Origin of the sequence: Aeromonas sp. s11 (genome assembly GCF_040907945.1) — a bacterium.
Classification (GTDB): Bacteria; Pseudomonadota; Gammaproteobacteria; order Enterobacterales; family Aeromonadaceae; genus Aeromonas; species Aeromonas veronii.
The window spans coordinates 56,010-111,302 of sequence record NZ_JBFOCU010000051.1; the positions used below are offsets into that span (position 1 = coordinate 56,010).

Annotated in this window: 54 protein-coding genes (1 of these 54 cut by a window edge); 22 read left to right on the top strand and 32 right to left on the bottom strand. The window is 58.9% G+C overall.

The window, feature by feature from the left end:
• The 6 genes from gluQRS to AB5Y84_RS13915 form a co-directional block, all read left to right on the top strand.
• On the top strand, positions 1-560 hold the 3' portion of the coding sequence (gene gluQRS, locus AB5Y84_RS13890) for a tRNA glutamyl-Q(34) synthetase GluQRS (protein ID WP_257725352.1). 349 nt of this gene lie to the left of the window's left edge; 560 of the gene's 909 nt are visible here — the last part of the coding sequence; its start codon lies off the left edge, out of view; it ends in the stop codon at positions 558-560.
• A gap of 168 nt (positions 561-728) precedes the next feature.
• Positions 729-2,195 (top strand): polynucleotide adenylyltransferase PcnB, encoded by a 1,467-nt coding sequence (pcnB, locus tag AB5Y84_RS13895; protein WP_005335642.1) that lies wholly within the window; start codon positions 729-731, stop codon positions 2,193-2,195.
• 11 nt (positions 2,196-2,206) lie between these two features.
• Positions 2,207-2,716, top strand: coding sequence for a 2-amino-4-hydroxy-6-hydroxymethyldihydropteridine diphosphokinase (gene folK / locus AB5Y84_RS13900; protein WP_257725372.1), 510 nt, complete (start codon positions 2,207-2,209; stop codon positions 2,714-2,716).
• A complete protein-coding gene (panB, locus tag AB5Y84_RS13905; protein WP_257725353.1) occupies positions 2,713-3,507 on the top strand; it encodes a 3-methyl-2-oxobutanoate hydroxymethyltransferase in 795 nt (264 codons plus the stop codon). The genes folK and panB overlap by 4 nt, the downstream gene beginning before the upstream one ends.
• 104 nt (positions 3,508-3,611) lie before the next feature.
• A complete protein-coding gene (panC, locus tag AB5Y84_RS13910) occupies positions 3,612-4,466 on the top strand; it encodes a pantoate--beta-alanine ligase (protein ID WP_159164280.1) in 855 nt (284 codons plus the stop codon).
• Between the two features lie 144 nt (positions 4,467-4,610).
• Positions 4,611-5,975 carry a cation:dicarboxylase symporter family transporter gene (locus AB5Y84_RS13915; protein WP_368177186.1) on the top strand — a complete coding sequence of 455 codons (1,365 nt, stop codon included), beginning with the start codon at positions 4,611-4,613 and terminating at the stop codon, positions 5,973-5,975.
• Between the two features lie 83 nt (positions 5,976-6,058).
• Here AB5Y84_RS13915 and AB5Y84_RS13920 read toward each other — a convergent pair whose 3' ends face one another.
• From AB5Y84_RS13920 to AB5Y84_RS13930, 3 genes are all read right to left on the bottom strand, one after another.
• Entirely contained in the window at positions 6,059-6,586 is a 528-nt protein-coding gene (locus tag AB5Y84_RS13920; protein WP_042063117.1) for a rhodanese-like domain-containing protein, read from the bottom strand.
• Between the two features lie 4 nt (positions 6,587-6,590).
• Positions 6,591-7,010 (bottom strand): MauE/DoxX family redox-associated membrane protein, encoded by a 420-nt coding sequence (locus AB5Y84_RS13925; RefSeq protein ID WP_257725356.1) that lies wholly within the window; start codon positions 7,008-7,010, stop codon positions 6,591-6,593.
• A gap of 119 nt (positions 7,011-7,129) precedes the next feature.
• Positions 7,130-7,537: a hypothetical protein gene (locus AB5Y84_RS13930; RefSeq protein ID WP_257725357.1), complete on the bottom strand. Its 408-nt coding sequence runs from the start codon at positions 7,535-7,537 to the stop codon at positions 7,130-7,132.
• A 245-nt stretch (positions 7,538-7,782) separates the two neighbouring features.
• Here AB5Y84_RS13930 and AB5Y84_RS13935 point away from each other — a divergent pair, with 245 nt between their 5' ends.
• Positions 7,783-9,885: a hypothetical protein gene (locus AB5Y84_RS13935; protein WP_368177187.1), complete on the top strand. Its 2,103-nt coding sequence runs from the start codon at positions 7,783-7,785 to the stop codon at positions 9,883-9,885.
• Between the two features lie 59 nt (positions 9,886-9,944).
• Here AB5Y84_RS13935 and AB5Y84_RS13940 read toward each other — a convergent pair whose 3' ends face one another.
• From AB5Y84_RS13940 to hpt, 3 genes are all read right to left on the bottom strand, one after another.
• Entirely contained in the window at positions 9,945-10,718 is a 774-nt protein-coding gene (locus AB5Y84_RS13940) for an ABC transporter permease (RefSeq protein ID WP_124928571.1), read from the bottom strand.
• Complete coding sequence (locus AB5Y84_RS13945) at positions 10,715-11,632, bottom strand: ABC transporter ATP-binding protein (protein WP_005354634.1); 918 nt, start codon at positions 11,630-11,632, stop codon at positions 10,715-10,717. Before AB5Y84_RS13945 ends, AB5Y84_RS13940 begins: the two co-directional genes overlap by 4 nt.
• Before the next feature lie 111 nt (positions 11,633-11,743).
• Positions 11,744-12,274 carry a hypoxanthine phosphoribosyltransferase gene (hpt, locus tag AB5Y84_RS13950; RefSeq protein ID WP_257725359.1) on the bottom strand — a complete coding sequence of 177 codons (531 nt, stop codon included), beginning with the start codon at positions 12,272-12,274 and terminating at the stop codon, positions 11,744-11,746.
• Between the two features lie 201 nt (positions 12,275-12,475).
• Here hpt and AB5Y84_RS13955 point away from each other — a divergent pair, with 201 nt between their 5' ends.
• On the top strand, positions 12,476-13,090 hold the full coding sequence (locus AB5Y84_RS13955; protein ID WP_042052376.1) for a TetR/AcrR family transcriptional regulator: 615 nt from the start codon (positions 12,476-12,478) through the stop codon (positions 13,088-13,090).
• Between the two features lie 72 nt (positions 13,091-13,162).
• Here the strand turns inward: AB5Y84_RS13955 and AB5Y84_RS13960 are convergent, their stop codons facing one another.
• Positions 13,163-13,774: a flavin prenyltransferase UbiX gene (locus tag AB5Y84_RS13960; RefSeq protein WP_064341713.1), complete on the bottom strand. Its 612-nt coding sequence runs from the start codon at positions 13,772-13,774 to the stop codon at positions 13,163-13,165.
• A complete protein-coding gene (gene mpl, locus AB5Y84_RS13965) occupies positions 13,771-15,141 on the bottom strand; it encodes a UDP-N-acetylmuramate:L-alanyl-gamma-D-glutamyl-meso-diaminopimelate ligase (protein WP_257725360.1) in 1,371 nt (456 codons plus the stop codon). The genes AB5Y84_RS13960 and mpl overlap by 4 nt, the downstream gene beginning before the upstream one ends.
• 258 nt (positions 15,142-15,399) lie before the next feature.
• Here mpl and AB5Y84_RS13970 point away from each other — a divergent pair, with 258 nt between their 5' ends.
• Entirely contained in the window at positions 15,400-16,101 is a 702-nt protein-coding gene (locus AB5Y84_RS13970) for a phosphatase PAP2 family protein (protein ID WP_368177188.1), read from the top strand.
• Positions 16,102-16,170: 69 nt separating this feature from the next.
• Here AB5Y84_RS13970 and galE read toward each other — a convergent pair whose 3' ends face one another.
• The 7 genes from galE to barA form a co-directional block, all read right to left on the bottom strand.
• Complete coding sequence (galE, locus tag AB5Y84_RS13975; RefSeq protein WP_005354620.1) at positions 16,171-17,184, bottom strand: UDP-glucose 4-epimerase GalE; 1,014 nt, start codon at positions 17,182-17,184, stop codon at positions 16,171-16,173.
• A 116-nt stretch (positions 17,185-17,300) separates the two neighbouring features.
• Positions 17,301-18,290: a 2Fe-2S iron-sulfur cluster-binding protein gene (locus AB5Y84_RS13980; RefSeq protein ID WP_368177189.1), complete on the bottom strand. Its 990-nt coding sequence runs from the start codon at positions 18,288-18,290 to the stop codon at positions 17,301-17,303.
• A 111-nt stretch (positions 18,291-18,401) separates the two neighbouring features.
• Positions 18,402-20,051 (bottom strand): hydroxylamine reductase, encoded by a 1,650-nt coding sequence (gene hcp, locus AB5Y84_RS13985; RefSeq protein ID WP_349930539.1) that lies wholly within the window; start codon positions 20,049-20,051, stop codon positions 18,402-18,404.
• A gap of 289 nt (positions 20,052-20,340) precedes the next feature.
• Positions 20,341-20,808 (bottom strand): Dps family protein, encoded by a 468-nt coding sequence (locus AB5Y84_RS13990; protein ID WP_005362843.1) that lies wholly within the window; start codon positions 20,806-20,808, stop codon positions 20,341-20,343.
• Between the two features lie 155 nt (positions 20,809-20,963).
• Positions 20,964-21,851 carry an N-acetylmuramoyl-L-alanine amidase gene (locus tag AB5Y84_RS13995; protein ID WP_349930509.1) on the bottom strand — a complete coding sequence of 296 codons (888 nt, stop codon included), beginning with the start codon at positions 21,849-21,851 and terminating at the stop codon, positions 20,964-20,966.
• Positions 21,852-21,885: 34 nt separating this feature from the next.
• Complete coding sequence (locus tag AB5Y84_RS14000) at positions 21,886-22,365, bottom strand: DUF1456 family protein (protein WP_005343323.1); 480 nt, start codon at positions 22,363-22,365, stop codon at positions 21,886-21,888.
• An 87-nt stretch (positions 22,366-22,452) separates the two neighbouring features.
• Positions 22,453-25,170 (bottom strand): two-component sensor histidine kinase BarA, encoded by a 2,718-nt coding sequence (barA, locus tag AB5Y84_RS14005; RefSeq protein ID WP_257725364.1) that lies wholly within the window; start codon positions 25,168-25,170, stop codon positions 22,453-22,455.
• Positions 25,171-25,323: 153 nt separating this feature from the next.
• Here barA and rlmD point away from each other — a divergent pair, with 153 nt between their 5' ends.
• The 5 genes from rlmD to eno all read left to right on the top strand — a co-directional run bounded on the left by rlmD (position 25,324) and on the right by eno (position 33,131).
• The gene (rlmD, locus tag AB5Y84_RS14010; protein WP_257725365.1) at positions 25,324-26,646 is read left to right on the top strand and encodes a 23S rRNA (uracil(1939)-C(5))-methyltransferase RlmD; all 1,323 of its coding nucleotides are present in this window, start codon (positions 25,324-25,326) and stop codon (positions 26,644-26,646) included.
• A 230-nt stretch (positions 26,647-26,876) separates the two neighbouring features.
• Positions 26,877-29,090 (top strand): GTP diphosphokinase, encoded by a 2,214-nt coding sequence (gene relA / locus AB5Y84_RS14015; protein WP_005335588.1) that lies wholly within the window; start codon positions 26,877-26,879, stop codon positions 29,088-29,090.
• Positions 29,091-29,163: 73 nt separating this feature from the next.
• On the top strand, positions 29,164-29,961 hold the full coding sequence (gene mazG / locus AB5Y84_RS14020) for a nucleoside triphosphate pyrophosphohydrolase (RefSeq protein ID WP_368177190.1): 798 nt from the start codon (positions 29,164-29,166) through the stop codon (positions 29,959-29,961).
• A 141-nt stretch (positions 29,962-30,102) separates the two neighbouring features.
• Positions 30,103-31,740 carry a glutamine hydrolyzing CTP synthase gene (gene pyrG / locus AB5Y84_RS14025; RefSeq protein WP_005335584.1) on the top strand — a complete coding sequence of 546 codons (1,638 nt, stop codon included), beginning with the start codon at positions 30,103-30,105 and terminating at the stop codon, positions 31,738-31,740.
• 89 nt (positions 31,741-31,829) lie between these two features.
• Positions 31,830-33,131 (top strand): phosphopyruvate hydratase, encoded by a 1,302-nt coding sequence (gene eno, locus AB5Y84_RS14030; protein WP_005335583.1) that lies wholly within the window; start codon positions 31,830-31,832, stop codon positions 33,129-33,131.
• Positions 33,132-33,194: 63 nt separating this feature from the next.
• Here the strand turns inward: eno and AB5Y84_RS14035 are convergent, their stop codons facing one another.
• From AB5Y84_RS14035 to AB5Y84_RS14050, 4 genes are all read right to left on the bottom strand, one after another.
• Positions 33,195-34,016, bottom strand: coding sequence for an alpha/beta fold hydrolase (locus tag AB5Y84_RS14035; RefSeq protein WP_368177191.1), 822 nt, complete (start codon positions 34,014-34,016; stop codon positions 33,195-33,197).
• A 194-nt stretch (positions 34,017-34,210) separates the two neighbouring features.
• On the bottom strand, positions 34,211-34,696 hold the full coding sequence (locus AB5Y84_RS14040) for a GNAT family N-acetyltransferase (protein ID WP_368177192.1): 486 nt from the start codon (positions 34,694-34,696) through the stop codon (positions 34,211-34,213).
• A gap of 147 nt (positions 34,697-34,843) precedes the next feature.
• Positions 34,844-35,638 carry a hypothetical protein gene (locus tag AB5Y84_RS14045; RefSeq protein WP_368177193.1) on the bottom strand — a complete coding sequence of 265 codons (795 nt, stop codon included), beginning with the start codon at positions 35,636-35,638 and terminating at the stop codon, positions 34,844-34,846.
• A 154-nt stretch (positions 35,639-35,792) separates the two neighbouring features.
• The gene (locus AB5Y84_RS14050) at positions 35,793-36,221 is read right to left on the bottom strand and encodes a VOC family protein (RefSeq protein WP_368177194.1); all 429 of its coding nucleotides are present in this window, start codon (positions 36,219-36,221) and stop codon (positions 35,793-35,795) included.
• A 482-nt stretch (positions 36,222-36,703) separates the two neighbouring features.
• Between AB5Y84_RS14050 and AB5Y84_RS14055 the strand changes: the two genes are divergently transcribed.
• Positions 36,704-37,879 (top strand): aspartyl protease family protein, encoded by a 1,176-nt coding sequence (locus AB5Y84_RS14055; protein WP_368177195.1) that lies wholly within the window; start codon positions 36,704-36,706, stop codon positions 37,877-37,879.
• A gap of 38 nt (positions 37,880-37,917) precedes the next feature.
• On the opposite strand, the gene AB5Y84_RS14060 is transcribed toward AB5Y84_RS14055, so the two are convergent.
• A complete protein-coding gene (locus tag AB5Y84_RS14060; RefSeq protein WP_368177196.1) occupies positions 37,918-38,514 on the bottom strand; it encodes an MliC family protein in 597 nt (198 codons plus the stop codon).
• A gap of 29 nt (positions 38,515-38,543) precedes the next feature.
• Between AB5Y84_RS14060 and AB5Y84_RS14065 the strand changes: the two genes are divergently transcribed.
• Together AB5Y84_RS14065 and AB5Y84_RS14070 are read left to right on the top strand one after the other, a co-directional pair.
• Positions 38,544-38,771 (top strand): hypothetical protein, encoded by a 228-nt coding sequence (locus AB5Y84_RS14065; RefSeq protein WP_257725219.1) that lies wholly within the window; start codon positions 38,544-38,546, stop codon positions 38,769-38,771.
• A gap of 36 nt (positions 38,772-38,807) precedes the next feature.
• Entirely contained in the window at positions 38,808-39,188 is a 381-nt protein-coding gene (locus AB5Y84_RS14070; protein ID WP_368177197.1) for a hypothetical protein, read from the top strand.
• Between the two features lie 131 nt (positions 39,189-39,319).
• Here AB5Y84_RS14070 and AB5Y84_RS14075 read toward each other — a convergent pair whose 3' ends face one another.
• The 6 genes from AB5Y84_RS14075 to AB5Y84_RS14100 form a co-directional block, all read right to left on the bottom strand.
• Positions 39,320-39,685, bottom strand: coding sequence for a DUF2061 domain-containing protein (locus AB5Y84_RS14075; protein WP_005335559.1), 366 nt, complete (start codon positions 39,683-39,685; stop codon positions 39,320-39,322).
• 520 nt (positions 39,686-40,205) lie between these two features.
• The gene (locus AB5Y84_RS14080; protein WP_157186963.1) at positions 40,206-40,697 is read right to left on the bottom strand and encodes a hypothetical protein; all 492 of its coding nucleotides are present in this window, start codon (positions 40,695-40,697) and stop codon (positions 40,206-40,208) included.
• 272 nt (positions 40,698-40,969) lie between these two features.
• Positions 40,970-41,761 (bottom strand): HNH endonuclease, encoded by a 792-nt coding sequence (locus AB5Y84_RS14085; RefSeq protein ID WP_368177198.1) that lies wholly within the window; start codon positions 41,759-41,761, stop codon positions 40,970-40,972.
• Positions 41,762-41,906: 145 nt separating this feature from the next.
• Positions 41,907-42,440, bottom strand: a complete 534-nt coding sequence (locus tag AB5Y84_RS14090; protein ID WP_257725222.1) for a transcriptional regulator — start codon at positions 42,438-42,440, stop codon at positions 41,907-41,909.
• A 765-nt stretch (positions 42,441-43,205) separates the two neighbouring features.
• Positions 43,206-43,634, bottom strand: coding sequence for a DMT family transporter (locus AB5Y84_RS14095; protein WP_139461017.1), 429 nt, complete (start codon positions 43,632-43,634; stop codon positions 43,206-43,208).
• Between the two features lie 9 nt (positions 43,635-43,643).
• Positions 43,644-44,177: a DMT family transporter gene (locus AB5Y84_RS14100; RefSeq protein WP_368177199.1), complete on the bottom strand. Its 534-nt coding sequence runs from the start codon at positions 44,175-44,177 to the stop codon at positions 43,644-43,646.
• 34 nt (positions 44,178-44,211) lie between these two features.
• Between AB5Y84_RS14100 and AB5Y84_RS14105 the strand changes: the two genes are divergently transcribed.
• On the top strand, positions 44,212-45,105 hold the full coding sequence (locus AB5Y84_RS14105) for a LysR family transcriptional regulator (RefSeq protein ID WP_005335548.1): 894 nt from the start codon (positions 44,212-44,214) through the stop codon (positions 45,103-45,105).
• A 289-nt stretch (positions 45,106-45,394) separates the two neighbouring features.
• Here AB5Y84_RS14105 and AB5Y84_RS14110 read toward each other — a convergent pair whose 3' ends face one another.
• The 3 genes from AB5Y84_RS14110 to AB5Y84_RS14120 are packed head-to-tail and all read right to left on the bottom strand — an operon-like array spanning position 45,395 to position 48,607.
• Positions 45,395-46,249, bottom strand: coding sequence for a 23S rRNA (adenine(2030)-N(6))-methyltransferase RlmJ (locus tag AB5Y84_RS14110; RefSeq protein ID WP_043821648.1), 855 nt, complete (start codon positions 46,247-46,249; stop codon positions 45,395-45,397).
• On the bottom strand, positions 46,243-46,704 hold the full coding sequence (locus AB5Y84_RS14115) for a DUF2390 domain-containing protein (protein ID WP_257725224.1): 462 nt from the start codon (positions 46,702-46,704) through the stop codon (positions 46,243-46,245). Before AB5Y84_RS14115 ends, AB5Y84_RS14110 begins: the two co-directional genes overlap by 7 nt.
• On the bottom strand, positions 46,697-48,607 hold the full coding sequence (locus AB5Y84_RS14120; protein WP_265061457.1) for an ABC transporter ATP-binding protein: 1,911 nt from the start codon (positions 48,605-48,607) through the stop codon (positions 46,697-46,699). Before AB5Y84_RS14120 ends, AB5Y84_RS14115 begins: the two co-directional genes overlap by 8 nt.
• 154 nt (positions 48,608-48,761) lie before the next feature.
• Between AB5Y84_RS14120 and AB5Y84_RS14125 the strand changes: the two genes are divergently transcribed.
• Positions 48,762-49,175 (top strand): CBS domain-containing protein, encoded by a 414-nt coding sequence (locus tag AB5Y84_RS14125; protein ID WP_368177200.1) that lies wholly within the window; start codon positions 48,762-48,764, stop codon positions 49,173-49,175.
• Positions 49,176-49,290: 115 nt separating this feature from the next.
• On the opposite strand, the gene AB5Y84_RS14130 is transcribed toward AB5Y84_RS14125, so the two are convergent.
• The 3 genes from AB5Y84_RS14130 to AB5Y84_RS14140 form a co-directional block, all read right to left on the bottom strand.
• Positions 49,291-50,952 carry a hypothetical protein gene (locus AB5Y84_RS14130; protein ID WP_368177201.1) on the bottom strand — a complete coding sequence of 554 codons (1,662 nt, stop codon included), beginning with the start codon at positions 50,950-50,952 and terminating at the stop codon, positions 49,291-49,293.
• 168 nt (positions 50,953-51,120) lie between these two features.
• Complete coding sequence (locus AB5Y84_RS14135) at positions 51,121-51,588, bottom strand: hypothetical protein (protein WP_368177202.1); 468 nt, start codon at positions 51,586-51,588, stop codon at positions 51,121-51,123.
• A gap of 54 nt (positions 51,589-51,642) precedes the next feature.
• Positions 51,643-53,019 carry a PLP-dependent aminotransferase family protein gene (locus tag AB5Y84_RS14140; protein ID WP_368177203.1) on the bottom strand — a complete coding sequence of 459 codons (1,377 nt, stop codon included), beginning with the start codon at positions 53,017-53,019 and terminating at the stop codon, positions 51,643-51,645.
• Between the two features lie 116 nt (positions 53,020-53,135).
• Here AB5Y84_RS14140 and AB5Y84_RS14145 point away from each other — a divergent pair, with 116 nt between their 5' ends.
• The 3 genes from AB5Y84_RS14145 (at position 53,136) to AB5Y84_RS14155 (ending at position 55,273) form a co-directional block, all read left to right on the top strand.
• Positions 53,136-53,732, top strand: a complete 597-nt coding sequence (locus AB5Y84_RS14145) for a LysE family translocator (protein WP_368177204.1) — start codon at positions 53,136-53,138, stop codon at positions 53,730-53,732.
• Between the two features lie 125 nt (positions 53,733-53,857).
• Entirely contained in the window at positions 53,858-54,448 is a 591-nt protein-coding gene (locus AB5Y84_RS14150) for a LysE family translocator (RefSeq protein WP_040068358.1), read from the top strand.
• Positions 54,449-54,574: 126 nt separating this feature from the next.
• Positions 54,575-55,273, top strand: a complete 699-nt coding sequence (locus AB5Y84_RS14155; RefSeq protein ID WP_368177205.1) for an aspartate/glutamate racemase family protein — start codon at positions 54,575-54,577, stop codon at positions 55,271-55,273.
• The last annotated feature ends 20 nt before the right edge of the window (positions 55,274-55,293 follow it).

A 55,293-nucleotide genomic window follows, 5' to 3' on the forward strand; every position in this document is an offset into this window, starting at 1 on the left:
TGGCCGCAGGCGGTCTCTACAGCGGCCACTGCCGCACCCTCGGGTTTGCGGCCGAAGGTTGCGCCGCCCGGCTGCGCCAGCACCATCCGGTCTACCACTTCGACGATCGTTTGCAGGGCCATATCGCGGTCCCGGCGGCGCTCGCCGAGGAGGATTTCATTATCCGCCGCCGCGACGGGCTCTACGCCTACAACCTGGCGGTGGTGGTGGATGATATGGACAGCGGCATCACCGAGATAGTGCGCGGCGCCGATCTGCTCGAACCCACGGTGCGCCAGATTGCCCTCTACCAGACCCTGGGGGCACCGGTGCCCGACTGGGTGCACCTGCCGCTGGCGGTGCTGGCAGATGGCAACAAGCTCTCCAAGCAGAACCATGCGCCGGCCCTGGCGCTCGATGAGGTGCGCCCGGCCCTGTGGCAGGCGCTGGACTTCCTCGGCCAGTGCCCGCCGCCCGAGCTGATGGCAAGCCGGATCGACGAGATCATCGAGTGGGGTATCGCCAACTGGCAGCTCGAACGGGTGCCCGCTAGCGAGAAGATCCCGCTCGCGGATTGCTGAGTCGACCAGGTAATTTTTGTTTGATTGAGCGTAAATTGCCGCTGTTGATTGTGATTTTATCGGGATGATCCGTTTCAAACGGGATCAATTGTCAGCACGGTTTTTCATTTGGTTAGGCGTGAGCTATCATAGGCCGCTATTTTTTGGCCTCCCGTCAATTTAGAAGTCATGAAGAGGTGTACCATTTTTTCCCAGATCGCAAACTTTTGCCGCAAGGTGCTCGGCAAGGAAGACGGCGAGCAGTCGGTGGAATCCCCCATTCCAGCCCGTGTCGCCGGTCAACGTCGTACCTTAAGCCGTGATCAGCACCCTATTTCGCGCAAAGAGATCAGCGAGAATGCACTCAAGGTGCTCTATCGCCTGAACAAAGGGGGCTATGAGGCCTACCTGGTCGGCGGCGGAGTCCGGGATCTGCTGCTCGGGAAGACGCCCAAGGATTTCGACATCGCAACCGATGCGACGCCGGAGCAGATCAAGGCGCTGTTCAGCAACTGCCGCCTGATTGGCCGTCGTTTCCGCCTGGCCCACATTGTCTTTGGTCGTGACGTGATCGAAGTGGCCACCTTCCGGGGTCACCACCATCAGGTCAATACCAGCAAACATGTGTCGGCCCAGTCTGATGAAGGCATGCTGCTGCGCGACAACGTCTACGGCACCATCGAAGAGGATGCCGAGCGCCGCGACTTTACCGTCAACGCCCTCTACTACAGCGCCAAAGATTTCACCCTGCACGATTTCGAGGGGGGTCTGGAAGATCTGGCCGAGCGCAAGCTTGAGCTGATCGGCGATCCCGAGACCCGTTATCGTGAAGATCCGGTGCGGATGCTGCGCGCCGTGCGCTTTGCCGCCAAGCTGGATATGACCATCAGCCCGCGTACCGCCGCCCCCATCAAGGAGCTGGCGCCACTGCTGCAAGACATCCCTGCTGCCCGCCTGTTTGAGGAGACCCTCAAGCTGTTCCTGGCTGGCGACGGTCTGGCGACCTACAAACTGCTGCGCGAGTATGGCCTGTTCCAGCAGCTCTTCCCGCAAGTGGCTGCGCTGTTTACCCCGCACGGCAACTCGCCCTACGAGCAGTTTATCGAGCAGGCGCTGATCGATACCGACACCCGCGTCCGCGAAGATAAGCGCGTCACCCCCGCCTTCCTCTACGCCACCCTGCTGTGGGGCTGCGTCGAGGCCCGTGGTCGGGTGCTGGAGAACGAGAGCGGCCTGCCCTGGTATGACGCCTTCATGCTGGCGATCAACGAGGTGCTGGACAATCAGGTGCGGATCATCGCCGTTCCCCGCCGTTTCACCACAGATGTCCGCGACATCTGGGCACTGCAACAGCGGCTGACCCGTCGTCAGGGCAAGCACCCCGAGCGCGCCATGGAGCATCCCAAGTTCCGCGCGGCGTTCGACTTCCTGTTGCTGCGCAACCGGGTTGAGCGCGGTCTCGGCGAGCTGGCCAGCTGGTGGGAGCGCTATGTCGCCTCCAATCCTGATGTGCGCCCGCAACTGCAGCGTGAAGCGACCCGTCGCCCGGCCAGCGGTGAGCGCGGCGAGGCTCGCAGCCACGATGGCGAGAAGCGCAGCAGCAACAGTCGCAACCGTCGTCGCCCCCGTCGCCGCAAACCGAAAGTGGCCGAGTGACAACAAACGTGATGACCGAGGTCTTCATCGCCATTGGTTCCAACCTGTCTGATCCGCTGGGTCAGGCTCGTCGCGCCGTTGCCGCGTTGGCAAGGTTGCCGGAATCTCTGCTGGTGGAGGCCTCGTCGTTTTACAGCAGCCGCCCCATGGGGCCTGCTGACCAGCCGGACTACGTCAATGCCGTGGCCCGGCTCAATACCCGGCTCGCGCCCCTTGCGCTGCTGGATCAATTACAAAAAATCGAGCTGGAACAGGGACGTGTGCGCAAAGAGGAGCGGTGGGGACCCAGAACCCTGGATCTCGATCTGCTGCTCTATGGGGATCAGGTGATCAACCATGAGCGCCTGATCGTACCCCACTACGGCATGAAGGCGCGGGAGTTCGTGCTGCTGCCCCTTGCCGAAATTGCGCCTGCTCTGGTGCTGCCCTGCGGCACCCCGCTCGCCCTACTGGTTGCCCGCTGCCCGCACAATGATTTGGCCATCATTGCGCCGAGTGCAGACGTACAGGAGCCTCTATGAGCAAGATCACCACCGCCAGCCTGCAGAAGATGAAGCAGGACGGTCAAAAGTTCACCGCCATCACCGCCTATGATGCCACTTTTGCCAAGCTGTTCGACGACGAGGGGGCCCATGTGCTGCTCATCGGCGATTCGCTGGGCATGGTGCTGCAAGGGGGGCAGGATACCCTGGCGGTCAACATGGATGAGATGGTCTATCACACCCGCTGTGTGGCGCGTGGTGCCAGCAAGGCACTGGTGGTCGCCGACATGCCGTTCATGAGTTACGCAACCCCCGAGCAGACTTACCAAAACGCCGCCCGCCTGATGGCGGCCGGTGCCCGCATGGTGAAGATGGAAGGGGGCGACTGGCTGTGTGACTCCATCCGCCACCTCACCCGCAACGGGGTGCCGGTGTGCGGTCACCTCGGTCTCACTCCGCAATCCGTTCATGTCTTTGGCGGCTTCAAGGTGCAGGGGCGCGATGAGTTTCAGGCGCAGGAGATCTATCGTCAGGCCCTCGAACTGCAAGCGGCCGGTATCCAGCTGCTGGTGCTCGAGTGTGTGCCCACTGCGCTGGCCGAGCGGATCACCAAGGCGCTGCGCATCCCGGTGATCGGCATTGGTGCCGGCCCCGCGACCGATGGTCAAATTCTGGTGATGCACGACGCCTTTGGCATCACCTCCGGCTATGTGCCCAAGTTCACCAAGAACTTCCTGGCCGAGACCGGCGATGTGCGTGCCGCCATCCGCCTCTATGTCCAGCAGGTGAGCGAGGGGAGCTTCCCCGGCCCGGAGCACTGCTTCAACTGATGTGATGCCCTATCGATGAGAGCGGGGGCCAGTGCCCCCGTTTCGTCATCCTGTCAGGCTGATGTAACCCGTATCTTTTTGATTCATCTGAAGGTGAACTGCCGATGTTGGTTGTTAACAATCCTGCCGCTCTGCGTGAGCAGATCTCTCAATGGCGCCGTGAAGGGCGTGCCATCGCATTCGTGCCCACCATGGGTAACCTGCATCAGGGCCACCTGACGCTGGTGAAAGAGGCGCACAGCCACGCCGAGAAGGTGGTGGTCAGCATCTTCGTCAACCCGATGCAGTTCGACAAGGCCGAGGATCTTGCCAACTATCCGCGCACTCTGGAGCAGGATTGCGCTGCGCTGGAAGCGGCCGGTGTCGATATGGTGTTCACCCCGACCCCGGAGATCATGTATCCGCAGGGGCTGGCCAGCCAGACCTTCGTCGAGGTGCCGGGTCTATCCAATCTGCTGGAGGGGGCGCTGCGCCCGGGTCACTTCCGTGGTGTCAGTACCGTCGTCACCAAGCTGTTCAATCTGGTACAGCCGGATGTGGCCTGCTTTGGCCAGAAGGATTACCAGCAGTTGGCGCTTATTCGAAAGATGGTGGCCGACATGGCGATGCCCATCGAGATCGTCGGCGTGCCCACAGTGCGGGCCGAAGACGGGCTGGCGCTCTCTTCGCGTAACGGCTACCTGACAGCTGCCGAGCGGGCCATTGCCCCCGAGCTGGCGCGCACCATGAACTGGATCGCCGAGCAGATTGAAGCGGGTGACCATCACCTGCCGTCGCTGGTGGCGCAGGCAAGCCAGCGCCTCGACAATGCCGGTTTTCGTACCGATGCCATCGACATCGTCGATGCCGCCACCCTCGAATCTGCCACTGACGAGAGCGCGCAGCTGGTGATCCTGATGGCTGCCTATCTGGGCAAGGCCCGCCTTATCGACAACCGCGTCGTCACCGTAAAGAAGTAATTCCCCCGATTGTCAGCGGACGCCTTCCCGGGCGTCCGCTGCTTTTTCACGCCTGCCATTTGGCGTTTTCCCTCGCGACTCTGCTCGCACCCGCTGTTTTCTCTCTCCACAATCGGCCCTGATGGCCGCTACAGGTGTTTATTTATGTTTACCTTGTTTGCTTCGTTGCTCTTCTGTCTGCTCTGTTTTGCCCTGACCCGGCTGCCCGCTTCGGTGCCGCTCTCGCGCAAGGTGCTTGCGGGTCTGCTGCTCGGTGCCCTGTTCGGGCTGGCTCTGCAACTGGGCTGGGGTGCCGATGATGTCGGCGTCCAGCAGACCCTGGAGTGGGTCAATATCATCGGCGGCGGCTATGTCAGCCTGCTCAAGGTGGTGATGATGCCGCTGGTGTTCACCTCCATCCTCTCCGCCATCAACAAGCTGGAGCAGGCCCAGTCCCTCGGCAAGATCAGCGCCGTGCTAATCGGCTCCATGCTGGCCCTGGTGATGATCGCCGGTGTGGTGGGGATGACGGTGACCCATCTGAGTGGTCTCACTGCCGAGGGGCTGCTGAGCCACGGCAGCGATAGCGCTGCGCTGCAACAGAGCATGAGCACCATCGACAGTGCCCAGACCCTGCCGGCCCTGCTGCTCTCGCTGGTGCCCACCAACTTTGCCGCCGATATGGCGGGTAGCCGCGGTCTCTCGGTGATCGGGGTGGTGATCTTCACCGTGCTGGCCGGGGTTGCCCTGCTGCAGTTGAAGGCGGAGCATCCAGAGGCCGGTGCTCGCGCCGCTGTGGCCATCGACACCCTGCAACTGTGGGTGATGAAGATGGCGCGGGTGGTGATTGCGCTCACCCCCTATGGCGTGATGGCGCTGATCGCCCGGGTGGTGGCTCACTATCCCCTGAGCGAGATCCTCAGCCTGCTCGGTTTTATTCTGGTCTGCTACGTCGCCATTCTGGCGATGTTTGCGGTGCACATGGTGATCCTGTTGCTGATCGGCCAGAACCCGCTGCACTATCTTCGGGAAGTGTGGGGCGTGCTCACCTTCGCCTTTATCTCCCGCAGCAGCGCCGCCTCCATTCCGCTCAGCATCGAGACCCAGCAGCGCCTTGGTGTGCCCGCCAGCATCGCCAACTTTGCCGCCTCGTTCGGTGCCAACCTCGGCCAGAACGGCTGCGCCGGTATCTATCCGGCCATGATGGTGGCGATGATTGCCCCCATACTCGGCATCAACCCGTTTGATCCCCTGTTCCTGCTGACTCTGTTGCCGGTGATTGCGCTGGGCTCCATCGGGGTGGCCGGCGTCGGCGGTGGCGGCACCTTCGCCGCGCTGATCGTGCTCTCCACCCTCAACTTCCCCATCGCGCTGGTGGGGGTGATGATCGCCATCGAGCCACTGGTGGATATGGGCCGCACAGCTCTCAACGTCAACGGCTCCATCATGGCGGCGATGATCACCAAGCGGTTGCTGGGCAAGCAGCAGCTGGCCAACGTGGAGACGGTGCAGACGCAGGCCGCCAGTTAACTCCAAGTGTTGCCCAATATGAAAGAAGCCCGCAGTTGCGGGCTTCTTTCATATCGGCTGTGTTGCCTTGTGGGCAGACGCGGTTACTCGGCAGAGACGGGGTAACCGGCTCCTTTCCAGGCGAAGATGCCGCCCGGCACCCGATAGACTTGCTGATAGCCCTGAGTCACCGCCCAGGCGGCTGCGTTGTGGCTGCGGCCGCACTTGACGAAGCCGCAGTAGATCACCACCGGGCGGGATTTGTCTTCACCCAGCAGCGCCTGGAACTGCTCCGCCGTGCCGCTCCCCTCGACGATTTCGCTCCAGTTGTCGCCGGACTTGGCCTCCTTCACGAAGACAAAGTTCTTGGCGCCCGGGATGTGCTCTTTCTTGTAGGAGTCCTCATAGGGCATGGTGTCGATGATCACCAGCTCCTCGCCCTTGTCCATCCGGGTCTTCAGCTCGGCCACGGTCAGCAGCTGATAGCCCCCCTGCTGCGTCTCTTGCGCCAGCTGCACCGCCGACTGCTCCAGCTTCACCTCCTGCTCGAACTGGTTGTCGCCACAGCCACCGAGGGCAAAGCTGGCGGCGATCAGCGAGGCCAGCAGGGTGCGGGATCGCAATGTCATCATGTCACTACTCCTTTAGAACGGGAAAAACGGGGCGGGAAGTTCGCAGCAGGGCGCCCGCAAGCGTCAGTAGCAGCAGATCCCGCACAATGGCCTCCGGCAACGAGCTGAGGTCAGCCCTGCCTAGACAGCCGCAAGAGATGTCGAGCCCGATGGCAACGCCATAGCCCAACACCGGAATAAACAGGGCGAGCAGCCCGATCACCAGCCAGAGTCCCCAGCGCCGGTTGGCGATGACTGCAAGCCCGGCGCAGAGCTCAAGGGCAATCAGCCCCCAGGCGGCGAACGGGATCAGCGGTGGCCAGATCAGCCCGAAGGCCGCGATCTGTTCGACAAACAGGGCGGGGGATGTCAGCTTGAACCCGGCGGAGGCTAGGAAGAAGCCACCCAGCGCCAGCCTGGCCAGCATGCGCAACAACACAGGCATGTTCTACCTCTTTATAGAGAGGGATAAATTCTAACAACTCCCGATTGAGCCGCAATGACTAAACCCATGCCGGACAAGATAAATCTCGATTTTGCGGGGTAGTGACCAGAATAAGTGCGCTAGACCCTGATGGTGGCGGTTGTGGAGGCGGGTTGTTGTGGTTGTGTCGCTTGCTCCCGGTCGTGCTGGTGGGTCAGCAGTTCGGCAGCCAGCTCGATGGCCCGTTCGAGCAGTACCAACAAGCTGTCGACCGTCAGGTGATCGAGCCACTCGCGGGCCCAGATCAGGGTCTCTCCCTGTTCGGTCTGATCCAGCAGAAACACCGGCTCGTCGCCAAGGTGGTTGAGCAAGGGCGTGTTGGGCATGGCGTGGTCCGGCAGCAGCAGATAGATCACCAGATGGCCCTCATCCTCTGCCAGCGTCAGCACTAGTTCGTCGTTGATGGTCAGGGTGGTGGCTGTCTGTCCGGCCACCGGAAGCGGAAGTCCAAGTTGTGTGTACAGGGCGGTGATGAGAGCGTGATACATGGCCAAACCTCGGGCAGGGGGAGAGTGACACCCTATGCGGCTGATCGGTGGCTGCTTATCACTTGTCGTCATTTTTTTAGCGTTTTTGGTCGGAGGGGCGGGTGATTGTGCCGAAATTGTGAGCTGACAGACATCTTTTACGGGTCAGTCCGAATCCTAAAAAAGCGGGACCGTCGCTGACAGGGTGACAAGGGGGGGCGGCGTACGCTGAGGATCTTCTCTCTCATCAACGCAGGTTTCTTGCCATGAAAATTGCCTCCCCGGATATCGATGTAAGCCGTCATCAGCAGACAAGCTCTGATGCTACACCTCCTGCTACTGCTCGCCTTGGCAACGCCAGACTACGGCTGCTGGATGTCGGTAGCCGGGAGTTCGATAGGGGGATCCGCCGTGGTATTGGCCATCGGCAGAGCCCGGAACTCAAGGCGGTCAAGCAGGCCGTGCGGCACTACCAGGCCCAGTCAATGCCTTCATTGGCCGGGTTGGCGAAGATCGAACAGGCGCTGCAGTTCTGGATCGACTCGGGCAAGAACCGCTCCCGTCAGCAGGATCCCGTGTTGCAAAAACTGGTCGATGACATCGCTGTCCGCCGTCAGGCGTTGGCGCAGGGTGGCAAGCCTCCCTCATTTCAGCTGGCGTGGGTTTGCAACGAGCAGGGGAGAGTCAATCAGCCTATCGAGAGTAACCAGCAGATCCGCCAGTGGTGCAGCGAGTTGGCTCGCCTGCAACAGGAGGGGGCCAACGACCTGTTCAAGCGGGAGCTGCAAGGGGGGCTCGATCTGATGTTCGGGGTGAGTGAGGGGATGATGGCGCGACGGCTGGAGCGGGTGCCGACCCGTGAAGAGGTCGCAGCAAGCCACGAGTGGCAGCTGTTTTGCGGGACCTTGCGTCAGGCTCTGCCTGCACTGGGTGAGCTCAAGCCGCAAGCCACTGCCGAGGAGAATGGTCGCGATATCCTGCTGACCCACAGTCAGTTGCTGGAGCTGGGCCACCTCAAGGAGGTTCTGGATCTCAGCATTCAGCAGCAGGTGAGCAAGCAGGGGGAGATTGGCCTGCTCAGGACCGAGCTGCTGACCGCGCTGGTGGATGGACTGGATGAGCCCTGGCTTGAGCGCGAGGCGCAGGAGAAGGCGCTCTGGCAGGGAGAGGGCGCATCAGGCAAGCACTATCAGAGTGCTGTCCGGGCCGAGCTCAAGAGCCCTCTCTCTGCGGCCAGCAAGGAGCTGAAACCGGGCGAGCCCGTGAGCCAGAAGGCCTTTGGCGGACTCGGGCTGGTCAGTGCCAGTGCGCTGGTGGAGGCTTTCGCCAAGATCGAGATTGGCAAGTGGGAGGGGCGTCGCGACACGCCGGTAGGAGAGTTTGCTGGCAAGGTGGCCCTGACTCAGGAGAACAAGGCGAGTGCCAAGGCCGAGCTGGTGATTGGCAAGGCGGAAGGCTCATTGGTGTTCAATCCCGTGAACAAGATCGTCAATGATACCGACGGATCGCGCTACACCCCGGGGCCCCATGACCTTAGTCTGCTGCGCATCGGGGTCAGTGCCGAGCTGGTGAGCAGGCTGGGGCTATCGGTGGAGGGGAGCTGGACTATCGGCAATCTGCTTAACGCCAAGCTGGCAGGCTCTGCCGAGGTGGTCGCCAATGCCAAGCTGGAGGCCGGTGCTGCGGCTATCATGACGCCCAATGGGCCAGTGGTCAGCGTGACGGCCAACGCCTCGGCCTTTGCTGGTATGAAAGCAGAGGGGAGTGCCCAGCTAAACCTGCTCAAGAGTCAGTATGCGGATGCCTATAGCCTTTCGGCCAAAGTACGCGCCTCCGCCAATCTGGGGGTAGGTGCATCGGCCGGTGCCACCGCGGCTTTCGGGCCGGAGGGAGCCAAGTTTCATACTACTCTTGGCGTGACGCTGGGGGTGGGGTCAGATGTCGGTTGGGAGGGCGGAGTCAACGCCATGGCAACCAAGGCGTATGCACTGGAGCTGGCCGCTCGTGCGGTAAGCAACTTTGATCAGCGCAAAGGGGAGCAGCTAGATGGACTGGCGATGGCGGCAGGGAATGAGAACCGTCTCTTCGAATTGGCCCAGCGGGTCGATAACCGGATTGTCACTCTCGCCACCCAGTTGGAGGAACTGCAGCTGGCGGCCAGCGAGAACCGGATCCGGATGCAGGAGAGCCTGATCGATCCCGAGCTCGCTGCTGGTCGAACCGCCATGGCGCAGGCAATCGACGATGCCTTCGGTCAGGTGCGGGTCGATGAGCTGGGGGGCGTCACGGTTCCCGAACGGGCCGCCGAGCGCAACGAGAAGCTTGAGCTCACCGCCCGGCTGCTAAAGGAGCACGCCATCCGGGTCTAGGTCATCCCGAGGTGGGCCGGACAATGAAAACGGGCACCGCGAGGTGCCCGTTTTGGCAATCAGTGGCGCAGGCCGGTGCCGCGGGAGATGAGCCACCAGGCGATACCGTAGAGGGCCACGATAAAGCCGATGATGATGAGGTAGGCGGTGCCGAGCGGCACGTCGGAGATACCGAGGAAGCCGTAACGGAACGCGTTCACCATGTAGATGATGGGGTTCACCTGGGAGACGCCCTGCCAGAAGGGGGGCAGCAGGCTGATGGAGTAGAACACCCCGCCCAGATAGGTGAGGGGGGTCAGCACGAAGGTGGGGATGATGCTGATGTCGTCGAAGGTCTTGGCAAACACCGCATTGATGAGCCCCCCCAGCGAGAAGAGGATCGCGGTGAGCAGCACGGTCACGCAGACGCTGAACAGATGGTGGATCTGCAGCGGCACGAAGAACAGCGACACCAGGGTGACGATGAGGCCTACACAGAGGCCGCGTGCCACGCCTCCGCCCACGTAACCGGCGATGATGACGTAGTTGGGCACCGGCGCGACCAGCATCTCCTCGATATTGCGCTGGAACTTGGCGCTGAAGAAGGAGGAGGCAACGTTGGAGTAGGAGTTGGTGATCACCGACATCATGATGAGGCCGGGCACGATGAACTCCATGTAGCTGAAGCCACCCATGTCACCGATGCGCGAACCGATCAGGTTGCCGAAGATGACGAAGTAGAGGCTCATGGTGATGGCCGGTGGCACCAGGGTCTGGATCCAGATCCGGGTAAAGCGGCTCACCTCCTTGGCCAGAATGCTCTTGAAGGCGATGTAATAGATGGCCAGATTCATGCTTTTCTCCCCTCTTCGACCAGATTGACGAACAGCTCTTCCAGCCGGTTGGCTTTGTTTCGCATGCTCACGACCTGCACCTGCTGGTTCGACAACTGCTCGAACAGGCTGTTGAGTGACTGGCTCTTGTCGAGATCCACCTCAAGGGTGCGCTCATCCGGCATACGGCCGTTGAACTCTGGCACCTCGGGTACGGCAGAACCTGGCGCAAGGTCGAGCAGGAAGGTCTCGCGACCCAGCTTGCCCAGCAGATTCTTCATGCTGGTGTTCTCGATCAGACGACCCTTGTCGATGATGCCGATGTTGCGGCAGAGCATCTCGGCCTCTTCCAGATAGTGGGTGGTGAGGATGATGGTGACGCCCTGCTCGTTGAGATCCTTGAGGAAGGTCCACATGGAGCGGCGGATCTCGATATCGACCCCGGCGGTCGGTTCATCGAGGATCAGTAGCTTGGGTTCGTGCATCAGGGCGCGGGCGATCATCAGACGGCGCTTCATGCCGCCGGAGAGGGTGCGGGCAGGCATGTCGCGCTTCTCCCACAGATCGAGCTGGCGCAGGTACTTCTCGGCGCGGATCTTGGCTTCTGCCTTGGGTACGCCGTAGAAACCGGCCTGATGGGTGACAATCTGGATCACCTTCTCGAACTGGCTGAAGTTGAACTCCTGCGGCACCAGTCCGAGCTGGGCCTTGGCCTGTTCCAGATCGCTGTCGATGTCGTAGCCAAACACCTTCACCTTGCCGGCGCTCTTGTTCACCAGCGAGCTGATGACGCCGATGGTGGTGGACTTGCCCGCGCCGTTCGGGCCGAGCAGGGCGAAGAAATCCCCCTGCCTGACGGTAAGATCGATGCCTTTAAGGGCTTCGACGCCCCCCTGATAGGTCTTTTTCAGGCCGCTGATTTCCAGTGCGTTCATTGCAACCTCTGTGATGGTTGAATCCGGCTCGATACAGAAAAGGCGGCCAAGGCCGCCTGCACAGAGTAAAGGGCGCAAGGCCGCTTCACCCGTGATATTCCTGAACCTGGCTTACTCCTGAGCTACCACTTTGCCGATAAACGGCAGGTTGCGGTACTTCTGGGCGTAGTCGATGCCACAGCCGACCACGAATTCGTCCGGAATGGCGAAGCCAATCCAGTCGACCGGCACCTGCACTTCGCGGCGGGAGGGTTTGTCCAGCAGGGTGCAGATGGCCAGGGATTTCGGCTCGCGCAGGGAGAGGATCTCGCGCACCTTGTTGAGGGTGTAACCGGTGTCGATGATGTCTTCCACGATCACCACATCCTTGCCCTTGATGTCGTCGTCCAGGTCTTTGAGGATGCGGACGTCACGGGTGCTGTGCATGCCGGAGCCGTAGCTGGAGGCGGTCATGAAGTCCAGGGTGATGGGCAGCTGGCACTGGCGGCAGAGGTCGGCCAGGAAGATGCAGGAACCGCGCAGCAGCGCAATCATCACGACTTCGTCAGAACCCTGATAGCGGGCGGTGATCTCTTCACCCAATTTGGCGATCCGGGCGGCTACTTCAGCCTCGGAGATCATCACCTCGACGGTGTGTTTCATCACTTACTCCCATAAGGCCAAAGGGGATTTGGCCGTTCATGAATATCAAAACCGATGATTCTACCACTCATGTTGAAGGGTGCTAGAGATACGTGGTGCTTTTATCGGCTTATTTTAATTGATAGAGTTAGCAGGCACTCAGGCATGATTAGTTAAAATACTATAAACACCATAATCAATAACTATTAGATGATAAAAACTATGGAACCACGCGCAGAAATAAGACGTCGTACCCGGCTGTCGCCGGAAGCTCGTCGCTCCCAATTGATGGAATGTGCCATCGAGGTGTTCTCCCGTCGCGGCATTGGCCGTGCAGGTCACGCCGAGATAGCCGAACAGGCCAAGGTCTCTGTGGCTACCGTCTTCAACTATTTCAACACCCGCGAGGAGTTGGTAGATGAGGTGCTGGCCGAGATCGAACGCTTTGTGAACCAGATGCTGTCGCAGGCATACGGTGACCAGGGCTCCATTTTCGACAAGATCCAGCGTCATGTACGCCTCTCTGTCGATGCCGCCTACGATCAACCGGATTATGCCGGTATCTGGCTGGAGTGGAGCTCATCGGTTCGGGAAGAGGTATGGCCCCGCTATACCCGGCTGCTCGATCACTGCCTTGAGCTGATCGCCAGCGAGCTGCAAACCGCCATGGATGCAGGGGAGATCACCAGCGTGCTGTCAGCACAGGATCTGGCCCGCTCTCTGACCGGTTTTGGCTATGTGATGATGCAGATGATCAATCAACCTCAGCGCCCGGTGCGCCAAGAGGTGACTGATTTCCTGTTCAAGTACGTGACGGCGCCAATTCAGGCTCGCTAACACGGCTTAACGAAAAAACGGCGTCACTCATTGAGTGGCGCCGTTTTTTTATGGCCGAATGTGGCAGTCACCTCAGTGGTGGCCATAGCCCCAGCGGTGGGTTAGCTCATGCTCGACACCCAGATGATCAAGGATACGGGCGACCATAAAGTCCACCAGATCGGCGATGCTTTTCGGCTCATGATAGAAACCGGGCGCAGCGGGCATGATGGTCACCCCGAGCCGTGCCAGTTTCAGCATGTTCTCCAGATGGATCGCCGAGAAGGGGGTTTCGCGGGGCACCAGGATCAGCTGGCCGCGCTCCTTGATAACCACGTCCGCTGCCCGTTCCAGCAGGTTGTCCGAGGTGCCGTTGGCAATGGCCGAGACGGTGCCCATTGAGCAGGGGCAGACCACCATCTGTTTGGGGGCGGCCGAACCGGAGGCCACCGGCGAGAACCACTCCTCCTTGCCGCAGGCCACGATCTGCCCATCGATGGCGCCATATTGGCGACAGAGATAAGCAGAGAGCTCTTTCGGCGAGCCGGGCCAATCCTGCTGCTGCTCGGTCTTGAGTACCACACGAGCTGCCGATGAGGCGAGCAGATAGACCCTATAGTCCGCCTGCACCAGACACTGGAGCAGGCGCAGGGCGTAGGGGGCGCCGGAGGCACCGGTCAGTGCCAGGGTGATCGCTTTGTTCATAGTTCGCCGTGGTAATCCTTGAGGCGGGCGATCAGCTTGTCATGAATACCGCCGAAGCCGCCGTTGCTCATGATCAGAATATGGTCGCCATCGCGGCTCTCGGCCACCAACCGGTTGATCAGGGTCTCCAGATCGTTGAATACCTTGGCGGGTCGGGTCATATGGGCCGTCACCTCGCCGAGATCCCAGCCGATGTTGGGGGGCTGGAAAAAGAACACCTCGTCGGCGCCATCGAAGCAGCCAGCCAGCTCCTCCTTGTGAACCCCCAGCTTCATGGTGTTGGAGCGAGGCTCCAGCACCGCCAGAATACGTGAGCTGCCTACCTTGGCGCGCAGGCCGCCGAGGGTGGTCTCGATGGCGGTGGGGTGGTGGGCGAAGTCGTCATAGACGCTGATGCCCGCCACTTCGCCCTTGAGCTCCATCCGCCGTTTGGGGGATTTGAACTGGCTGAGGGCGGCGATGCCATGCTCCACCATGACTCCGGCATGGCGAGCGGCGGCGATGGCCATCAGACCATTGTTGACGTTGTGCTCGCCGATGCACTCCCAGTGCACCTCACCCTGCTTTTCGCCATCCAGCCACACCTCGAAGGCGGAACCGTCATCGGCCAGCTTGACCGCCTTCCACTTGGCGTCATCCTGACCCACCAGCTCCACTTCGCTCCAGCAGCCCATCTTGCGTACGGCGGTGAGGTTGTCATCGGCTTGCGGGAACAGCACCCGGCCGTTGCTCGGCACGGTGCGCATCAGGTGGTGGAACTGGCGCTGGATCGCGGCGAGATCCGGGAAGATGTCCGCGTGGTCGAACTCCAGATTGTTCATCACCAGGGTGCGCGGGTGGTAGTGGACGAACTTGGAACGCTTGTCGAAGAAGGCGCAGTCATATTCGTCCGCTTCGATCACGAAGAAGGGGGCAGAGCCGAGACGGGCGGAGACTGGGAAGTTGCCCGGCACGCCGCCAATAAGGAAACCGGGTTCCAGCTTGGCGTACTCCAGCACCCAGGCCAGCATGCTGGCGGTGGTGGTCTTGCCGTGGGTGCCGGCAACGGCCAGTACCCAGCGATCCTGCAGCACATGCTCCAGCAGCCACTGGGGGCCGGAGATATAGGGCAGATTGCGGTCCAGCACATATTCAACACAGGGGTTGCCGCGGCTCATGGCGTTGCCGATCACCACCAGATCCGGCGCCGGATCGAGTTGGGAGGGGTCATAGCCTTCGGTCAGTTCGATGCCCTGTTGCTCGAGCTGGGTACTCATGGGGGGATAGACATTGGCATCCGAACCGGTCACCCGGTAACCAAGCTGTTTTGCCAACACCGCCAGACCACCCATAAAGGTGCCGCAGATCCCGAGAATGTGAATATGCATACCGCTTCCTTTCGCAGTAAAGGGAAGTGCGCATTCTAGGGGGTGTTGCGGTGGTGGCACAAGCCGCACTCATGGTGAGAGGCCCACAGATGCAGCACCGGAGGCAGAAATCTTGGCGCTGTTGGGATATGCGAGATTGGAATGGGCTGATGGGCTTTATTTGAGGCTTGATATTGTGTCGCACTTTCTTACAATTCTTCGGTTTTGTGACGCACGCTACAGTTTTACGATATCGCCCTTTTCTAAAGGAGAGTCCCCATGGGCAAGTTCCTGCTTTGCTATCTGGTCGGTGGTCTGGTGGCCATCAGTTGGGCTGCGCTGCCCGCTCACGGTCCCTGGGATCAGTGGGATCTCGCGATTTTTCATACCGTCAACGGCTGGCTCGGGCAGTCGGCTCTGTGGGCCGATCTGGTGGCCATCACCAATAACCGGCTGTTCGATCTGGCGGTGCTGGCCTGTATGGGGCTGATCCTGGCCCGCTGCTTCTTCGCCCGGGATTTGGCGGGTCGTCGCCAGCTGGTGGCAATGGGCATAGTGATGTTGCTGAGCGCACTGGTGATCAACCAGCTTGGTCACCGATTGCAAGTGGAGCGACCCAGCCCGACCCTGATGGTGGCCGATGCGCTGCGGGTGACCCAGATCAGTGCTATTCCGACCAAGGACTCTTCCGGTGATAGTTTCCCCGGGGATCACGCCCTGTTCCTGATGATCTTCGCCGGCTACGCCTTGCGATATCTGCCGCGCTGGGCGGGAGTTACCGCATTGCTGATGGTGCCGATCTTTTCCGCGCCGCGCATTCTGGCTGGCGCCCACTGGTTTACCGACGTCTACGTCGGCGCACTGGGGCTGGCGACCCTCTGTCTGCCCTGGTTGCTGCTGACCCCGCTGGCGGATCGGCTGATAGAGCGCATCGCCCCCCGATTGGCCCGTGTGCCGCTGCTGCGCAGTCAGACCCACTGATTGAACGTCGCAAAATATAACGCCCCGACATGAAAATGTCGGGGCGTTTTGTTATCAACCCGCGAGAGATCAGCCTTGATAGCCGTTCGGGTTGTTGCTTTGCCAGCGCCAGGTATCGACCATCATCTGCTCCAGACCGCGTTCTGCCTGCCAGCCCAGCTCGGCACGGGCCAGCGTTGGCTCTGCCCAGCACTCGGCGATGTCGCCCGGGCGACGGGGTTTGATCTGGTAGGGAATGGGTCGGCCGCTGGCCGCTTCAAACGCCTTGACCATCTCCAGTACCGAGTAGCCCTGACCTGTGCCCAGGTTGTAGGTGAAGACGCCGGTGTCGCTCTTGATGCGCGCCAGTGCTTTCAGGTGGCCGATGGCGAGATCCACCACATGGATGTAGTCACGTACGCCGGTGCCATCCGGGGTCGGGTAGTCGTTGCCAAATACCCCCAGCTCCTTGAGCTTGCCGACACCCACCTGGCTGATATAGGGCAGCAGGTTGTTGGGGATGCCGTTGGGATCTTCACCAATCAGGCCGCTCTCGTGGGCGCCGACCGGGTTGAAGTAACGCAGCAGCACGATAGCCCAGCGGGGATCGGATTTGGCGAGATCACGGAGGATCTCCTCCACCATCAGCTTGGAGCGACCATAGGGGTTGGTGGCGCTGGTGGGGAAATCTTCCCGCAGCGGTACCGAGGCGGGATCGCCATAGACGGTGGCCGAGGAGCTGAATACCAGCCGGAAAACGCCAGCCCTGGCCATCTCTTCGCACAGCACCAGAGTGCCGCTGATGTTGTTCTGGTAGTAGGTGAGCGGGATCTGGCTCGACTCCCCGACCGCCTTGAGACCGGCGAAGTGGATCACCGATTCGATCTGGTGGTTGGCGAACAGCTGCTGCAGGCAGGCTCTGTCCAGCACATCCCCTTCGACGAAGGTGACCGGCTTGCCGGTGATCTGCTCGACCCGCTTGAGTGACTCCGGTGAGGAGTTGGAGAGGTTGTCGAGTACCACGACCTGCTGCCCGACGTTCAAGAGTTCAACCAGGGTATGGGAGCCGATATAGCCGGCGCCCCCTGTGACCAGTATTGTCATTTTTTATCCCGTGTTCTGGTGAAACTGGGGCAGAGTCTAGCGCCCCTGTCTACTTGGGAAAAGGTTGGGATACCGATGACGCTTTCACCGCACCTCACAAAAGCCTTCACCACGCCTCAATAATCGAGGCCGATATCCCCTTTTGCGGTGCAGGAGCAGGCCAGAGCCACGCCGCTCTCCAGGTCCTGCGCACTCAAGGTCATCACGCTCTGGCGCTCGATGTCACCTGTGGTGGTGCAACGACAGCTGCCACATACCCCGGCGCGACAAGCCGCCATTATGGTTTCGCCCGCAGCTTCCAATGCCGCCAGCAGGGTCTGACCCGGCAGGATTTTCACTTTCTTGCCGCTCTTTTTCAGGGTTAGCCAGAAGTGATCGCTGGTGGTCGTGGCGGGCTCTGCGGGGGGAAGACCAAAGGACTCCTGATGCAGTTGCTCCGGTGGCAATCCCAGCTCTGCCAGCATGGTGCTGACCGCCGCCATATAGGGTGCTGGGCCGCAGAGATAGACATGGCGTTCGCGCAGATCCGGGGCCAGCTCGGCCAGCATGGCGGGGGTGAGTCGGCCCACCCAGGGATGAGCCGTTGGCGCCTCTTCCAGTATCAGGGCATGCCGTACACCGGGATGGGCTTCGACCAATGCAGCCAAGTCATCTGCGAAGATCACATCCTCCGGCGAGCGGGCGCTATGGATAAAGCGGATATCGGCATCCGGCCGTTTGGCTAGCTCGTCCCGCAACATGGCCCACATGGGGGTGATGCCGGAACCAGCGCTCAAGAGCAGCGGCCGCTCGCAGGGCAGGGCGGTCAGGTTGAAATCGCCGAACGGGCCATCAGCCCGGATCTTGTCTCCCACCTGCAAGGTCTGGTGCAGATGGTGGGAGACTAGCCCCACATCCTTGATGGTGACCTGCCAGCATGAATCCTGCGGGCTGGAGGAGAGGGTATAGGCACGGCACTCCGGCAGGCCGTCGATCTCGGTGTGCAGGGTGATGCACTGGCCAGCCAGTACGGGAGGGAGGCTGCCGGAAAGCGGCGCCAGCTGCCAGCTCACGACATCGTGGGTGTTCTGTTGGCGGCCAATGCAGGTGAGCGTGAGAGAGGTCATCACAAGGCTCCTTAGGTTTGAAACGGGTTGAAAAACGTCTGGTGAAAAAGCCGGGTCCAGAAAAAAGGCGAGCCGGGCGGCTCGCCAAACGCTTACAACATGAGGTGCCGATCAGGCCGCCAGGATCTCGGCCAGGTCAGCCTCGGCCGTGGTGGTTCCTTTCAGGCCGAATTGCTCCTCCAGCACCTTGAGCAGCGCCGGGGTGAGGAAGGCGGGGGCGGTTGGGCCGGTACGAATGTCCTTCACCCCGAGGGAGAGCAGGGTGAGCAGAATGACGATGGCTTTTTGCTCGAACCAGGAGAGCACCAGCGTCAGCGGCAGATCGTTGACCCCGCACTCGAACGCCTCGGAGAGCGCCAGCGCCAGCTGGATGGCGGAGTAGGCATCGTTGCACTGACCCACGTCCAGCAGACGCGGAATGCCGCCGATATCGCCAAAGTCGAGCTTGTTGAACTTGTATTTGCCGCAGCCCAGGGTGAGCAGCAGGCTGTCGCGCGGCGCCGCCTTGGCAAACTCGGTGAAGTAGGCGCGCTCGGCCTTATCGCCGTCACAGCCACCTACCAGGAAGAAGTGGCTGATCTCTCCGGCTTTGACCTTCTCAATCACTGCGGGCGCAGCCTGCATCAGGGCGTTGCGGGCAAAGCCGATGGTGATGAAGTGCTCGAGCTCGGTGTGCTTGAAGCCTTCCAGCGCTTGGGCCTTGGCGATCACGGCGGAGAAATCGTCCCCCTCCAGATGGGTTACGCCCGGCCAGCCGACGATGGAGCGGGTGAAGATGCGATCCGAGTAGTTGCCCACATTCGGGTCGATGATGCAGTTGGAGGTCATCACCACGGCGCCCGGGAAGTTGGCAAACTCTTTCTGCTGGTTCTGCCAGGCGGATCCGTAGTTGCCCACCAGATGGGGGTACAGCTTGAAGAAGGGATAGGCTAGCGCAGGCAGCATCTCACCATGGGTGTAGACATGGATGCCGGTTCCCTTGGTCTGTTCCAGAATGAGCTTGAGATCCATCATGTCGTGGCCGGAGACCAGAATGCACTTGCCGGAGATGGGTGTTACGCGTACCCGGGTGGGTTCCGGATGGCCGAAAGCACTGGTTTCACCGAGATCCAGCATCTCCATGATTTTGAAGTTGAGCTGACCGATCTCCATGGCACAGCTGAACAGCCGACCCATTTCGCTCGGGTCTGTGCTGAGCCAGCTCATGATGCGGTGGAATTCGGCGGCCACCTCGTCACTCTGCTGAGCCAGCACCCGGGCGTGCTCCATATAGGCGGCGGCGCCCTTGAGGCCGTAAAGACAGAGCAGACGCAGCCCCATGATGTCCTCGTTCACCTCGCTCTTGCCCCGATTGGGGGCGGCTGGTGCGGCATGGGCAAGTTGTTCCAGCAGCTCGGCACCGGGTTCGAAGTAAGCGGAGTGTGGCAAGTCGTTGACCTGCACCGCCATGGCGGTCAGACGATCGGCCAACTGCAGGCGATAGGCGAGGGCCTGATTGACGTAGGCCACGATGCGATTCGAGTCGAAGTTGACGTTGGTGAGGGTGGCGAAGAAGGCCTTGGGCACGAAGGCATCGATCTCGCGGTCGATGATGCCCTGCTCGCGGGCGGCCAGCGCCCAGGCGCTGAGCCCCTGCAGGGTATAGATCAGCACATCCTGCAGATCCGAGGTTTCCGCCGTCTTGCCGCACATACCTTGTGCGTAGGCACAGCCGTTGCCTGCCGGGGTACGAATTGTCTGTTCACATTGCACACAAAACATCATGCCTCTCCTAATTGGACATTTCAGTTGTCTGTTTTGTGGCGATTCTATTCCTCTCACGAAAAACTTAATAGGCATTCAATTTGCCAATTAAGATTCCCTTGATGCAGATCAAAAACAAAAAAAGCCGCCCAAACAGGGCGGCAAGCGGGTGGATAAAAGGAGAGACAACTCAGGTTTGCAACAGAACATAACAATCAGACGGATTGGGCCGTGGTCTGGTCAGGTGCTTCCGGCCCGGTACTTACTCAAACAATTATACGTACGCTGTAGTCGGCTTGGTTCACTATCAGGCCAGATAAGCGCGCAGCATCCAGACCAGTTTTTCCTGCTGCTGCACATAGTCGGAGAGGATGGAGGCAGTGCCCTCATCACCGGCTTCGGCGGCCTGGCCCAGAATTCGGCGCTGGGCGACCAGCAGTTCGCGGAAGCTATCCAGCAGGGATTCGACACAGGCGCGGCCATCGTGCAGCCCTTTTTGCTCGGGGATGGCAGAGACTTTCAGGTAGTCGCTGAAGCTGTGCATGGGCACGCCATCCAGCGTCAGGATCCGCTCGGCCAGTGCATCGACTTTCAGCAGCAGGTCGTTGTAAATCTCTTCAAATTTCAGGTGCAGCTCGAAGAACTGGTTGCCACGGATATTCCAGTGGAAGCCGCGCACGTTCATGTAGAGGATCTGGTAGCTGGCCAGCAATTTGTTCAACTCGGCTGCCAGGGCTTGTGATTGAGCAGTATCAAGACCAATCGGGCTTTTCATCATTCACCTCCAGATTTGGAAATCGGTTTTAAATTCTCTTTCGGAACGCAGTCAGAATAACGCCTTGCAAAATGCAGGGACAATTGCTTGTGCCTAACTGTTTGATAGCTAACGGCTATCAAACAGTACGCAGCAACGGGGACAATGGATGAGTATTAGGGGAAGTATTTTTCGATCAGCGCCATCAGGATGGCCTGACACTCGCGGTCCGGTTTGCTATCGACCTTGCTGGCGCGAAAGTGGAGCTGAAAGGCGCTCATGACGGCGCGGCTCTGCTCATCCCACTGGCCGCTCCGGGGCAGGCCATAGCCATAGCGGGCCAGCTGCTGCTGCCACATGGCCGCATCCCAGTCGGGCAAGGGGCTGGCCAGCAACTCGGCCACCCGACCTTCATCTGGCCAGGCGCCGACCCCGTACGTCAGATAGAGCTGGCGCCAGGGGAAGTGGGGGCCGGGATCCTGCTTGCGTTCGGGGGCGACATCGCTGTGGCCCAGTACCTGGGTCGGTGGAATCTGGTAGCGGGCGACCAGCTCCCGGCTGAGGGCGCCGACGGCAGCTATCTGCTGCGGGGTATAGGGTTGCCAGCGGCGGGCATGGGGGGCCAGCGGCTCATCTTCCGCTGGATAGCCGAGGTTGACGATCTCGATGCCAAGGGAGCTTGCATTGAGCCCGGCATATTGGTGCCAACGGCTGCGTCCCGCATGCCAGGCGCGCGCGCTGTCCGGCACCAGCTGATAGACCGGTAGCGGGGTCTCGTGGCTGTCGCGGGGGATCAGGTAGTGGGCGCTCACCTTGTGCTCCGGCTCGGTCAGCAGGCGCAAGGAGTTGGCATCGTCTTCATCGGTGTAGTGGAGGATCAGAAAGGCGATCCGCTCGTTCTGGTTGGCGCTCTGATAGCGGGTAGAGAGCTGATATTCGGACGGAGTACAACCACCCAGCAGCAGAACCAGTGGCAGAAAGAAGAGGGGAAGAAGACAGCGCCAGCGCCATCCCCCTGCCACAGTCAGTCTGCTGAGCGTGGGAGGAGTGAGTCGCTGGCACATGTCGAAGGCCCGGTCTGGTCAGTCGCGCGGCTGGTTAGCCGCGGTATTTGGCCGTGAGACCAATCAGGAAGTTGCGCAGGATCTGATCCCCGCAATCCTGATAGTGCTTGTGATCCTTGGAGCGGAACAGGGCACTGAGCTCGGATTTGGAGAGGTTGAAGTCGGCGAGCTTGAGGGTACCGAGCATGTCCTCTTCCTTGAAGTTGAGACCGATGCGCAGCTTGCGCAGGATCATGTTGTTGTTGATACGGTTCGGGATCACCTGGGGCGGGGCATCTTCCCGCACGCCACGGCGGGCGATGATGAAACCGTCGAGGAACTGGCTCAGGGCCGAGTCGGGACAGGCAACATAGCCTGCCTCTTGCTCTTCACCTTCCGCCGCCTCTTTCATCAACCAGCTGTGCAGCTGGGCGTGAGTGACCGTCAGGTTGCCCTTGGCAAACATCTCGACCATCTGGTCGTTGCTGATGGTGAGGGCGTAGCGCAGACGGCGCAGAATATCGTTGTTGGTCATGCTGACTCCTGTGTAAACGGCGCAACTTTACCATCTGGCGGCCCTCGCGTCAGAAAAAGCGGGCCGCTACAGTTCAGGTCAAGTTCATCAAGCCTTGCCGAGATAGCGGGGCGCCTCCTGGCGCACCAGTTCCAGCGCATCTTGCAGCTCCAGCAGCTCTGGTTCCAGCTCGCTGACCGGCACGCCGTCACGCAGCTGTTGCTCCAGCTGGGAGAGCAGCCGTTGCAGTCCCGGCACCCCGGAATAGGCACAGCCCCCGTTGAGGCGATGGAGCTGGGCCAGCACCTCGCTATCTTCAATTTCGCCCGCCAGCGCGCTATCCAGCACCGGCTCGACCTCGTCGAAACTGGCCAGCAGCATGGTCAGCATCTCTCTGGCGAGATGCTCTTTCCCCGCCGCCTGCCGCACCGCCAGTGCCCAGTCGATCTGTTGGGCACCATTATTCTGGTGACGGCGATGGGCAAAGTCGGTGATGAGCTGGGCCAGCATGCTCTCGTCGATGGGCTTGGCCAGATAGTCGTCCATCCCCTGCCGGATCAGCCGCTCCCGTTCTCCGGGGATGGCGTGGGCGGTCACCGCCACGATCGGGGTGGTGGTGTTGAGGGACTGGTTGCGGATCGCCTGGGTGGCGCTGATGCCATCCATGATCGGCATCTGGATATCCATGAAGATGATGTCGAACGGCTGGCTCTGTGCCTGCTTGACCGCCTCCTTGCCGTTTTTGCACACCACCACCTGACTCACCATCTCCTTGAGCATGGCGGCGATCAGCTTGAGGTTGGCGGCGTTGTCGTCCACCGCCAGCACCTTGATCGGCTGCAACTGGCGCGGCGCAGGTTGCGCAGGCAGCTTCTGGCGGCTCGACTCCGGCGAGAGCAGGGCGTGCAGCAGCTTGCGATGGTTGACCGGTTTGGAGAGACAGTGCTGGGCGCCATGAGCCAGCATCGCTTCATAGAGCGCCGGCTCGTGGCTGCTAAGCAGCACTATGGTGTTCTGCTGCTGGCCGTTCAGTCTGTCGAGACGGCCGAGCACTTGCTGCGGCGTATGCAGGGTGCTGCTGCCGATGATCACCATCTCCTGCTCGCTCATCTCGGGCAAGGGATCATCGCTGGTCAGTGGGTGCACATCGAGGTGCCACTCCGCCAGCAGGGCGAGCAGAGAGGCTTGCGCGAAGGGATCCGGTTCCAGCAGCCAGAGCCGTTTGCCACGGATCCGATCCAGCGGCAGTTGTTCGGTCTGGGGCAGGGGGGAGACCTCCACATCCAGACTGAACGAGAAGATGGAGCCTTTGCCGAGCTCCGATTCAAAGCGGATCTGGCCGCCCATCTGCTGCACCAGCTTCTGGGTGATGACGAGGCCCAAACCCGTGCCGCCATAACGGCGGGAGATGGAGGAGTCGGCCTGATTGAAGGCCTGGAACAGCTGATGTTGCTGCTCCTGGGAGATGCCGATGCCGGTATCGCGGATCTGGACGTTGAGCCTCACCTTGTGGTTGCCACTGCCGGTCTGCTCGATATGGACATCGACGTTGCCCTGTTCGGTGAACTTGATGGCGTTGCCGGTGAGGTTGGTCAGCACCTGTTGCAGACGCATGGGGTCGCCGGTGAGGTAGTCCGGCACATCGGCATCCACCCGCAGGGAAAGCTCCAGCTGCTTGTCGTGGGCGCTGGGGCCGAGCAGGTGCATGGTCTCGTTGAGGGTGTCGCGCAGGCTGAACGGGATATGTTCCAGCTGCAGTTTGCCCGCTTCCAGCTTCGAGAAGTCGAGGATGTCGTTGATGATGCCAAGCAGGTTGCGCGCCGATTTCTCGATGGTCTGCATGTAGTCGGTCTGGCTCGGGGTCAGGCTGGTTTTCAGCAACTGGCGGGTAAAACCGATGACCCCGTTGAGCGGGGTACGCAATTCGTGGGACATGTTGGCCAGAAACTCCGATTTGACCCGCGCCGCCTCCTGCGCCCGCTTCTTGGCCATGTCGAGCTCGACGTTCTGGATCTCTATCTGCTCGAGGGTTTCGCGCAGGTCAGAGGTGGCCTGATCGATATTCTGCTGCATCTCTTCGTGATATTCGGAGAGCGCCTTGGCCATGGCGTTGATGCCGTTTTTCAGCATATCCAGCTCGCCGGTGAGCTGGCCGCTGACCCGGGTATCGAGCCGCCCCTCCCTGATCTTGTGCACCGCCTGCACCATGTTGGTGATGGGCTGGGTCACGCTCTTGACCAGACGGAAGCCAAACAGGGTACTGAAGGCGACCCCGATGAGCACCATGATCACCGCAAAGAAGGTGTCGCGGTATTGCAGCAACATGGCCCTGTCGGTCGCCATCTGCATCGAGATGTAGCCGATCATCGGCGGCTCTACATCGCTGGGCAGCGGGAAGCCATCTAGACTGGTTTCTGCCTGGATCGGGGTGCGCAAAATAATGTCGTCCCCCTGAAACGTCACGCTGGTCAGGTCCGGAATGGGCTCGCCATCGGGCAGCCTGAGCCGGGTGAAATCCCGGTGATAGTTCGAGGTGACGAACAGCTGGTTGTCCTGGGTGAAAACAGCGATGGACTTGATAAAGGGAGAGTTCTTGCGATGGGTCAGACCAATCAGCCGCTTGAGGGATTCTCGGCTGTGCTGGGTCATCCCGTATTCACTGGCGATCGCCAGCGGTTCGATAATGTTGATCCCCTGATCAATAAGGTTGTTTTCCAGCTGCTGGTAGCGGTGGAAGGTGAAGTAACCGGCCATCAGGCCACCAATGATCAGGGTCGGCAGGATGGTGAAGGCGAGAACGCGTGCTCTCAGGCCATATTTGGTCATACGAACAGGCCACCAGTGAACAGGGTTGGCGATAGGGTTGATGGCAATACACGGGCTCTGTGGCCGTATTTGGTCATACTATTATTCTTGTGGGACAATACCCGGCAGCAGATTCCACAATCATGACATAGCCACCTATAGGCACCAAGTTTTATGGCCCAGTTTTTCAAGCCCCAAAAGAAGTCCACCCAGCTCCAACGCATTGAATTTACGATAGACACCCTCGATCACCACTGCGTCGGTATCGGTCGCCATCAGGGCAAGGCGATCTTTGTCGAAGGGGCACTGCCCGGCGAGACCGTCAAGGCACGCATCACCGAAGAGAAAAAGCAGTATGGTCACGCCGCCTTGCAACAGGTGGTGACCCCGGCGGCCAATCGTATCGCTCCCTTTTGCAGCCATTATCGCGAGTGCGGCGGTTGCAGTGCCCAGCACATGTCGGTTGCCGATCAGCAAGCCGCCAAGGCGGCGGGACTGGTCAGCCTGTTCGAGCGGTTGGGCAACATCAAGGCGCCTGCGCTGGAGCCGGTACTGACCGGTGAAGATCGTGCCTACCGCCGGGTCTGTCGTCTGGCCATCAAATTTGACAAGAACGGTCGCTGCACCCGGGTCGGTTTCCGCCGCCGCAACAGCAACGATCTGGTGGAGATCGAAGGGTGCCCGGTCCTGGCCGAGCCGCTCTCTGCGCTGATTGCCCCGCTGCGTGAGTGCCTCAATCGCCTCAAGAGCCAGCGCGAGCTGGGCCATGCGGAGCTTATCCAGGCCGAGCAGGGGATCATGATGCTGCTGCGCCACACCGGCCGCCCCAATGAGGCGGATCGCGCCCTGCTGGTGGAGTTTGCAAAAGCGCAGGGGATCGACCTCTATCTGCAGGCGGCCGATGATCGCATCGAAGCGCTGCAGCAACAATTTTCCCCATCCTACTCGCTGGATGGCCTGTCTCTTGCGTTTGCTCCCGGTGATTTCATTCAGGTCAACGGCCCCATCAACCAGAATATGGTCGAGCAGGCACTGACATGGCTCGGGGCGAGCAAGGATGACAAGGTGCTCGATCTCTTCTGCGGTATCGGCAACTTCACCCTGCCGCTGGCCCGTCAGGCTCGCGAAGTGGTGGGTGTGGAAGGTGAACTGGCCATGGTGCAGCGGGCCGAAGAGAATGCCCGTCGCAACGGAATCACCAATGCCCGTTTCTACAAGGCCGACCTGAGCGATGACATCGTCGGCATGTCCTGGGCGCGGGAAGGGTTTGATCTGGTGCTGCTGGATCCGGCTCGCCCCGGCGCGCTGGAAGTGATGGGACACGTCGTGAAACTTTCACCCAAGCGGGTGGTCTACGTCTCCTGTAACCCGGTCACCCTGGCGCGGGACAGTCAGGTGCTGGTGAAAGGGGGTTACCGTCTGGTGCGCCTCGGCATGCTCGACATGTTCCCTCACACCGGTCATCTGGAGTCCATGGCGCTGTTTGAACGGGAGTAAATGACTCATCAGTTCGGCGATGCGGATATGTAATCTGGCATGTCTGCGGCTGTTTGAGCTGGTGTGATTGGGGTAATCTAGACCCTCGTCGTTCGGCAGGGCCTGTTGGCGCGCTCTATTGTCTTTCTGGACAATATGCCTTGAAAAGTGCGCTGGATATCCCCATTTGAGGCAATCTCATGAGGGGGAAAGTGACAGCTTTCGGCCCGATAATTTAAAGGATTGATACCATGGTTGCGGTTCGCGATATTCATTTGAAAGACAACTTCACCCTGGAAGAGTGGGTCAGCTCGCTCTCCTTGAGTGACAGTGAAAAGGATCAGCTGCGAACCGTCTACCAGTATTGTCTGACGCTCGGTGACGAGGCGCTGACCAGCAAGCTGCTGGTACGCGGCATCGAAATGGTGGGCATCCTGCAGATGCTCAGCATGGATATCGGTACCCTCAAAGCGGCCATCATCTACCCCTTCGTCGAAGCCGGTCTCATCAGCCAGGAGCGGATGGACGAGGACTTCGGCTCCAAGATCGCCAAGCTGGTGGAAGGGGTGCTGGAGATGGAGGCCATCCGCTCCCTGCAGACCCTCCATCGCAGCGAAACCTCGCCGGAGCAGGTCGACAACGTGCGTCGCATGTTGCTTGCCATGGTCGAGGATGTGCGTGCCGTGGTGATCAAGCTGGCGGAGCGGATCGCCTGCCTGCGGGAAGCGAAGACGGCAGATGAAGAGACCCGGGTGCTGATGGCCCAGGAGATCACCAACATTTATGCGCCGCTCGCCAACCGTCTGGGCATCGGCCAGCTCAAGTGGGAGCTGGAAGATCTCGCCTTCCGTTACCTGCACCCGGATACCTACAAGCAGATCGCCAAGCAGCTCGACGAGAAGCGGCTCGACCGCGAGCGCTACATCCGCGAGTTTGTGCAATCCCTGCGTAATGGCCTGAAAGAGGCGGGAGTTGACGCCGAGGTGTACGGTCGGCCGAAACACATCTACAGCATCTGGCGCAAGATGCAGAAGAAGCACCTCGAATTCAACGAGTTGTTCGACGTGCGCGCGGTGCGGGTAGTGACCAAGCGGCTGCAGGATTGCTATGCGGCGCTCGGTATCGTCCATACCCAGTTCCACCACATTCCCCGCGAGTTTGACGACTATGTCGCCAACCCCAAACCCAACGGCTATCAGTCGATCCACACCGTAGTGGTGGGGCCTGAAGGCAAGACGGTGGAGATCCAGATCCGTACCGACCAGATGCATCAGGACGCCGAGCTCGGCGTCGCGGCGCACTGGCGCTACAAGGAAGGGGCACAGGCAGGCGGCAAGGCCAACACCTTCGAAGACAAGATCGAGTGGCTGCGCAAGCTGCTCGCCTGGCAGGAGGATCTCTCCGAGAGCGGCTCCCTGCTGGAAGATCTGCGCAGTCAGGTGTTCGAGGACAGAGTCTACGTCTTCACCCCGAAAGGGGATGTCATCGACCTGCCGGCTGGCGCCACCCCGCTCGATTTTGCCTATCACGTCCACAGCATGATCGGTCACCGCTGCATCGGCGCCAAGATTGACGGCCGTATCGTGCCGTTCACCTACGCGCTGCAGACCGGCGATCAGGTGGAGGTGATCACCCAGAAAGAGCCGAACCCGAGCCGCGACTGGATGAACCCCAACGCCGGCTTCCTGCGCTCCAGCCGGGCGCGGGCCAAGGTGGCGACCTGGTTCAGAAAACTGGATCGGGACAAGAATATCGTGGCCGGTCGCGAGCTGTTCGAGAAGGAGCTGGATCGCCACAACCTCAGCATGTCCAAGATCGACAAGGGCAACATGCTGCGTCGCTTCAATCTGGAGAGCACCGACGATCTGCTGGCTGGTATCGGCAGCGGCGATATCCGCATCAACCAGGTGCTCAACTATCTCGACACCTGTTACAACAAGCCGACGGCGGAAGAGGAAGATCGCCGCTTGCTGGAGAAGCTGGAGCAGAAGGCCAATGCGCCGATGCGCCACAAGCCCAAAGACCACATAGTGGTGGAAGGGGTCGGCAACCTGATGACCCATATTGCCCGCTGCTGCCAGCCGATTCCGGGGGACTCCATTCAGGGCTTTATCACCATGGGGCGCGGCGTATCCATCCACCGGGAAGATTGCGAGCAGCTCAAGGAGTTGTCACGGCGCAACCCGGAGCGGCTGATCGATGCGGTGTGGGGGGAGAACTACTCCGGCGGCTATGGCCTCACCATCCGGATCATCTCCAACGATCGCTCCGGCCTGCTGCGCGATATCACTACCGTGCTGGCCAACGAGAAGATCAATGTGATGGGGGTGCGCTCACGCTCCAATGTGCGCGAACAGACCGCCGAGATCGACATGGAGCTGGAAATTTACAACATCAACGCCTTCAACCGGGCGTTGGCCAAGCTCAGTCAGCTTAACGACGTGATCAGCGCCAAACGGCTTTGATATCGAACCGACCGGCCCCAGTGGCCGGTCTGCATTTACGACCCTTTTTGAACAAATCGAAAGCGAATATCCCATGTCCCAACGTTATGACCTCTCTCAATTGCTCGATATCATGGCCCGCCTGCGCGATCCGCAAAACGGCTGCCCCTGGGATCTGAAACAGGACTTCCAGAGCATAGTGCCGCACACCCTGGAAGAGGCCTACGAAGTGGCCGATGCCATCGAGACCGAAGATTGGCAGGGGCTGAAAGGGGAGTTGGGCGACCTGCTGTTTCAGGTGGTGTTCTATGCCCAGCTGGGTAAAGAGCGGGGCTTGTTCGACTTCGCCGATATCATCGATACGGTGAGCGAAAAGCTCATTCGCCGTCATCCCCACGTTTTTTCCGATGCGGATCTCTCCAACGAGCAGGCGGTAAAAGCGAACTGGGAGGCGGAAAAAGCTAAGGAGCGGGCGGCCCTCGACAAAGAGAGCGTGCTGGACGATATCCCGCTCTCGCTGCCGGCCCTGACCCGCGCCGCCAAAATTCAGAAACGCTGCGCCACCGTCGGTTTTGACTGGAAGACGTTGGGGCCTGTGGTGGACAAGATCCACGAAGAGATCGACGAGGTGATGGAAGAGGCATTGATGGCCGATTTGGACGAGGCGCGGGTGAGCGACGAGCTCGGCGACCTGTTGTTTGCCACCGTCAATCTGGTGCGTCATCTGGGCAAGGATCCGGAGCAGGTGCTGCGCGGCGCCAACGCCAAGTTCGAACGTCGTTTTCGTCAGGTTGAGCAGATAATCGCCGCAGAAGGCTTGAAAATGACCGATTGCACCCTCGAAAAGCTCGATGCTGCCTGGGATAAGGCGAAGGAAACCGAGCAAAGTTGATTTGGCGCAAGATGGGGGGGCGGTGAGCCTGATAGATTTTTGCTCATTGTTTGGGAGAGGGGTTTTTGGTATACTGTTTCCCCGTCCTGCTTCATCCCCGAAGCACCCCTTAAAATTCCCTAAACTTCTTTCAGGTTCAGCATGACGACCAAATATATTTTTGTTACTGGTGGCGTTGTTTCATCCCTCGGCAAAGGCATTGCCGCAGCTTCTCTGGCAGCCATTCTGGAAGCCCGTGGTCTGGATGTGACCATCATGAAACTGGACCCGTACATCAACGTGGATCCGGGCACCATGAGCCCGACCCAGCATGGTGAAGTGTTCGTAACCGAGGACGGGGCCGAAACCGATCTGGATTTGGGCCACTACGAGCGTTTCATCCGCACCAAGATGACCCGTCGCAACAACTTTACCACCGGCCGCATCTACGCCGACGTACTGCGTAAAGAGCGTCGTGGTGACTATCTGGGCGCCACCATTCAGGTTATCCCGCACATCACCAACGCCATCAAAGAGCGGGTGATTGCCGGTGCCGAAGGCCATCAGGTTGCCATCGTCGAAGTGGGCGGTACCGTAGGTGACATCGAGTCCCTGCCGTTCCTCGAAGCCATTCGTCAGCTGGCTGCCGAAGTGGGTCGCAACAATGCCATGTTCATGCACCTGACGCTGGTTCCTTACCTGGCGGCTGCCGGTGAAGTGAAGACCAAGCCGACCCAGCACTCCGTTAAAGAGCTGCTCTCCATCGGTATCCAGCCGGATGTACTGATCTGCCGCTCCGACCGTGCCATTCCGGCCAACGAGCGCGCCAAGATTGCCCTGTTCTGCAACGTGCCCGAGCGCGCCGTCATCTCCATGAAAGACGTCGACTCCATCTACAAGATCCCGGCACTGCTGAAATCCCAGAACCTGGACTCCTACTTCACCGAGCGTTTCGGTCTGGAGTGCAAAGAGGCTGACTTGTCCGAGTGGGAACAGGTTATTTACGAAGAGGCCAACCCGACTGGTGAAGTGACCATCGGTATGGTCGGCAAGTATGTCTCCCTGCCGGACGCCTACAAGTCCGTCAACGAGGCGCTCAAGCACGGTGGTCTCAAGACCCGTCACTCCGTCAACATCAAGTACATCGACTCTCAGGATATCGAGACCCGTGGTGCCGAGCTGCTGGAAGGTCTGGACGCGATCCTGGTGCCGGGTGGCTTCGGTGAGCGCGGTGTGGAAGGCAAAATTCTGGCTGCCCAGTATGCCCGCGAGAACAAGATCCCCTACCTGGGTATCTGCCTCGGCATGCAGGTTGCCATGATCGAATTCGCTCGCAACGTAGCGGGTATGGAAGGGGCTCACTCCTCCGAGTTCAAGAAAGATTGCGCGTATCCGGTCGTCGGCCTCATCACCGAGTGGGTGGATGAAGAGGGCAACGTCGAGACCCGTACCGAGAAGTCCGATCTGGGCGGTACCATGCGTCTGGGTTCCCAGCTCTGCCACCTGGTCGAAGATTCCAAAGTGCGTCAGATGTACGGCAGCCCGACCATTTACGAGCGTCACCGTCACCGTTACGAAGTAAATAACAAGCTGCTGCCGCAGATTGAAGCGGCAGGTCTGAAAGTGACCGGTCTCTCCGCCGACAAGAAGTTGGTGGAAATCATCGAGATCCCGGATCACCCCTGGTTCGTGGCTGCGCAGTTCCACCCGGAGTTCACCTCTACTCCTCGTGATGGCCACGCTCTGTTCGCCGGTTTTGTGAAGGCGGCAGGCGAGTATCAGAAGCGTAATTTGAAGTAATTGAAAATAAATGCGGTTGGGGCACTGTGCCACAGCCGCTTTTTTTGGCATATTTTTGTTGTTTTTTTACGAAACCTGAGGAAATACACATGTCCAAGATCGTTAAAGTGATCGGTCGTGAAATCATCGACTCCCGTGGTAACCCGACCGTTGAGGCCGAAGTTCACCTGGAAGGTGGTTTTGTTGGTATGGCAGCCGCTCCGTCTGGCGCGTCCACCGGTTCCCGCGAAGCGCTGGAACTGCGTGACGGCGACAAGAGCCGTTTCCTGGGTAAAGGCGTGCTGAAAGCCATCGAAGCTGTAAACGGCCCGATCGCTCAAGCTCTGCTGGGTAAAGATGCCAAGGACCAGGCCACTGTCGACCAGATCATGATCGACCTCGACGGTACCGAGAACAAATCCAAGTTCGGCGCCAACGCCATCCTGGCTGTTTCCCTGGCTAACGCCAAAGCTGCCGCTGCTGCCAAAGGCATGCCGCTGTACGCCCACATCGCCGAGCTGAACGGCACCCCGGGTGTTTACTCCATGCCGCTGCCGATGATGAACATCATCAACGGTGGTGAGCACGCCGACAACAACGTCGACATCCAGGAGTTCATGATCCAGCCGGTTGGCGCCAAGACCCTGAAAGAAGCCGTTCGCATGGGCGCAGAAGTGTTCCACAACCTGGCCAAAGTGCTGAAGTCCAAGGGCTACAACACTGCAGTTGGTGACGAAGGTGGTTTCGCTCCGAACCTGAAATCCAACGCCGAAGCGCTGGAAGTTATCGCTGAAGCCGTTGCCGCTGCCGGTTACAAACTGGGCACCGACATCACCCTGGCTATGGACTGCGCTGCTTCCGAGTTCTACGACGCAGAGAAGAAAGAGTACAACCTGAAAGGCGAAGGTCGTGTCTTCACCTCTAACGGTTTCTCCGACTTCCTGGCTGACCTGACCACCAAGTTCCCGATCGTCTCCATCGAAGATGGCCTGGACGAATCTGACTGGGAAGGTTTCGCCTACCAGACTGCTGAACTGGGCAAGAAAATCCAGATCGTTGGTGACGACCTGTTCGTAACCAACACCAAGATCCTGAAGCGCGGTATCGACAACGGCATCGCCAACTCCATCCTGATCAAGTTCAACCAGATCGGTTCCCTGACCGAAACTCTGGCTGCCATCAAGATGGCCAAAGACGCTGGCTACACTGCCGTCATCTCCCACCGCTCCGGTGAGACCGAAGACGCGACCATCGCCGACCTGGCTGTTGGTACCGCTGCTGGCCAGATCAAGACCGGTTCCATGAGCCGTTCTGACCGTGTTGCCAAGTACAACCAGCTGATCCGTATCGAAGAAGCTCTGGGTGCCAAAGCTCCTTTCCGCGGTCTGAAAGAAGTTAAAAACCAGGCTTAATTTGCTGGTTTGCCAGCCTCGGCTGGAATGAAAAAAAACCGGAACCCAAGGGTTCCGGTTTTTTTATGATTGCTGTTCAAGCCAGCGTTGCAGATGCTGCACAAACAGCGCGGGCTGCTCGATGGGGTAGAGGTGCCCGGCGTGTGGCACCTGCAAGCGCTCGCAGGCGGGTATGGCGTTGCCAATAGCCTTACAGACCAGCGCAAACAGCGCTCTGGTATCTGCGCCCTGCACGATGCAGGTGGGCATGTTGAGCATGGCAAGGCGCTCCGGTGACCAATCTGGCCGCTCGCTCTGGCTCAACTGCTTGGGCAGGCTATCGGCTTCGGCCAACTGTGCCTGCTGCCACTTGAGCGGTTGTGCAGCAAAATAGCCTGCATGACCACCCGAACCATCGATCAGGGTCGCCACGGCCTCTTGCAACAAGCCTTCCCCAACCTGGCTAAACACGGGGCCAAACATGGCACTAGCATCGGCCATAAAGGCAGCGATCCCCTGTTCATCGAGGGCTCCCGGGCAGCCTGGCTCCACCAGATAGAGGCTTATGAATTGCTCCGGAGCCATCAGGGCCGCGGTCAGGGCAACATCCGCCCCGTATGACCAGCCCGCCAGATGCACTGGCCCGCACGGCAATTGTTTCAGCAGGGCAAGCAGATCACTGGCGTGGGTCTCCAGACCAAAAGGCCCGTTTTTGCCCGCCTCGCCAAAGTGGCGCAGGGTGGGAGCATAGACGGTGTAGTGACGTGAGAGCTGCTCGATATGTTCGAGCCAGAGTGTATGGTTGGCCAGCGCGCCATGGATCAGCAACAGCGGCTCGCCCGAACCGGCCTGCAGGCAGGGCAGCGGGCTGTCATTGAGGATAAAGGTGTGAGTCTGTGATTGCATATCAACGCCTCCCCGGCGTGTCATAAGAGCACAAGAGTATATGACAAGCGCCCTGTGGCCGGTAAGAGGGTTGCAACTGGCGTGAATGTAATGGTGATAGCTGGAAAGGTGGGAGTCCTATTTTGTCTGTTTTTTACAGCTGTGCTTCGCCACAACAGCCTGAGAGGTGAGGGGGTTGTACCTCTGGTGTCGGGTCAGACAAAGGGGAGCGTGCGCTGATAGCGCCCTGCATGCGCCTGGAAGCCCAGTTTTTCAAACAGGGCGATAGAGCGGACGTTATCTGCATCGATATCTGCGGTGAGGCTGGTGACTCCCAGTGTGCTGGCGTGGGCGAACAGCAATCCCGGCGCCTCCGACATAAACCCTCTTCGCCAATAGGCCGCATTGAGCAGGCAGCCCACCTCGCAGCTGTGACCCGCCTCGCTAAAACTGTGTAGGCCGCAGGTGCCGATCACCTTATTGCTCTTCCGTTCGACAATCGCCCACTCCAGCGACTCCCCCGTTTGCTCCAGCAGCACCACGCTCGCCATCATCTGCGCCACCATGGCGGGAGAGGTAAAGCAGGGAGCAGAGGCAAACTCCATGGTCAATGGATTGCCATAAATCTCGAATAGATCGGCAGTATCGTGCGGGCCAATGGTGCGCAACACAATCCGTGTGCCGGTTAAGTCAGGCTTCATTTATCTCCTTGGGATGTGTTACAGCAGCAAAGCCACAGGTGGATAAAGAGTCCGTATAAAGTTGGTCTCTAAAGACAATTGATACTATCAAGAAATATTGTTATCGCGAGCGTCCGATTACGCTTCGCTAATCGAACCAACGGGTTCTTATGGAGTCCCGCAGACTTCAACATGTTTTGGTACCCACCATTCTTTACAAAGGCGCGGTTTCAACGAAAAAAAGTAGTCGCCATTGACTGCCATTATTTTCTTTTCACAGTATTTTTTATTTTTCATAGTGTTATGAAGCTCCTTCCAACACTTTGATCCTTTCATATTGGTCTGCATCCATTTATCCGAACGAGGCGATATAACCGGAACTTGTATATCTAAGGCACATAGAGAGTATAAAAACTGGCCATTTGATAACTTTATAATTTCTTGCGAATTACTTCGAGGATTGACAAAATTCCACCCTAGCAGCCAATAAGGAAACGGTTTATCTTTTTTCGACCAAACATCAGATAAGAAACTAGCCGTCACTTCAATGATCTTTGAACCAGTTAATGCTTCAAGTGTTTCATATTCATCTATTTGAGTTAACTTAGGATGTATTAAGCCACAGCGAACATCATAGAAGAGGTTGATGTGCTTCATGACTCCCGGCGAATACTTCAAACTACTGTCGCTTCCTAAAGCATCTTTAGGCCAATTTTGTAGCTTTTGACTAAATTTCGTACTCTTTATCAAGCTTAATATTTCGTTATCCTCAGTATGTAACTCTCGCAATTCTTCTGTTTTCAAATGATTGAGGAAAGCTTCAATACACGAAATTGAAAAATAAACAGCAGATGTCACATGATGAAGCATACTTTCTTCATGAGGAGCCCTGTCACTATCAGTAGCCTCTCTATACATCGAACAATAATTTTTAAATACAGGATCAAGATTCCAAGGATTCATTTAACTCTCCCCGTTCGTAAAAGAATTTAACGCCCGCCTAAGGGACTGACAACGCATACAGAGATACCTTGGACACCCATCTTTTGGGTTCGGGCTATGCTACGCCTTGCTCAAAAAGGTGGGCAAAAAGGTGGGTGTCCCAGATTTGTTAGTCTCAAAAAGTAATTACTACAGATCCCGCACTACGCTTTGCCTCACCGTGATAAACCGCTTCGATATTATTGCCATCCGGGTCGAGGACAAAGGCGGCGTAATAGCCGGGGTGATAATTACGCTCGCCGGGGGCGCCGTTATCTTTGCCGCCGTTAGCCAATGCGGTTTGATAAAAGCGATCAACCATGGCGCGATCTTTTGCCTGAAAGGCGAGGTGGTGGCGACCGGTCAACACCCCCAGCGCGGCGGGACTATCGACAGAGGTGACAAACAGTTCGTCTGCCCAGAAGTAGCCCTCACCTGTGCCGCCCAGCGGAATATCGAGGGTGGTGAGAATGGCCGTATAAAATCGCTGGCTGGCGACCAAATCTTTGACCACCAGCTGGATATGGTCGATCAAGCGACCACGATGCAGGGTTTGTGTTTCCATACACCACCTTGATTTGCATGTTGTGGATGAGTCAGTGGCTTGCCGGTCAGTTTGTTTGGATCAAAAAGGGACCGAGCGAGATATGGCATGGCTACCGCCCCTGAATTTCAGCTTCCAGTCTGCTGCGTTTCACCAACGGGATGGGGTTGGCATGGCTCATGGGAGACTCCGACGAGGCAAGTGTTGCCAAATGGCAATATTAACCATGGCGCTGTGGAGAGAAAGCTCAATATTGAGATTTTCTGTGCAAGATCAATAAATTAATCAAATCTCACCAACGATTGATGACGCGCCGAGATAGCGTGAACAACCATTCTTGAACTATCTCCATAGAATATTCATGGCCATATCCCGCTTGAACCAGCATAAAACTCTTTGTTATTGTCCACCTTCCCCGCTGAAATAGCTTATTTATCTATAAATCAACAAGATAGCATTATGTGGTGGCGTCGCGGGGGCATCTGCTATCGGGAAGGAGAGTTATGAAGTCGCAGTTCAAAGTGGCGCTGGCCATGTTGGCCCTGTTCGTCGTCCAAGGCTGCACAGCCCCGGATTCATCCACCAAGCGCAATGCACCCGGCCCGGTGCTGACAGTGCATTACGAAAGCGCCCCCCTGATCCCCGTCACCATCGCCGGTGAGCAGTACCAGTTTTTGCTCGATACCGGGGCCAGTATCACCTTTATCGATCGTCGCCTGGCCAGCCGCTTCAAGACGCTGACCTTAAGTGAATTGCCCAGGGCCTATCAGGCTGATTTTGCCACTGTGAACAGCGTTTCGAGCCAACTGGGCAGCGAGCAGCTTGGCTTTGTTGAGCCGCAACCCTTCTCGGTGGGGTCGGTCACCATTGAGGACAGCGATCTGTGGGCAACTATTGATTTCGATCTTTTCTCCCAGTCTCTTGGCAGCCGTATCGATGGCATCCTCGGGATCGACACCATCCGCCGTTTCAACTGGGTGTTTGATCGCGACAAGCATCAGCTCACAGCTTTGCTGACGGCACCGTCGGCTGCCATGTTCGAGCGTTGCATCGGCTATGAAGATAGCTACAACCGCTCCCCGGCAGTGTATCTGACCCATGGCGAGAGCAGCGTGCGCATGTATCTGGATACCGGGGCCGATCAGAGCTATGCCGACCATGCCTTTATCGACTTTATGGCCAGTCAGAAGGCGATCTCTGGCGAAGATGCGATGCCACGCAAAGGGGTGGACGCCAGCGGTATGGTGGAGGGGCGTGAACATATCCTCACCGGCCTGCACTTTGATGAGCGCCAGCTCGGTGAGCTGCGCGTCTCGGAAAACAGCAATGAGCAGTATGGTCTGGGGCTGGATTTTGTTAACCGCTTCAATCGCTTTGCGATCATGCCCGGGCGGATGATGCTCTGCTACGACGCCGACAGCCTGGCGCGCAAAGTGCCGCCAATCCTGCGCAATATCGGGGTGCGTTTTGATGGCGAGCATTTGCAGGTCTACTACAGCGACGAACGGGATCTTGCCCCCTATGGTCTGGCCAACGGCGACATTCTGGAGCAGATCAACGGGGTGGCTTATCGTCCCCTCGAGATCGACAAGGTGCGTGAGCTGCTCAGCACCAGCAAGCCGAGGTCGCTCAAGTTGCGGATTGTGCGGGAAGGAAAACCGCTGGATATCGCCATCTAGTCAAGGTGGGGCGGCAAGACGAGCCGCCCCTATGAGCGTCAGCCCTTGGTCGGATTTTCCATGCAGGTGAGGGTTGGCTGGCCGTAACGCTCCAGCGTGGCGTCGTCCCCCTTGGTGAAGAAGGTGAGGTTTTGCCCTTCATAACGAGCGCCGCTGGCGCTGGGGGCTTCATAGGCGAGCACTTGTTGCTGCTTGTCGCCCTCGCTCAGGTTGATCACCGCGGCGGGCAGCTTGGCATCGTTATAGAAGTAGGTAGAGAGCATGACGTTCTTGCCGCACTTGTAGTTGACCGGAGCCGGCACCATCAGCTGGCCGCCGCTGATCTGCAGTTCGGTGATCCGCAGCAGGTAGTTATCCTCCACACACTGGCGCAGATCTTGCCCCTTCCAGCAGTCGTTACGCCCCTTGATCCAGCCGCGCTGCATGGCGCGCTCGGTCTTGAGCTGCTCGGGAGAGAGCGCAGCAATCGCCTTGGGGTAGAGGGCCGCCAGTTCGTTATCAAGGGCGGCCAGTCCGGCATCCTTGCAGATCAGGGTTTCGACCGACCCGGAGGCTTTGGTGCAGTCAAAGGAAGGGGTTGCGGCGCTAGCCAGCAGAGGGGCAAACAGCAGGGCGGCAAGCAAGGTCTTGTTCATCGATAGATTCCAGCAATGAGGAGGGTGTTTTGGCCTACTACAGCACACTCTACAGAGCAATGCAGCAGGGGAGCCGAGCGCATTTTGCTCTGCAGCATATGCTGGCGACCGGTTTTGCCGCGCTACTCCAGTGGGGAAGGGAACTGTTGCTGGATGAGGCCGGCTTGTTTGAAAACTGGTCAGGAGTGGTCGCTATTTTGAGCATTCAGACAGGCCAGCAGCATTGTACTTTCACTCCTGTTCGAGAGGCGTGCTAGATTTGCGGCCTTTTCTTAATAACAAGAAGGTTAGCTATGTTCAGGTTGATGACGGGGGCCTTGCTGGCCATCATGCTGTCCGGTTGTGCTGCCATGTTTAACGGCACAAGTCAGCAGGTTTCCATTCGCAGTCAGGATCCCGATGCGGAGATCTACGTCAACGATATGCTGCTGGGCCACGACAATGTGCTCACCTCGTTCAAGAAGAAAGAGAATTACACCATCACGGTCAAGCGTGCGGATTGCTACTCGGTGACCGTGCCGGTTTCCAAGTCGTTCGATGCCACCACTCTGCTCGGGATCTTTGTCGATTTCGGCGTGGTCTCCATTCTGGTGGTCGATGGGGTCGGCACCGGCGCCTGGCAGAAGTTTGATCAAAATGCCTTTATCGTTGACCCCATCTGCAAGAAAGCCTGATCGTTATTGATGGGGCATCGGGTGATGCATCCAGATACAGATCTTTGCTGATGTGAAAAACCCGACACTCCTGGCCGGAATGTCGGGTTTTTTGTTGCCGCGATAAAGGGGGAGGCGGGTTGCCCGGTTGATCAGGCCAGCGCCAGTTGCTGACTGCGGGCGCGCCACAGCCGCTCGTGGAAGAAGAACACCACGGTGTTGATGGCCGGTTCGATCATCGCCATCACGCCGCCGGTGAGCAGCTCGCCGCTCAGCAGGAAGGCAACCCCGAAGGCCACCGAGAAGTGGACCACCGCGAAGCTGCTGGTCTTGGCCTGCAGGCTGTGCTTTGGTTTGAGCTTGTGCCAGCCAAGGTCATGAAAGTAGAAGGCGACCGTGTTGACGGCGGGCTCGATCAGGGCGATCAGGCTGGCTGTCAGCAGCTCACCGGTCAGCTGGTAGGCCACGGTAAAGGCGACACCGAAGTGCAGGATGGCAAAGCTGATGGTCTTTTTCATGATGGCGGCTCCCTCTGTTGATGATGAGAGTATCCGCCAAAATGAGGCTAAATGAAAACTATTCTCATCTATTGCCCGGATAGGGAAAACCTATCAACGGGCGAGTGGCCGGTGCTGTATCGCCTGGCGACTGGCGCACCGCAAGAGCGAGCATCCGGAGCAGAAGACCTTGGACACCCATCTTTTGGGTTCGGGCTATGCTACGCCTTGCTCAAAAGGGTGGGTGTCCCAGATTTGTGCAGATTTGTGTTTGAAAGTCACCAGAGTGCCATAGGTGAGCCCCAAGCCCATATTGTCAGAGAGACCTTGGACACCCATCCTTTGGGTTCTGGCTATGTTGCGCCTTGCTCAGAAAGGTAGGTGTTCCAGATTTGCCAGATTTGTCGCATCGATTTGAGCAACAACGCCGATTTAGTCTACAAATCCATCTGAAACAGCTATCGAGTTATTTAAAGGCATGTTTAAAATAAACTACGTTAGAAATAAAATATGGCATGTAAGACTTTACGGGATCAGAATTTTACTTTTCAAATAACCATAACACACAAAATGATATTGCGCCGAATATAGCAGGAATAAATAAAAATATTCTGATTAAGCGAATCAGCAATAATCTATAAACTACCCTCAACACATTCCAGACTAAAATTAAAGCAATAGATATATACGCTATTTTCATGCACCAAACTATTATTAAGTTGATATTTCTATACTCTGTGAAATCTCCCCCCCAAACTTCAAAGTAAATAAAGACATACGCACCAATGTTGTATGGTAATGTAAATATAGATTTTACGCCATGGATTAGATAGTAATAAAATGCTGCGACATAATTTAATGGCATGCTATGTACATGCCAATTTATTAAAAAATCCCAAAGTGAGGAAAGCACTGTGAAAGCAATAAGAGTTGCAGTTCCTAATATGTAAAGGAGGCCCAATCCGCTTAAATCCCTGCTCTCGTGTACCTCACCTTGGTATTCACCATCAGGTCCATATATCTTATATGACATATATTACACCCCTTTGAATCAAATTAAATGCTAAAGCTATTTCTGTTAAGTTAAGATCTGAACAAATTATATGGCGGTTAACTTGTTTAATTGCCATAAATAAAAAAATGAGATCTCATTTTATTTTGAGGGTCTCATAAAGACCCAGTTTTCATTTTTTCAACACTTGATGCAATGTCAGAAGACCTTGGACATCCATCTTTTGGGGTCGAGCTATGCTACGCCTTGCTCAAAAAGGTGGGTGTCCCAGATTTGTGCACTTTAACCGTTTATTATGCGATTTTTCCGTCTTCGATGATATCTCTTAATTCCTCTATCGATAAAGGAGGTCTTTTTGCATGTAGCATTCTATGACAATTCGTACAAACAGGGCGTAAATCCGTTGAGGGGTTAATTGTATGCTCACCTTTATATGTTGAAATAGGCTTCAAATGGTGCACTTCGATATATTTATCACCAAGTTTTCCATACACTTTACCAAACTCGAACTCACAAACATGACAACTATACCCAAATGTCATAATACATTTTTGGCGAGCTATTGGATTTCTATCGTACGTTGTAATAGTGACTTTCTTGGCTCTCCCTTCTTTATACTCAGGAATATCTCCCTTATGTTTACCAAACTCGATTAGAGTTCTTTTTTCTAGCATTTTACAGATGGAGTCTGCATATTCTTTCGGAATATAAACACCACCACTTTCTGGAGTCCACTTGAAGTCTGGATAGTTCTTTTCTAACTCTTTAAGAGATATAATTGGCTCATCAGACAGAGCTTTAAAGTCCAACAAAGCACGCAATGCCTTTCCTTTATCTTTAGCCTTAACAGGATCCCAATGTTCTAAGAGATCTGGTTTAGTTAATACGTAACCACATCCTATGATACCTTTAGGCTCTAAACCTAGCCGCATCATATAAAATTTCTCACCAACCTCAATTTGCTTCCTTTTACCAGAGCTCCAAATTTCTTGGTAACAACCATCCGTATTAACAGAGACAATGGCTTCCTTTAGATCATACCAAGCCCACTTTTGGGGGTTCCAAGTAAATAGATACGAATTCATTCATCAACCTTATAATCGCATAACGCCTGCCTAAGGGGCTGGCAACGCATTACACTAAACTCAAACGCAACAACCGTAACCACCACGGTTCATCGGGACTGGAAACGCCACGTGTTGACAGTCCCTCTTGAGGCGTTTGTTAGGCTTATGCCCAACGTATACCCATAAACTTATTAAGCGCTGTAACATGCTCTGGATACGCATATATCGAAACTTCTTCGATTCCTATAGCTTTAGCCACAGCGTATCGGTGATGACCACCTTGAAAAATAACTTCGTTATTCTCGACAGGTTTAATTATTGGTGGAGTAATGGGGTTACCCTCAGATAAATACACTATCATCTCAGCTAGTTTCGATTGGCAGCCAAGTTCCCATAACTCATCGCCATCTCGTCGACTGTAATGACACAAATGTTTATCAAACTCCAATAAGGGCATGTGACCGAGAACAAGTCCTTCAGGGAACATTTTTTCAAAATCAGCTTGCGTTAAACCGTCAAAGCAAAACTTTTGAGATTCCAACCGGTAGTCCCAGTTAAATTTTATTACTGGCCATTCTTCCGGTGGCTTATTGTATAAATATTTTGATTTGTTAAAAACTCGCTCATTTTCATCGGTTTCACGTCTATAGTGTTCAGCACTTTCATATCCCAATGCTTGGGCTAATTCATCACCCATTTCGTTAATATGTTCCTCTGATAAGCCTAACAGTGATTAGATAGAAGGCGGCACTAATCCGTTAGCAGAGCATTCCATATAACTCCGTAACATTTTCACTGCCGCCAAGTAAAAAAATCATTAAATCATAATGTTACAAACTTGTTCTCGTGCTGAGCGTATTCGCTTGACTTCCTCTTTTTGCGCCACCGTATACCACTGTATAAAAAATCAGTACTCAGGGCACTCTTGGCAAGCGCCGCCAGATCACGCCTGCGTGAGCAGGTCAGAAATAAAAATGGGGCCGTCACCATGTTGAGTCGGTCGTAGGCAACTCTTGCTTATCCATTCCATCCGGCATGGCTACCGCCCCTGAATTACAGCCTCCAGTCTGCTGCGTTTAACCAACGGGATGGGGTTGGCATGGCTCATGGGGTGACTCCTACGAGGCTTTGTTGCCAATCGGGTATATTAGCGGCGGGTAGGCGGAGGGAAAGGACCAGATGGCCGATTTCTGATCTGGATCGGCTAATTGGTCAATAAGACCTTGGACACCCATCTTTTGGGTTCGGGCTATGCTACGCCTTGCTCAAAAAGGTGGGTGTCCCAGATTTGCCATCCTCCCCCAAGGCCAAGAATCGCTATGGCAACCCCATGCTGATCACCGTCGAGGCCTTCTACGCCTAAGCTGCCTATGGCAACGATGCCCCGAGCAGGGGCGCGACCTTGCTATCCCAGAACACCGGCCTAGTGCCGGTGTTCTGCTTTTCAGGTGTCAGCGCCTGTTCAGGGGTGCGGCTTGCCCGCCTGCCAGCGTTGCAGTCCGGCACCGGCCAGCACCAGCAGGGTGCCGAGCAGATCGCTCCCCTCCAGCCGTCCGGCCAAGGCATCGAGCAACACGCCTCCCGCCAACTGGCCCGCGACGATGAGCAAGGCGCAGACCAGGGCCCCAACCCGGCCTATGGCCCAGCTGCTGATGGCAACGAACAGCGCCCCCAGCACGCCGCCGAGCAGCAGCCAGGGATCGAGCCCGGCCAGATTCCCCCAGGGTGCCCCCTTGAGGATGAGCAGGGCGCCGAGTAGCACGAAGCCGAGCAGGTGGTTGGCGAGGGAGGCCGTCATGGCGCCCCGGGCGCTGGCGAGGCGGCCATTGAGGGTACGCGACAGACTAACCGCCACGCCGTTGAGCAGTCCCAGCAGGATCAAGAGGGTCATGGTTCTCTCCTAACGCAGCACGATCAGCAGGGCGCCGATCATCACCAGCAGGGCGGCGAGCATGTCCTTCCCTGATGGGCGGCGGCGAACCAGCCCGAACCAGCCTCTGGCGTCGCACAGGGCGCCAAACAGCAACTGGCCCAGCAACAGCAGGGCGAGGGTGCCCGCCATGCCCAGCTGCGAGTTGAGACACAGGGCCGCCAGCACCACAGTGAGCGCCCCCGGCAGGCCGCCAAGCCACGCCCAGGGCGGAGCAGACTGCGGTCCCTGGGGTCGTCGGGCCAGCCACCACAAGAGCGCGGCCACCAGGCTGCCGACCCCGTGGGCGAGCCAGCTCGCGAGCCATGGATCGGTGGCGCGGGCCAAGGCACCGTTCTGGGCGATCATCAGCGCCAGCAGCAGGCCAGCGGCGAAGGCGGCCAGGGCGCCGATTGTCTGGAGGCGTCCTGGGCGGCGGTCAATAAGAGGGGGGATCATGGGGTAACTCCTTGGTTGAACAGAGGAGTAGGGTAAATTGTTTTTGATATGGGGATAATCTACCATTTATGAACAATATTGTTTCTATATTGAGAACAACATGAACCAAGATGCCTTCGCCCTGCTCCCCGCCTTCGTCGCTGTGGTGGAGGCAGGTACTTTCTCCGGCGCCGCCCGCCAGCTCGGCCTCAGCAAGTCGGTACTGAGCAAGAAGGTGAGCCAGCTTGAGCAGCAGCTCGGTTGCCAGCTCATCTACCGCACCACCCGCTCCCTCACCCTGACAGAGGCAGGGGAGCGCTACTTCGAGACGGTGCACCATGCGGTGCGTCTGGCCCGTGACGGGGAAGATGCCATCGGCGCCCTGCAGTCGGCGCCGCGCGGCCTGCTGCGAGTGACGGTGCCCATGGTCTATGGCCGGCGCCACATAGCCCCCCTTATCCCCGAATTTCTCGCCCTCTATCCCGAGCTGCAGTTGCAGCTGGAGATGAGCGACGCCCAGCAAGATCTGGTGGCCGAGGGGTTCGACGTGGCGGTGCGCATCGGCGAGCTGGAAGATTCAAGCCTGGTCGCCCGCCGCCTAGCCCCCTGTCACAGCACCCTGTGCGCCGCCCCCACATACCTAGCGCGGGCCGGCACGCCCCGTACCCCGGCCGATCTCGAGGCCCACAACTGCCTCTTCTACTCCCTGTTTCGCGGCGGCACCCAGTGGCGCCTACAAGGCCCGGAGGGAGAGGTTGCCATCACCCCGCGGGGCAACTTCGAGGTCAACAACAGCGACGCCATCCACACCGCGCTGCTGGCAGGGCTCGGCATTGGCAACATGCCGGACTTTATCGTGGAGCGGGATCTCGCCACCGGCCGGCTGGTGCCCCTGCTGCCAGGCTATGCCCTGCCCGAGCACGGCATCTGGTGCCTCTACCCCCGCCGTCGCCACCTGCCCGCCAAGGTGGAGGCCTGGCTGGCGTTTCTTCACGAACGCTTGGCTCTGCGCTAGGGGGCACGGGGATAACCGAAGCGGTTCACGTTTTTTTCATCTGGAAAGGAGTAGAGTAGGCCATTACCAAGCGCCTGTTTTAATTGAAAAAGGCTCCAGAGAGGCATGCCATGGCATCGCACCTCTCACCCTAGGGAAGGTGCGAACAAGTCCCTGATAAGCAGTAGCGGGTAAAAACAAGAAGCCCCTGAACGGGGCTTCTCTTTGCTGGCCATGCCGCCACTGTGAACGGCTTGGGTGAGCGACTTGCTGGCGCCTTGGCCGGGCGCCGGAGCGAGCTGGTGCTGGCCTACTCTTCGACCTTGTTGAGCCACTCGACCTTGTACTGGGCGCCGGCGCCTTGCGCCAGCTTGGCACAGAGCGGTTTGAGGAAGGCTTCAATCTGCTCGTCCAGCATCCAGGGCGGGCTGATGATCAGCATGCCTGAGCCGTTCATTCCCCAGTCGGCAGTCTGACCGGCCACTTCCAGCTCGGCCACCAGGACGTTGCCGAAGTTCTCGCGCTTGATGGCGCGCAGCATGTCGCGGGATTTGTCCGCCTCTTGCCCGAGGATCGGATACCAGAGGGCGTAGATGCCGGTTGCCCAGCGTTTTTGCGCCTTTTTCAGGGTGTCGACCACGGCGAAGTAATCTTCTTTGAGCTCATAGGGCGGGTCGATTAGCACCAGCCCGCGGCGCGGAGTCGGCGGCAGCAGGGCGATCAGCCCCTCGAAGCCGTCACGGTGGTGCACGGCGACGCGGGGGTCATAGCCCATGTTGGCGCGCAGGTCTTCGACCTCGTTGTTGTGCAGCTCCATCAGCGCCAGCTTGTCCTGCTCGCGGGTGAGGCGACGGGAGAGCTCCGGCGAGCCGGGGTAGTAGTGCAGCTCGCCGTTCTGATTCATCTCCTCGATAACACCCAGATAGGGGGCCATGGCAGACCACTGGGCCCGCTCATCCCACAGGCGGCCGATGCCGTCGGCATACTCGGCCTTTTTCTGGGACCAGTCGCCGCGCAGGTCGTAGAGACCGCCACCGGCATGGGTGTCCAGCACGATGAAGGGTTTCTCCTTCTTCTTGAGGGACTCGATGATCAGGGCCTGAACGGCGTGTTTCAGCACGTCGGCATGGTTGCCGGCGTGAAAGGCGTGGCGGTAGCTCAGCATATTAGATCTCTGAGGGGGCCCTGCTGGGCACCCAGTAACGATAGATAGTTCAACAAATTGCGGCTGTTGCCGCGAAACAGGGAGAGGCTGCGCAGGGTCTGCAACAGGACGCCCTGTTGCAGCCGCTCCAGCTCCAGTTCGTGGGCCAGCATCGACTGATACTGCTGTTCGTCGAGTCGCGTCTTGGCGCTCTGGCGCAGGGCGCGCCACGGGGTCAGCACCGCTTCGGTCTGCACCAGCGCCGGTTGCAGGTCGGTGAGATCGACCACGATGCCGAGCTGATCGAGCCGGTGCAGCAGCAGCGCCAGATTGACGTTGCCCCCCTGCTCCTGCACGGTGAGCCAATCCTGGCTGCGCTCACCATAGACCTTGCCGCTCCAGTACCAGAAGCCGATCGGCGTCGGCAATTCGTGGACCGCGACCCGCTCGCTAGCCATCAGCTGTTCGTCACGCAAAGAAGGCTTGCTCCATGGTTTCCAGCTCTTCGGAGAGGCTCATCCACTCCAGCTCCACCTCTTCCAGTTGCTCCTTGAGGGGGCCCTGGGATTTGAGCAGTTCGGAGAGCTTGGTTTTAGCGCTTTCTTCGTAGATGGCGGGGTCGGCCAGCTGGCTCTCGATGTCGGCCAGCTTACCCTGCAGCTTCTCCATGCTCGCTTCGAGTTTTTCGAGCTTCTGGCGCAGGGGACGGGTTTGCTGGCGGAACTCCGCCTCGCGCCGCTTCTGATCCTTGCGCGCTACCGCCGAGTTGGCAGAGACAGGGCCATCCGCCGGTTTGGCGTTAGCCTCTTTCTCCTGCTCGCCGAGCCACTTGTGGTAGTCGTCCAGATCGCCGTCGAACGGCTCGACCCGGCCACCGTGCACCAGATAGAAGTCATCTGTGGTGGTGCGCAGCAGGTGACGGTCGTGGGAGACCACCACCATGGCCCCTTCGAAGCCTTGCAGCGCCATGGTGAGGGCGTGGCGCATCTCCAGATCCAGGTGGTTGGTCGGTTCATCCAGCAGCAGGAGGTTCGGCTTTTGCCAGGTGATCAGCGCCAGCACCAGCCGCGCTTTTTCACCGCCGGAGAAGGGGGCTACTTTGTCGAGCGCCTTGTCACCGTGAAAACCGAAGCTGCCCAGATAGTTGCGCAGCTCCTGCTCGGTCTTGTCCGGCGCGAGGCGGGCCAGATGATCGAGCGGGGAATCGTCGAGACGCAGGGTCTCCAGCTGATGCTGAGCGAAGTAGCCGATGCTCACCCCGGCGCTCACTTCGAGCTTGCCGGAGAGCGGCGGGTTGGAGCCCGACAGCATCTTGATAAAGGTCGATTTACCGGCGCCGTTGCGACCGAGCAGACCGATACGGGAACCCGGTACCAGATTGAGTTTGATCTTCTCCAGGATCACCTTGTCGCCGTAACCGGCAGAGAGGTTCTCCATGGCGATCAGCGGGGTCGGCAGGGCCGACGGCTCGCGAAACTCGAAGCTGAATTCGGAGTCGGCGTGGGCGGGCAGGATCTTCTCCATCCGCTCCATGGCTTTCAGGCGGCTCTGTGCCTGGCGGGCCTTGGAGGCCTTGTAGCGGAAGCGATCCACATACGCCTGCATGTGGGACATCTCCCGCTGCTGCTTCTCGTACATCGACTGCTGCTGGGCCAGATGTTCGGCGCGCTGCAGTTCGAAGTCGGAGTAGCCGCCGGTGTATTCGTTGAGCTTGCCGTTCTCGATATGGATGATGCGGCTGATGACCGAGTCGAGGAAATCGCGGTCGTGAGAGATGAGCACCAGCGTGCCCTGATAGCCCTTGAGCCACTTCTCCAGCCAGATCACCGCATCGAGATCCAGGTGGTTGGTCGGTTCATCGAGCAGCAGCAGATCGGAGCGGCAGAGCAGCGCCTGGGCGAGGTTTAAGCGCATGCGCCAGCCACCGGAGAAGCTGCGCACCGGCGAGCTGAGCTGCTCGTCGCTGAAACCGAGGCCGTGCAGCAGCTCGGCGGCGCGGGCGCGAATGCTGTAAGCGCCGATGGTATCGAGGCGACCGTGCAGCTCGGCCACCAGCAGACCATTGTCATCCTGCTCGGCTTGCGCCAGCTGGGCTTCCAGCGAACGGAACTCCTTGTCGCCGTCGATCACGTACTCGAGCGCGGAGCAGTCGAGCGCCGGGGTCTCCTGCGCCACGCCCGCAATCTGCCAGCCAGCGGGCAGGCTGAAGGTGCCGCTGTCGATGGCCAGCTCGCCCCGTACCAGTGCAAAAAAGGTGGACTTGCCACAGCCGTTTTTGCCCACCAGACCCACTTTGTGGCCGGGGTGAATGGTGGCGGAGGCGTTGTCCAGCAGCTTGCGGCCGCCGCGGATCAGTTCGATTTGACTGGCAACTATCATGGGTGGGATCTGCTTGCTCAAAATGGAGGAGAAAAACTGGCGCGGATCTTACGTGAAATGACGCTGATTTGCACTGTAGCGAAGGGCTGGTCACTGGCTGGCGCTGCAAAAACATGCCATAACAGAGAAACCAGTTTGGTTACGGGAGGTTAGCATGCATATCAGGGATATTATGACGACCCGGGTCGCCACCGTTTCAATGGATGATCGACTCCGAGTCATCAAGGATATCTTCGAGCAGGCACACTTTCGCCACCTGCTGGTGCTGGAAGAGGAGGAGCTGGTGGGGGTCATCTCGGATCGGGATCTGTTCCGTGCAATCAGCCCCTATCTCGACTCCGAAGCCGAGATGAGCCGCGATACCGAAACCCTCAACAAGCGGGCCCACCAGATCATGAGTCGTCAGCTCGTCACCATCGCTCCCCATCTCACCGTGCGCGACGGCGTCAAGCTGATGCTGGAGAAGGGGGTCTCCTGCCTGCCGGTGCTGGAGAATGGCGCCCTGGTCGGCATTATCAGCTGGAAAGATTTTCTCAAGGCGGCGCTGGAGAGTGACGCGCTGGTTTGAGCCCAACGCTCATCGCCATCAGCTGACAGAGAACAAATAGAGAGAGGGGAGCCAAGGCTCCCCTCTCTCTATGTTGGCTTTGCCGACAATGCCGGTTTGCACGCCGCTGGCATCATCATGGCTCGGGCTGCCCTGCGACAAGGCAGGAGGGGCCGCTGCCGGAGAGGTGCGGCTGCAGATGAGTGCGGATCTCCTGCAGGGTGCGCTGGTACTGCTGGGCATGTTGATCGAGAAACGCGGGGCTGTGCTTGAGGCGCCGCTCCAGGGTATCAACCAGCAGCGCCACCCTGGGGGCCGCCATACCCGCAGGCCAGCAGTGTTGCAGCAGCTCCAGCAGTTGCCAAGCATCGCCCGGCAGGGCGGGGAACTCCTCAAGCAGTTGCAAGCCCGCTTGCAGGGCAGTCTGATACTGGCTGGCCTGCATCGCCTTGTGGCGCAGCTGGCGCAGTTCGTTCAGCCGTTGTTCTCTTGCCGTCAGGCGCTTGCCCAGCTCGGCCACCAGATGGTGGAACAGCTGGCGGGTGAGCGGGTGGGGTGCCACCCTGACGCGGTATTGGGTCAGCTGGGTCAGGTAACGCTGGGCGTGGTGGGGCAGGCCGCAGAACTGGCTGACCGCAAAGCCGAGCAGCAGGGTGAGGTGGTTGTCGCTCCCCTCATCCGGCTGGTGGTGGGCAATCAGGATCAGCGCCTCGTCAAAGCGGTACTCCAATCCCTTCATCAATGCCTCCAGCAGCTCATATTCGTGGGGTTGCAGGTGGACGGTGCGTTTGAGGTGCTCCCACTCCTGTTGCAGGGAGCGGATCCGGTTGCTTGAGGGGGCGCGCCACAGCACCGCCAGACTGGCATTGAGCATGAAGCTGTCGATGGCGAGCCGGACGCGCTGCTCGCTGAAGTGGCGCAGGGTCAGGCTGTTGGCCTGCTCCAGCACCTTCTCCTCATCTTGCAGCACCAGCCCGAGCAACATCGCCAGCTGATGCCAGCGCGGCTGATGGGGGCGGATCTGCAGCAGCTCTCCCATGGTCTCCCAGGCCGCCAGCCAGTAATGCTGATGCAGCTGGCTGGCGAGTTGCAGCTCCAGCCGGGTGGCCATCGAGACGCTGGCCTGATGGCGCTGCAAGTCAGTCCGGGCGCTCTGCAATTTGCCGAGCCCCAGCATGGCGTAGAAGAGCCCGGCCCTTGGCCAGCTCGCCTGATACTCGTTGGCACAGAGGGCATAGTGCTGGGCGGCGGTGAGCCGCTCGGTCGATTGCAGCAGCAGGTAGCCCTTGAGTCGATCCAGCCAGGGGGTCAGCGAGCGATTCTCCCGTTGAAACAGCAAGTCTTCACAGAGGGCGGTAGCCAGTTGCCACTCCCGCAGCAGAATGGGGGCGGCCAGCGTACGGGTCAGGTTGCTTAACTTCACCAGCTGGCCGAGCACCGCGGTGAGCTGCTGGGTCATGAAGGGGAGGGGCAGATAGAGGGAGAAGTAGAGATCCGAGGGGAGAAACTCCTGCTCGCTCTGATCGGCATCGAGCAGCAGCAATACACAACCTGGTTGCAGCAGGCCGAGATAGTGCGCTTCGTGCAGCAGCCGGGCTCCGTCAAGATCCTGCTGCTTGTCCTGCTGACAGATGATGGCGTCGAAGGCGTGCTGTTGCAGCAGGGCTAGCAGGCCACTGCGCTCGTGGTTTGGATGACTGTGGTAGTGGATCCGGTCGGCGGGCACCCCCTGTTCGGTCAGTTCCCGGGTGATGGCGCTACGGATCAGGGGATCCTCTTCGAGCAGCAGTATCGTCATGCAGGTACTTCCTGTGAGCAAACCATTAGGTTGATTATGGTAGACCCAAGAGGAACATAGGCACAGCACTCGCTGAGTGAAAAGCTGACAGTAGCCAGCAGGGTGGTGGAGGGCGCACTATGGGCTGTTATTTCAATCGGTTATGCCATCTCTCAGGGCGGCAACCTGTTATTGCCGAGGGCGGGCCTGTGCCCCGAAGGGGCAGTCGCTCTGGCGGATCAGCCGCGACCCCTTGCCCTGTTCCCCCAGCCAGCTCAATTCCAGCTTGCCGAGGCGGCCCAGATGACGCAGCTCGAACTCGTAGCGTTGGCAGAGGTTGTCCTGGGGCAGGCTCGCCATCCCCGCTGGCAGTCGGTATTGATAGCGCAGGAGTGGCCCATCCTCCAGCGTGCTGGCCACCGGCACCAGCCCCTCTGGGGTGGGCTGCGGCGCCCTGAGTGCGCGGCGCAAACTGAGCGGCGCATCGATCGCCTTTTGATAGTGCAGGCCGTTCATCGCCGCCAGCTCCTCTTCCAGTCGTTGCAACTCCCCTTCCAATCCATTGAGTGCCGCCCCCAGCTGCTGGTGGGTCGTTGACGAGGCGCAGCCACCCAGCAACAGGGTGGCAAGCAGCAGGGCGGCTCTGATGGGGGGCACGGTATCTCCTTGGCAATGACGATGAAGCGTGAAGGTCAGGTCGGCTGGCCCTGACTATAGCAGGGGATTGCTGGGGGGCGTCCCCTGCAGCAGTTGCGCCAGACGGGCCAGCCCCTCGCCGACCCGGGCGTCGGTAGCGGGTTGGCTCAGGCTCAGGCGCACCCCCTGCGGAGCGGCAAACTGACCGGCGGCGAAGTGTTCCCCGCTCGCCACGCCAACGTCAAGGGCATCGGCGGCTGCAGCAAACTGCTGGCTGCGCCAGGGCTCAGGCAGCGGTAGCCAGGCGTGCATGCTGCCCGGCTGCCAGCGGGCGGCAGGCAGCAGGTGGCGCAGCAGTTCGCCACGGCGTTTGAGGATCTCCCGCTGCTGCTCGACCAGCGGCATGATCTGGCGCTGACTGACCATTTTGCAGGCCAGCTCGATCAGCAGCGGGCTCACCATCCAGCTCGACAGCCGCATGGTCTGGGCGAAGGCGCTGCGCAGGGCAGGGGGCGTCAGTACGAAGCCCACCCGCAGGCCGCCGCAGGCGATCTTGGCCAGACTGCCCAGATAGATGACCCGCTCCGGCGCCAGATTGACCAGAGGGATCACAGGTTGCTGGGGCAACAGGCCGTTGACGTCATCCTCGATGATCCGCAGATCGTGGCGACGGGCGATGGCGACGATGGCCTCCCGCCGCGCCAGACTCATGGTTGCGGTGGTGGGATTTTGCAGGGTCGGGGTGAGGTAGAGCAGCTTGGCCCGGCGGGTACGGCAGGCGGCGTCCAGCGCCTCGGGCAGCAGCCCCTCCTCGTCCATCGCCAGTCCCACCACCTGATTTTTCAGTTGGCGGGCGTTGCCCAGCATGCCGGGGTAGCTCAGCCCCTCGCACAGGATGGTTTCCCCCACGCAGCTGGTCGCCAGCAGCGCCAGCATGATGCCGTGCTGGGCGCCGTGGCTGAACAGCAGGCGATCCTCACTGCAGGCCACCCCTTGCTCCGCCAGCCAGTTGACGAACTGCTGGCGCTGATCCGGTCGTCCCGCTTCCTTGTCGTAGCCGAGCAGGGCGTTGAGATCCCCGTCCGCCACTTCTCCCAACATGGGGCGAATGATGGCCGCCCGATCCAGCTGTACCGGCAGGTTCTGCCACAGCTCGATGCGGTGCCCCTCCTCCTGGCGGATCACCCACTCATTGGCGGGATCCGTGTTCGCTCCCTTGACCCAGGTGCCGTGGCCCACCCGGGCGGCCAGCAGGCCGCGCCGCTCCGCCTCGCTGTAGGCGCGGGTGACGGTGCCTACGGTGACACCCAGACGATCCGCCAGGGATCTGTGGGTAGGCAATCGGGTCTGCGGTGGCAGCTCGCCATTCACGATCCCCTGTTCGATCGCTTTGACCAGCTTGAGGTAGAGGGGGCCATCGAAGGCCGCAAGGTCGGGCGTCCAGATTGTCATGGTGACAATAAATCCATTGATCCAAATTTACTGTCAATATAGCGTGAATTTCAACCTGATAACAATCAAATAGCTCACATTGTATCGATACAATGTGGCAAGTAAGGAGTCACAATATGACGATGGAGTGGTATGTCACCCTGTTTGGCTTTGCCGTACTCACCTGCGGTACGCCGGGGCCCAACAACCTGATGTTGACGGCTTCCGGTGCCAACTTCGGGGTGCGTCGTACTCTGCCACATCTGCTCGGGGTGGGGCTGGGGCAGCCGGTGTTGCAACTGGTGCTGGCGCTGGGGCTCTATCCGCTGTTCGAGCGCTGGCCCTTATTACGCCTCGGTTTGCAGATCTTCGGCAGCCTCTATCTGCTGTGGTTGGCGTGGCGTATCGCGGTGGCCGGGGCGCCGGGGGATCCGGCCCGTCGGGCCCGTCCGCTGACCATGCTGGAGGGGCTGGGCTTTCAGTTCCTCAATCCCAAGGCGTGGATGATGGGGATCTCCGCCATCAGTCTGTTCAGCCTGTCCGGCGCCAGTTACTGGTCGAGTCAGCTGGCGGTGATGGTCATGTTTGCGCTGGTGGCCCTGCCGGTCTGCTTTGTCTGGGTACTGTTCGGCCATCAGCTGAGCAACTGGATCAGCTCGGATCGGGGCTGGCGGCGACTCAACGGTTCTCTCGGCCTGCTGACGGCGCTCTGTGTGGTGATGCTCTGGTATTGAGCCGTGTTGCGCTGGAGGGGGAGGTGGCCTGGAATGAGGCATTTCTGACTTGTCGCCACGGGGTTGGCTCTGCATATTAGAAGGCTTTCCCCATAACGGGGGCGTTGCATCGACAAGAGGTTGAGATGGATCTGAACTGGTTACTGCCCCTGGCGGGGTTTGCCCTGGTTACCTGCGGCACGCCGGGGCCCAACAATATGTTGCTCACCAGCGCCGGGGCGGCGCAGGGTTTTCGCCGCACGATTCCCCTGCTGGTGGGGGTGGTAGGGGGGATCAATCTGATGATCCTCGCTACCGCGCTGGGGCTTGGCGTGGTGTTCGAGAAGGTGCCGCTGCTGCACGATGGCCTCAAGATTATCGGCTCGGCGTATCTGCTCTGGCTGGCGTGGAAGGTGGCGACGGCCAGCGGCCCGGCCGAGGGCAACCGTCCACTCATTCCCGCTCATCAGGGGGCCATGCTGCAACTGCTTAATCCCAAGGCATGGATGATGGCGCTCTCTGCCATCAGCGGTTTCACTCTGGCGGGGGAGGCTTACTGGCCCTCCGCGCTCTGGGTGCTGGTGATCTTCTTTATTACCGGCCTCTACACCGGGGCGTTCTGGGTGCTTTTTGGTGCCCAGGTGCGGCAAATCATTCGCACCGCCCGGGGCTGGCGGCGTTTCAATCTTGGCATGGGGCTGGCGACGGCCGCCTGTGTCGGGATGATCTGGATTTAGCCCGGGGTTGACCCGTGCCTTTACCGGCTGTCTTGTTGGCCCTGCGGGGCCTTTTTTATCTCGCCCGCGTGACCTTGCCTGCAAGGTAGCGTGGTTCTGCCCTCCCTTGGGATGAAAGGAGTTCCTATGAAATGTATCGGTCTGTTGGGTGGCATGAGCTGGGAGTCCACTGTCAGTTACTATCAGGCACTCAATCGCGGGGTGCGGGCGCAGCTCGGTGGCTTGCACTCGGCGCGGGTGCTGCTCAATAGCGTCGACTTTGCCGGTATCGAGCGGTTGCAGCATGCCGGTGACTGGCCCGCCACCGCCCGTCTGCTGGCGGCGGAGGCGCGCAAGTTGCAGGATGGCGGCGCCGATTTCTTGCTGATCGGCACCAACACCATGCACAAGGTCGCCCCCGAGATTGAGGCAGCCATCGATATCCCGCTGCTCCATATTGCCGATGCCACCGCGGCCAAATTGCGGGCAGACGGGATCTCCCGAGTCGGCCTGCTCGGGACCCGCTTCACCATGGAGCAGGATTTCTACAAGGGGCGGCTGCAGGAGCGCTTCGGGTTGGCGGTGCTGGTACCCGATGACGCCGAGCGGGAGCGGGTACACAGGATCATCTATGACGAGCTCTGTCTGGGGGAGATCCGCGAGTCGTCGCGGGCCGAGTATCTGGCGATTATCGAGGGGCTGGCAGCCGCTGGCGCCGAGGCGGTGATCCTTGGCTGTACCGAGATTGCCCTGCTGGTGGGCGATGCCCGGGCGGCGATGCCGCTCTACGACACCACTGCCATCCATGCCGAAGCGGCGGTCGCGCTGGCACTGGCATCCGATTAATAAACTGGTCAGATCTCACT

What these genes read in the sequence shown, in the direction of transcription:
- pcnB (WP_005335642.1), top strand. Translation starts at nt 729, where the DNA reads ATGAAGAGGTGTACCATTTTTTCCCAGATCGCAAACTTTTGCCGCAAG.
- folK (WP_257725372.1), top strand. Translation starts at nt 2,207, where the DNA reads ATGACCGAGGTCTTCATCGCCATTGGTTCCAACCTGTCTGATCCGCTG.
- panB (WP_257725353.1), top strand. Translation starts at nt 2,713, where the DNA reads ATGAGCAAGATCACCACCGCCAGCCTGCAGAAGATGAAGCAGGACGGT.
- panC (WP_159164280.1), top strand. Translation starts at nt 3,612, where the DNA reads ATGTTGGTTGTTAACAATCCTGCCGCTCTGCGTGAGCAGATCTCTCAA.
- AB5Y84_RS13915 (WP_368177186.1), top strand. Translation starts at nt 4,611, where the DNA reads ATGTTTACCTTGTTTGCTTCGTTGCTCTTCTGTCTGCTCTGTTTTGCC.
- AB5Y84_RS13920 (WP_042063117.1), bottom strand. Translation starts at nt 6,586, where the DNA reads ATGATGACATTGCGATCCCGCACCCTGCTGGCCTCGCTGATCGCCGCC.
- AB5Y84_RS13925 (WP_257725356.1), bottom strand. Translation starts at nt 7,010, where the DNA reads ATGCCTGTGTTGTTGCGCATGCTGGCCAGGCTGGCGCTGGGTGGCTTC.
- AB5Y84_RS13930 (WP_257725357.1), bottom strand. Translation starts at nt 7,537, where the DNA reads ATGTATCACGCTCTCATCACCGCCCTGTACACACAACTTGGACTTCCG.
- AB5Y84_RS13935 (WP_368177187.1), top strand. Translation starts at nt 7,783, where the DNA reads ATGAAAATTGCCTCCCCGGATATCGATGTAAGCCGTCATCAGCAGACA.
- AB5Y84_RS13940 (WP_124928571.1), bottom strand. Translation starts at nt 10,718, where the DNA reads ATGAATCTGGCCATCTATTACATCGCCTTCAAGAGCATTCTGGCCAAG.
- AB5Y84_RS13945 (WP_005354634.1), bottom strand. Translation starts at nt 11,632, where the DNA reads ATGAACGCACTGGAAATCAGCGGCCTGAAAAAGACCTATCAGGGGGGC.
- hpt (WP_257725359.1), bottom strand. Translation starts at nt 12,274, where the DNA reads ATGAAACACACCGTCGAGGTGATGATCTCCGAGGCTGAAGTAGCCGCC.
- AB5Y84_RS13955 (WP_042052376.1), top strand. Translation starts at nt 12,476, where the DNA reads ATGGAACCACGCGCAGAAATAAGACGTCGTACCCGGCTGTCGCCGGAA.
- AB5Y84_RS13960 (WP_064341713.1), bottom strand. Translation starts at nt 13,774, where the DNA reads ATGAACAAAGCGATCACCCTGGCACTGACCGGTGCCTCCGGCGCCCCC.
- mpl (WP_257725360.1), bottom strand. Translation starts at nt 15,141, where the DNA reads ATGCATATTCACATTCTCGGGATCTGCGGCACCTTTATGGGTGGTCTG.
- AB5Y84_RS13970 (WP_368177188.1), top strand. Translation starts at nt 15,400, where the DNA reads ATGGGCAAGTTCCTGCTTTGCTATCTGGTCGGTGGTCTGGTGGCCATC.
- galE (WP_005354620.1), bottom strand. Translation starts at nt 17,184, where the DNA reads ATGACAATACTGGTCACAGGGGGCGCCGGCTATATCGGCTCCCATACC.
- AB5Y84_RS13980 (WP_368177189.1), bottom strand. Translation starts at nt 18,290, where the DNA reads ATGACCTCTCTCACGCTCACCTGCATTGGCCGCCAACAGAACACCCAC.
- hcp (WP_349930539.1), bottom strand. Translation starts at nt 20,051, where the DNA reads ATGTTTTGTGTGCAATGTGAACAGACAATTCGTACCCCGGCAGGCAAC.
- AB5Y84_RS13990 (WP_005362843.1), bottom strand. Translation starts at nt 20,808, where the DNA reads ATGAAAAGCCCGATTGGTCTTGATACTGCTCAATCACAAGCCCTGGCA.
- AB5Y84_RS13995 (WP_349930509.1), bottom strand. Translation starts at nt 21,851, where the DNA reads ATGTGCCAGCGACTCACTCCTCCCACGCTCAGCAGACTGACTGTGGCA.
- AB5Y84_RS14000 (WP_005343323.1), bottom strand. Translation starts at nt 22,365, where the DNA reads ATGACCAACAACGATATTCTGCGCCGTCTGCGCTACGCCCTCACCATC.
- barA (WP_257725364.1), bottom strand. Translation starts at nt 25,170, where the DNA reads ATGACCAAATATGGCCTGAGAGCACGCGTTCTCGCCTTCACCATCCTG.
- rlmD (WP_257725365.1), top strand. Translation starts at nt 25,324, where the DNA reads ATGGCCCAGTTTTTCAAGCCCCAAAAGAAGTCCACCCAGCTCCAACGC.
- relA (WP_005335588.1), top strand. Translation starts at nt 26,877, where the DNA reads ATGGTTGCGGTTCGCGATATTCATTTGAAAGACAACTTCACCCTGGAA.
- mazG (WP_368177190.1), top strand. Translation starts at nt 29,164, where the DNA reads ATGTCCCAACGTTATGACCTCTCTCAATTGCTCGATATCATGGCCCGC.
- pyrG (WP_005335584.1), top strand. Translation starts at nt 30,103, where the DNA reads ATGACGACCAAATATATTTTTGTTACTGGTGGCGTTGTTTCATCCCTC.
- eno (WP_005335583.1), top strand. Translation starts at nt 31,830, where the DNA reads ATGTCCAAGATCGTTAAAGTGATCGGTCGTGAAATCATCGACTCCCGT.
- AB5Y84_RS14035 (WP_368177191.1), bottom strand. Translation starts at nt 34,016, where the DNA reads ATGCAATCACAGACTCACACCTTTATCCTCAATGACAGCCCGCTGCCC.
- AB5Y84_RS14040 (WP_368177192.1), bottom strand. Translation starts at nt 34,696, where the DNA reads ATGAAGCCTGACTTAACCGGCACACGGATTGTGTTGCGCACCATTGGC.
- AB5Y84_RS14045 (WP_368177193.1), bottom strand. Translation starts at nt 35,638, where the DNA reads ATGAATCCTTGGAATCTTGATCCTGTATTTAAAAATTATTGTTCGATG.
- AB5Y84_RS14050 (WP_368177194.1), bottom strand. Translation starts at nt 36,221, where the DNA reads ATGGAAACACAAACCCTGCATCGTGGTCGCTTGATCGACCATATCCAG.
- AB5Y84_RS14055 (WP_368177195.1), top strand. Translation starts at nt 36,704, where the DNA reads ATGAAGTCGCAGTTCAAAGTGGCGCTGGCCATGTTGGCCCTGTTCGTC.
- AB5Y84_RS14060 (WP_368177196.1), bottom strand. Translation starts at nt 38,514, where the DNA reads ATGAACAAGACCTTGCTTGCCGCCCTGCTGTTTGCCCCTCTGCTGGCT.
- AB5Y84_RS14070 (WP_368177197.1), top strand. Translation starts at nt 38,808, where the DNA reads ATGTTCAGGTTGATGACGGGGGCCTTGCTGGCCATCATGCTGTCCGGT.
- AB5Y84_RS14075 (WP_005335559.1), bottom strand. Translation starts at nt 39,685, where the DNA reads ATGAAAAAGACCATCAGCTTTGCCATCCTGCACTTCGGTGTCGCCTTT.
- AB5Y84_RS14080 (WP_157186963.1), bottom strand. Translation starts at nt 40,697, where the DNA reads ATGTCATATAAGATATATGGACCTGATGGTGAATACCAAGGTGAGGTA.
- AB5Y84_RS14085 (WP_368177198.1), bottom strand. Translation starts at nt 41,761, where the DNA reads ATGAATTCGTATCTATTTACTTGGAACCCCCAAAAGTGGGCTTGGTAT.
- AB5Y84_RS14090 (WP_257725222.1), bottom strand. Translation starts at nt 42,440, where the DNA reads ATGGGTGATGAATTAGCCCAAGCATTGGGATATGAAAGTGCTGAACAC.
- AB5Y84_RS14095 (WP_139461017.1), bottom strand. Translation starts at nt 43,634, where the DNA reads ATGACCCTCTTGATCCTGCTGGGACTGCTCAACGGCGTGGCGGTTAGT.
- AB5Y84_RS14100 (WP_368177199.1), bottom strand. Translation starts at nt 44,177, where the DNA reads ATGGTAGATTATCCCCATATCAAAAACAATTTACCCTACTCCTCTGTT.
- AB5Y84_RS14105 (WP_005335548.1), top strand. Translation starts at nt 44,212, where the DNA reads ATGAACCAAGATGCCTTCGCCCTGCTCCCCGCCTTCGTCGCTGTGGTG.
- AB5Y84_RS14110 (WP_043821648.1), bottom strand. Translation starts at nt 46,249, where the DNA reads ATGCTGAGCTACCGCCACGCCTTTCACGCCGGCAACCATGCCGACGTG.
- AB5Y84_RS14120 (WP_265061457.1), bottom strand. Translation starts at nt 48,607, where the DNA reads ATGATAGTTGCCAGTCAAATCGAACTGATCCGCGGCGGCCGCAAGCTG.
- AB5Y84_RS14125 (WP_368177200.1), top strand. Translation starts at nt 48,762, where the DNA reads ATGCATATCAGGGATATTATGACGACCCGGGTCGCCACCGTTTCAATG.
- AB5Y84_RS14130 (WP_368177201.1), bottom strand. Translation starts at nt 50,952, where the DNA reads ATGACGATACTGCTGCTCGAAGAGGATCCCCTGATCCGTAGCGCCATC.
- AB5Y84_RS14140 (WP_368177203.1), bottom strand. Translation starts at nt 53,019, where the DNA reads ATGACAATCTGGACGCCCGACCTTGCGGCCTTCGATGGCCCCCTCTAC.
- AB5Y84_RS14145 (WP_368177204.1), top strand. Translation starts at nt 53,136, where the DNA reads ATGACGATGGAGTGGTATGTCACCCTGTTTGGCTTTGCCGTACTCACC.
- AB5Y84_RS14150 (WP_040068358.1), top strand. Translation starts at nt 53,858, where the DNA reads ATGGATCTGAACTGGTTACTGCCCCTGGCGGGGTTTGCCCTGGTTACC.
- AB5Y84_RS14155 (WP_368177205.1), top strand. Translation starts at nt 54,575, where the DNA reads ATGAAATGTATCGGTCTGTTGGGTGGCATGAGCTGGGAGTCCACTGTC.